50 protein-coding genes (2 of these 50 cut by a window edge) are annotated in these 57,671 nt (G+C 53.5%); 20 read left to right on the top strand and 30 right to left on the bottom strand.

The genetic code is table 11. The features are described from left to right. Window positions 1-452 carry the beginning of a hypothetical protein gene (locus MBOO_RS05635; protein WP_012106624.1) on the bottom strand. It extends 631 nt beyond the left edge of the window, so the window shows 452 of its 1,083 coding nt (coding positions 1-452); it begins with the start codon at window positions 450-452; its stop codon lies beyond the left edge, outside the window. Between the two features lie 141 nt (window positions 453-593). On the opposite strand from MBOO_RS05635, the gene MBOO_RS05630 reads away from it, so the two are divergent. After that, window positions 594-1,169: an RDD family protein gene (locus tag MBOO_RS05630; RefSeq protein ID WP_012106623.1), complete on the top strand. Its 576-nt coding sequence runs from the start codon at window positions 594-596 to the stop codon at window positions 1,167-1,169. A 141-nt stretch (window positions 1,170-1,310) separates the two neighbouring features. Continuing rightward, window positions 1,311-1,901: a hypothetical protein gene (locus MBOO_RS05625; protein WP_048068317.1), complete on the top strand. Its 591-nt coding sequence runs from the start codon at window positions 1,311-1,313 to the stop codon at window positions 1,899-1,901. Between the two features lie 26 nt (window positions 1,902-1,927). Here MBOO_RS05625 and MBOO_RS05620 read toward each other — a convergent pair whose 3' ends face one another. Next, the gene (locus tag MBOO_RS05620) at window positions 1,928-2,479 is read right to left on the bottom strand and encodes an archaemetzincin family Zn-dependent metalloprotease (protein ID WP_012106621.1); all 552 of its coding nucleotides are present in this window, start codon (window positions 2,477-2,479) and stop codon (window positions 1,928-1,930) included. Between the two features lie 16 nt (window positions 2,480-2,495). Between MBOO_RS05620 and MBOO_RS05615 the strand changes: the two genes are divergently transcribed. Next, the gene (locus MBOO_RS05615; protein WP_012106620.1) at window positions 2,496-2,918 is read left to right on the top strand and encodes a UPF0146 family protein; all 423 of its coding nucleotides are present in this window, start codon (window positions 2,496-2,498) and stop codon (window positions 2,916-2,918) included. Here the strand turns inward: MBOO_RS05615 and MBOO_RS05610 are convergent. Continuing rightward, the gene (locus tag MBOO_RS05610; protein WP_012106619.1) at window positions 2,895-4,340 is read right to left on the bottom strand and encodes a replication factor C large subunit; all 1,446 of its coding nucleotides are present in this window, start codon (window positions 4,338-4,340) and stop codon (window positions 2,895-2,897) included. The two genes, MBOO_RS05615 and MBOO_RS05610, sit on opposite strands and share 24 nt — an antisense overlap. Before the next feature lie 96 nt (window positions 4,341-4,436). On the opposite strand from MBOO_RS05610, the gene MBOO_RS05605 reads away from it, so the two are divergent. The 4 genes from MBOO_RS05605 (at window position 4,437) to MBOO_RS14065 (ending at window position 7,416) form a co-directional block, all read left to right on the top strand. Continuing rightward, complete coding sequence (locus tag MBOO_RS05605) at window positions 4,437-5,453, top strand: methanogenesis marker 2 protein (RefSeq protein ID WP_012106618.1); 1,017 nt, start codon at window positions 4,437-4,439, stop codon at window positions 5,451-5,453. After that, window positions 5,438-6,202 carry a methanogenesis marker protein Mmp4/MtxX gene (mtxX, locus tag MBOO_RS05600; protein ID WP_012106617.1) on the top strand — a complete coding sequence of 255 codons (765 nt, stop codon included), beginning with the start codon at window positions 5,438-5,440 and terminating at the stop codon, window positions 6,200-6,202. The genes MBOO_RS05605 and mtxX overlap by 16 nt, the downstream gene beginning before the upstream one ends. 195 nt (window positions 6,203-6,397) lie before the next feature. Further along, entirely contained in the window at window positions 6,398-6,604 is a 207-nt protein-coding gene (locus MBOO_RS05595; RefSeq protein ID WP_012106616.1) for a histone family protein, read from the top strand. A gap of 359 nt (window positions 6,605-6,963) precedes the next feature. After that, window positions 6,964-7,416 carry a hypothetical protein gene (locus MBOO_RS14065; protein ID WP_052291896.1) on the top strand — a complete coding sequence of 151 codons (453 nt, stop codon included), beginning with the start codon at window positions 6,964-6,966 and terminating at the stop codon, window positions 7,414-7,416. Between the two features lie 201 nt (window positions 7,417-7,617). Here the strand turns inward: MBOO_RS14065 and MBOO_RS05585 are convergent, their stop codons facing one another. From MBOO_RS05585 to MBOO_RS05525, 13 genes are all read right to left on the bottom strand, one after another. Next, window positions 7,618-12,942, bottom strand: a complete 5,325-nt coding sequence (locus tag MBOO_RS05585) for a PKD domain-containing protein (protein ID WP_048068316.1) — start codon at window positions 12,940-12,942, stop codon at window positions 7,618-7,620. 426 nt (window positions 12,943-13,368) lie between these two features. Further along, on the bottom strand, window positions 13,369-13,659 hold the full coding sequence (locus MBOO_RS05580; RefSeq protein WP_012106613.1) for a hypothetical protein: 291 nt from the start codon (window positions 13,657-13,659) through the stop codon (window positions 13,369-13,371). Window positions 13,660-13,763: 104 nt separating this feature from the next. Then, window positions 13,764-14,342, bottom strand: a complete 579-nt coding sequence (hisB, locus tag MBOO_RS05575; RefSeq protein WP_012106612.1) for an imidazoleglycerol-phosphate dehydratase HisB — start codon at window positions 14,340-14,342, stop codon at window positions 13,764-13,766. Then, entirely contained in the window at window positions 14,339-15,049 is a 711-nt protein-coding gene (gene hisA / locus MBOO_RS05570; RefSeq protein ID WP_012106611.1) for a 1-(5-phosphoribosyl)-5-[(5-phosphoribosylamino)methylideneamino]imidazole-4-carboxamide isomerase, read from the bottom strand. Before hisA ends, hisB begins: the two co-directional genes overlap by 4 nt. Before the next feature lie 7 nt (window positions 15,050-15,056). Further along, window positions 15,057-15,914: an ATP phosphoribosyltransferase gene (gene hisG / locus MBOO_RS05565; RefSeq protein WP_012106610.1), complete on the bottom strand. Its 858-nt coding sequence runs from the start codon at window positions 15,912-15,914 to the stop codon at window positions 15,057-15,059. Window positions 15,915-15,978: 64 nt separating this feature from the next. Further along, window positions 15,979-17,181 (bottom strand): methionine adenosyltransferase, encoded by a 1,203-nt coding sequence (locus MBOO_RS05560; RefSeq protein ID WP_012106609.1) that lies wholly within the window; start codon window positions 17,179-17,181, stop codon window positions 15,979-15,981. A 146-nt stretch (window positions 17,182-17,327) separates the two neighbouring features. Beyond that, entirely contained in the window at window positions 17,328-18,776 is a 1,449-nt protein-coding gene (locus MBOO_RS05555) for a zinc ribbon domain-containing protein (protein WP_012106608.1), read from the bottom strand. Between the two features lie 76 nt (window positions 18,777-18,852). Continuing rightward, a complete protein-coding gene (locus tag MBOO_RS05550; protein WP_012106607.1) occupies window positions 18,853-20,295 on the bottom strand; it encodes a hypothetical protein in 1,443 nt (480 codons plus the stop codon). Between the two features lie 185 nt (window positions 20,296-20,480). Next, a complete protein-coding gene (locus MBOO_RS05545) occupies window positions 20,481-21,776 on the bottom strand; it encodes a COG1361 S-layer family protein (protein ID WP_048068314.1) in 1,296 nt (431 codons plus the stop codon). Between the two features lie 27 nt (window positions 21,777-21,803). Next, window positions 21,804-23,099 (bottom strand): COG1361 S-layer family protein, encoded by a 1,296-nt coding sequence (locus MBOO_RS05540; protein WP_012106605.1) that lies wholly within the window; start codon window positions 23,097-23,099, stop codon window positions 21,804-21,806. Between the two features lie 24 nt (window positions 23,100-23,123). Then, on the bottom strand, window positions 23,124-25,457 hold the full coding sequence (locus tag MBOO_RS05535) for an efflux RND transporter permease subunit (RefSeq protein WP_012106604.1): 2,334 nt from the start codon (window positions 25,455-25,457) through the stop codon (window positions 23,124-23,126). 105 nt (window positions 25,458-25,562) lie between these two features. Continuing rightward, a complete protein-coding gene (locus MBOO_RS05530; protein WP_012106603.1) occupies window positions 25,563-26,915 on the bottom strand; it encodes a COG1361 S-layer family protein in 1,353 nt (450 codons plus the stop codon). A gap of 257 nt (window positions 26,916-27,172) precedes the next feature. Next, on the bottom strand, window positions 27,173-28,522 hold the full coding sequence (locus MBOO_RS05525; protein WP_012106602.1) for a PAS domain-containing protein: 1,350 nt from the start codon (window positions 28,520-28,522) through the stop codon (window positions 27,173-27,175). Between the two features lie 161 nt (window positions 28,523-28,683). On the opposite strand from MBOO_RS05525, the gene MBOO_RS05520 reads away from it, so the two are divergent. Both MBOO_RS05520 and MBOO_RS05515 read left to right on the top strand, forming a co-directional pair. Further along, the gene (locus tag MBOO_RS05520; RefSeq protein ID WP_012106601.1) at window positions 28,684-29,373 is read left to right on the top strand and encodes a mechanosensitive ion channel family protein; all 690 of its coding nucleotides are present in this window, start codon (window positions 28,684-28,686) and stop codon (window positions 29,371-29,373) included. A gap of 133 nt (window positions 29,374-29,506) precedes the next feature. Further along, window positions 29,507-30,031 carry a DJ-1/PfpI family protein gene (locus MBOO_RS05515; protein ID WP_048068313.1) on the top strand — a complete coding sequence of 175 codons (525 nt, stop codon included), beginning with the start codon at window positions 29,507-29,509 and terminating at the stop codon, window positions 30,029-30,031. 609 nt (window positions 30,032-30,640) lie between these two features. On the opposite strand, the gene MBOO_RS05505 is transcribed toward MBOO_RS05515, so the two are convergent. From MBOO_RS05505 to MBOO_RS05480, 6 genes are all read right to left on the bottom strand, one after another. Then, window positions 30,641-31,093, bottom strand: a complete 453-nt coding sequence (locus MBOO_RS05505; protein WP_012106599.1) for a DUF5814 domain-containing protein — start codon at window positions 31,091-31,093, stop codon at window positions 30,641-30,643. After that, complete coding sequence (locus tag MBOO_RS05500; protein ID WP_012106598.1) at window positions 31,090-31,722, bottom strand: DUF2150 family protein; 633 nt, start codon at window positions 31,720-31,722, stop codon at window positions 31,090-31,092. The genes MBOO_RS05505 and MBOO_RS05500 overlap by 4 nt, the downstream gene beginning before the upstream one ends. Window positions 31,723-31,874: 152 nt before the next feature. Beyond that, the gene (gene pap / locus MBOO_RS05495; protein WP_232385635.1) at window positions 31,875-33,413 is read right to left on the bottom strand and encodes a polyphosphate:AMP phosphotransferase; all 1,539 of its coding nucleotides are present in this window, start codon (window positions 33,411-33,413) and stop codon (window positions 31,875-31,877) included. Between the two features lie 164 nt (window positions 33,414-33,577). Beyond that, the gene (gene pap / locus MBOO_RS05490) at window positions 33,578-35,062 is read right to left on the bottom strand and encodes a polyphosphate:AMP phosphotransferase (RefSeq protein WP_012106596.1); all 1,485 of its coding nucleotides are present in this window, start codon (window positions 35,060-35,062) and stop codon (window positions 33,578-33,580) included. Between the two features lie 131 nt (window positions 35,063-35,193). Continuing rightward, the gene (gene pscS, locus MBOO_RS05485) at window positions 35,194-36,372 is read right to left on the bottom strand and encodes an O-phospho-L-seryl-tRNA:Cys-tRNA synthase (RefSeq protein ID WP_012106595.1); all 1,179 of its coding nucleotides are present in this window, start codon (window positions 36,370-36,372) and stop codon (window positions 35,194-35,196) included. Next, window positions 36,369-36,566 carry a hypothetical protein gene (locus MBOO_RS05480; protein WP_012106594.1) on the bottom strand — a complete coding sequence of 66 codons (198 nt, stop codon included), beginning with the start codon at window positions 36,564-36,566 and terminating at the stop codon, window positions 36,369-36,371. Before MBOO_RS05480 ends, pscS begins: the two co-directional genes overlap by 4 nt. A 361-nt stretch (window positions 36,567-36,927) precedes the next feature. Here MBOO_RS05480 and MBOO_RS05475 point away from each other — a divergent pair, with 361 nt between their 5' ends. The 3 genes from MBOO_RS05475 to MBOO_RS05465 all read left to right on the top strand — a co-directional run bounded on the left by MBOO_RS05475 (window position 36,928) and on the right by MBOO_RS05465 (window position 40,936). Next, window positions 36,928-38,109 carry a glycosyltransferase family 87 protein gene (locus MBOO_RS05475; RefSeq protein WP_012106593.1) on the top strand — a complete coding sequence of 394 codons (1,182 nt, stop codon included), beginning with the start codon at window positions 36,928-36,930 and terminating at the stop codon, window positions 38,107-38,109. 156 nt (window positions 38,110-38,265) lie between these two features. Next, the gene (locus tag MBOO_RS05470) at window positions 38,266-39,708 is read left to right on the top strand and encodes a saccharopine dehydrogenase C-terminal domain-containing protein (RefSeq protein ID WP_012106592.1); all 1,443 of its coding nucleotides are present in this window, start codon (window positions 38,266-38,268) and stop codon (window positions 39,706-39,708) included. A 34-nt stretch (window positions 39,709-39,742) separates the two neighbouring features. Continuing rightward, window positions 39,743-40,936 (top strand): type III PLP-dependent enzyme, encoded by a 1,194-nt coding sequence (locus tag MBOO_RS05465; protein WP_012106591.1) that lies wholly within the window; start codon window positions 39,743-39,745, stop codon window positions 40,934-40,936. 111 nt (window positions 40,937-41,047) lie between these two features. Here the strand turns inward: MBOO_RS05465 and MBOO_RS05460 are convergent, their stop codons facing one another. Then, window positions 41,048-41,314 carry a type II toxin-antitoxin system RelE family toxin gene (locus MBOO_RS05460; protein ID WP_012106590.1) on the bottom strand — a complete coding sequence of 89 codons (267 nt, stop codon included), beginning with the start codon at window positions 41,312-41,314 and terminating at the stop codon, window positions 41,048-41,050. A gap of 4 nt (window positions 41,315-41,318) precedes the next feature. Then, a complete protein-coding gene (locus tag MBOO_RS05455; protein WP_048068624.1) occupies window positions 41,319-41,579 on the bottom strand; it encodes a DUF7557 family protein in 261 nt (86 codons plus the stop codon). A gap of 299 nt (window positions 41,580-41,878) precedes the next feature. Between MBOO_RS05455 and MBOO_RS05450 the strand changes: the two genes are divergently transcribed. The 4 genes from MBOO_RS05450 (at window position 41,879) to MBOO_RS05435 (ending at window position 46,603) form a co-directional block, all read left to right on the top strand. After that, window positions 41,879-42,751: a tetrahydromethanopterin S-methyltransferase subunit H family protein gene (locus MBOO_RS05450; RefSeq protein ID WP_012106588.1), complete on the top strand. Its 873-nt coding sequence runs from the start codon at window positions 41,879-41,881 to the stop codon at window positions 42,749-42,751. 14 nt (window positions 42,752-42,765) lie between these two features. Continuing rightward, on the top strand, window positions 42,766-44,604 hold the full coding sequence (locus MBOO_RS05445) for an ASKHA domain-containing protein (protein ID WP_012106587.1): 1,839 nt from the start codon (window positions 42,766-42,768) through the stop codon (window positions 44,602-44,604). A gap of 100 nt (window positions 44,605-44,704) precedes the next feature. Continuing rightward, entirely contained in the window at window positions 44,705-45,340 is a 636-nt protein-coding gene (locus tag MBOO_RS05440) for a cobalamin B12-binding domain-containing protein (protein WP_012106586.1), read from the top strand. A gap of 6 nt (window positions 45,341-45,346) precedes the next feature. Next, complete coding sequence (locus MBOO_RS05435; protein ID WP_012106585.1) at window positions 45,347-46,603, top strand: uroporphyrinogen decarboxylase family protein; 1,257 nt, start codon at window positions 45,347-45,349, stop codon at window positions 46,601-46,603. 81 nt (window positions 46,604-46,684) lie between these two features. Here MBOO_RS05435 and MBOO_RS05430 read toward each other — a convergent pair whose 3' ends face one another. Next, on the bottom strand, window positions 46,685-47,272 hold the full coding sequence (locus MBOO_RS05430) for a hypothetical protein (protein WP_232385634.1): 588 nt from the start codon (window positions 47,270-47,272) through the stop codon (window positions 46,685-46,687). Between the two features lie 148 nt (window positions 47,273-47,420). After that, entirely contained in the window at window positions 47,421-48,446 is a 1,026-nt protein-coding gene (locus MBOO_RS05425; protein ID WP_012106583.1) for a hypothetical protein, read from the bottom strand. A gap of 243 nt (window positions 48,447-48,689) precedes the next feature. Between MBOO_RS05425 and MBOO_RS05420 the strand changes: the two genes are divergently transcribed. The 4 genes from MBOO_RS05420 to MBOO_RS05400 all read left to right on the top strand — a co-directional run bounded on the left by MBOO_RS05420 (window position 48,690) and on the right by MBOO_RS05400 (window position 52,867). Then, a complete protein-coding gene (locus MBOO_RS05420) occupies window positions 48,690-49,610 on the top strand; it encodes a DUF362 domain-containing protein (protein WP_012106582.1) in 921 nt (306 codons plus the stop codon). An 82-nt stretch (window positions 49,611-49,692) separates the two neighbouring features. Then, a complete protein-coding gene (locus MBOO_RS05415; RefSeq protein ID WP_012106581.1) occupies window positions 49,693-50,715 on the top strand; it encodes an amidohydrolase family protein in 1,023 nt (340 codons plus the stop codon). 806 nt (window positions 50,716-51,521) lie between these two features. Next, window positions 51,522-52,577 carry a hypothetical protein gene (locus MBOO_RS05405; protein ID WP_012106580.1) on the top strand — a complete coding sequence of 352 codons (1,056 nt, stop codon included), beginning with the start codon at window positions 51,522-51,524 and terminating at the stop codon, window positions 52,575-52,577. Window positions 52,578-52,579: 2 nt separating this feature from the next. After that, window positions 52,580-52,867, top strand: coding sequence for a hypothetical protein (locus MBOO_RS05400; RefSeq protein WP_012106579.1), 288 nt, complete (start codon window positions 52,580-52,582; stop codon window positions 52,865-52,867). A 14-nt stretch (window positions 52,868-52,881) separates the two neighbouring features. Here the strand turns inward: MBOO_RS05400 and MBOO_RS05395 are convergent, their stop codons facing one another. The 4 genes in view from MBOO_RS05395 to MBOO_RS05380 are tightly spaced (each overlapping or abutting the next) and all read right to left on the bottom strand, a layout consistent with a single transcriptional unit that may run on beyond the window. After that, window positions 52,882-54,231 carry a hypothetical protein gene (locus tag MBOO_RS05395; RefSeq protein WP_232385633.1) on the bottom strand — a complete coding sequence of 450 codons (1,350 nt, stop codon included), beginning with the start codon at window positions 54,229-54,231 and terminating at the stop codon, window positions 52,882-52,884. Next, on the bottom strand, window positions 54,165-55,538 hold the full coding sequence (locus tag MBOO_RS05390) for a restriction endonuclease subunit S (protein ID WP_012106577.1): 1,374 nt from the start codon (window positions 55,536-55,538) through the stop codon (window positions 54,165-54,167). Before MBOO_RS05390 ends, MBOO_RS05395 begins: the two co-directional genes overlap by 67 nt. Then, window positions 55,535-56,968 (bottom strand): class I SAM-dependent DNA methyltransferase, encoded by a 1,434-nt coding sequence (locus MBOO_RS05385; protein WP_012106576.1) that lies wholly within the window; start codon window positions 56,966-56,968, stop codon window positions 55,535-55,537. Before MBOO_RS05385 ends, MBOO_RS05390 begins: the two co-directional genes overlap by 4 nt. Further along, window positions 56,965-57,671, bottom strand: the end of a protein-coding gene (locus tag MBOO_RS05380) for a type I restriction endonuclease subunit R (RefSeq protein ID WP_012106575.1). Its footprint extends 1,975 nt past the window's final position; only the last 707 of its 2,682 coding nucleotides appear in the window; its start codon lies off the right edge, out of view; it ends in the stop codon at window positions 56,965-56,967. Before MBOO_RS05380 ends, MBOO_RS05385 begins: the two co-directional genes overlap by 4 nt.

Below are 57,671 nucleotides of genomic sequence, written 5' to 3'. Positions count from 1 at the left end.
TCGCCGTACCACCCTCCCCTGCGGATGATGATCGTCTCATTTTTGGGATCAAAGGCATAGACCCGCTCTATGCTGCCGTCGCGCCCAAAAGCGGTTTCGGCAACTCCGTTGCCCTCAAAGGAATAGGTCTTTCCCACGGCACCATAATCGCCACCTTCCCGCATCACGATCTGCCGGCCCCCGGCCTCGTACCGGTAGGTCCGGGGAGGGTTCCCAAACGAGAAGGTCTCTTCGAGCATTCCGTAATTGTCAAAGACAAACCGGCGCAGGATCTTATTTGGCTGTGCCGGATCGTTCTCCGTCATCGTGGTGGTGGCAGGGTCGAATTTGTACAGCCTCTTTGTGACATCGTGGCTGTCCAGTACCCTGACCCCCCCGGGGCTGTACCGGTACACCCGGCTGAGCTTCTCGCGCTCGTTTCCGGCAAATTCGGTGATGACAGATTCGGTCATAATCTTCTTCCTTCCTGATTCCGCCTGTTTTTGGTAAATATTATACCTTCACATAAAAAGGGTTGCTCACCGGTCCGGTTGCCGCGATGCTTCCGGACTTGGAAACCTTCATTCTCCCGGGAGGCATATAGAGAGGCTGTTATGGCAGCTGCATTTCCGGGAACGACCCCGTTGCCGGACCCCGTCCCCGCAACCGAAACCCAGTCCCCCCCGGCAGGGGATGAAGAGCGCCCTCGGCTGGAACCCGCAAAGACCCTGCACCTGGCAAACTGGTCTACCCGTTTCTGGGCCTGGCTGATCGATGTCATCCTGATCGTCCTGTTCCTCAATATCATCCGCGGCATCCTAGAACCGTTCTGGACCCTTCATTTTCTCTGGGACTACCAGCACTGGGGCATCTTCGATCTCGGGCTTGAGACACTCTTCTTCTTCCTGTACTGGACCATATTTGAGAGTTACAAAGGGCAGTCGATCGGAAAGATGGTGCTCAACATCCGTGTCGTGAACCGCGATGGGACACGGATCCACTGGGGGACGGCCGCCATCGAAAGCCTGGGCAAGGCATTTATCCCGATCCTTGCACTCGACTGCCTGATCGGGTGGCTTGCCATGCCCGAGACCAAGCTGAGGGTCTTTAACCGGATTTCCAACACCATTGTGATCAAGACCGATTACCGGGAGCCTGAAGGTATCCAGTACGTAAAAGAAAAAGAGTAAACGGGGCACTGCTGCCAACCTATTTTTTCCAGCCGTGAATCGTTGTATTTGGACAAAGTCTCCCGGGTATCCGGGCGGGATTGTGGGTTCGGTGTGGCCTCCTTCGCAGACTTTATTGGTTCAGCCGCTGTACGGGAGACTATGACATCCGCTCCTCCAAATCCGGTACCCGATATAGAATCGATGTACCGCCAGAAGGACGGCAGGGTATTAATCGAGATCAAGCTCAACACCGTGCTCCAGCTCTTCAACTCCTTTGACCCTGCCCCGTTCTATGAAAAGGAGCTTGACACAGAAGCGGAATCCTACATTGTGGATACGGTCCAGGATTTTCCGACAAAAACAAAATTCATGATCCATATCTACCTTCCGGCCGCCCTGGCCGGGACTGAAGAGGCAAAGAAGATTATTCCTGCCATCCACAACCATTTCCGCTACCGGATGCTGGTGACGGAACGGAAATTCCGGGCACGGTTCCGGTTCGGGCGGTACAGCCTTATTATCGGGCTCTCATTTCTTGCCATTGCCCTGATAGCAAGCCAGATTGTTGCAACGGCAAACGACTCGTTTGCCGCCCAGCTTGTCTCCTATGCGCTCCTGATCACCGGCTGGGTGGCAATGTGGCAGCCGGTCACTACGCTCCTGTACGAGCTCTGGCCGATCCTCCGGCGTAAACGGGTGTACGAGAAGATCAGCACCATGGAGATTGAGATCCTGCCTATGCCCGTGTGAGTATCCCAAAAAAAGAGTGGTGAGTATCAGATCTGGTCGATCTGTGGCTGGAGTTTTTCTTCGAGTTTCACCCGGCAGGCAGCACAGAATTCCTTCTTTTTCCCGTCAAGCTCATCGAGCGTGTCCGGGCAGAACATGATACACTCGCGGTTTGTGCAGTGGCCCAGCCCCAGGAGATGGCCAGCCTCATGGGCCCCCTCGGTCACGATCCGGTCTATCAGGGCATCATCGGACGGCTCACGCCCATAGTATTCATTTGCAAGCCGGGCAGTCGATATCACGGCTACCCCGGTCTGTTCCCGGGCAAGGCCAAAAAGGGCAGAGTGGCCGGCATTGAAAAGGTCCTGGCTGACCACGAGCAGGATGGGATCGGTAATCCGGTGCTGGTGCTTGTACGCCGCAAGGTGGTCCAGCTGCACCTGGGCATCGATCTGTTTTCGGGCATTCACAAAACCCATGATCCGCACGGGGTTCTCTACCACGACCGCCGATAGGCCGGTGACTGCCGCGATCATCCGCCCGGCAGGGAGCTGCAAACCTTCCGGAGAGAGCTGATCCCAAAAAATATGGAGCCGCATCGCTCAATTGTATTGGATGGCCGGCTATAAACATATTGAGCACTGCTGCGGGGTGTATATCGCACAACACTACACAAACCCCGTCGAGATCGGGGTGGGAAGCAACCCCGATGCTGCGCAGTGCATCCATGAGGCCGGCATTCCGGTCCGGGCCAGAGATGTCCGCGCCTGCAACCTGCCCACGTGGCTGCCCTTTGCCCGGGACGATATCTTCGAGCCCGATCTCTCCCTGTACTCCGGTGCCGATGTCCTGTATGCCATCCGCCCGGCAGAAGAGATGATCCCCCCGCTGATCGATCTTGCCAAAAAACTGGATTGCGATCTTGTGGTCTACCATCTTGGCTTTGAATCCTACGGGGACGGGGGTACAATTGTCGACTGCGGCGTGAAACTGCACTATTATTACCGGCACCGATCAGAACCCGTCAAAGAGCGTTGACTGGTTGTGGGCCACGGTTTTCCTGCCGGGCTCCTCCGGTGCCGGGGGATCGGCGGGCCGCTCTTCCGGTGCGGATTTGACCGGCAGCTCTTCTTTTGGGACCGGGTCCACGGCAGGGGCCGGATCGGCATCCTTTGCGGGGCTCTCCGCTTTTTTCCTGCCCTTCTTCTTTGGCTCCGGCTCCTTCTCCCGTTCCACCTTTGCAAGAGACTTTAGGATCTCCTGTGCCCGGGACTTGTCATTTAAAAAGAAGTTGAGCCCGTCGGCATCCAGCGCAAGTTCGCGGGCAAACGTCTCCGGGTCGAGGTCCACAAGCAGGGTGATGATGTCCATGTACTTTTCCCGCAGGGTCGCCTGCGGGAGCTGCATGGTTGCAGCCAGGCGCGAGAGCACCGCGGCACGGATGGCCTTCTGTTTCTTTGCCACGGACATCTTCTGCCAGCGTTCGGGGGGGAGGATCCGGGAATGGATGCCTTTTCCCGCCGAAGCATCGGCAACACCAAGCAGCATCACCGCTGTTGCGTACCGCCAGAGCGTGTGGTACTGCCGGCGGTACGTGTAACCGATGTACTCGTCTGCCCGCGAGAGGGAGCGGTAGGCCAGACCAAGCCCAGCCGGATCGGTAATGGTATGCACGCTCCCCTCCACCCACTGCTCGATATCCTCAGGGAACTCGTCCACATCCCGGGAGAGCCTTATGAGTTCCTCATCTGAGGTCTTCCCGAAGACAGCGGTAACAAGGGAGAAGATCGAGACCCGCTCGTCTTTCTGGGAGGTATGCACGTTTTTTCCATCAAGCGACTGCCTGCCGATGGCTGAGGCATAGAGCATGTTTACTGCCGAGCGCATATCCCCTTCCGCGCTCTCGGCAATTTCGTGAACCGCGGACTCTGAACATGCAATTTTCTCGGAGGAACAGATGTACTTGAGCCGGGGGGCAATCGAACGTGCCGGGAGCGCCCTGAACTGGACCGGCTCGCAGCGCAGGCGGAGCTCGGCGGCGAGCCCGTAGAGGTCGTTTGCGATCAGGACAATGGGTTGCCGGGCGTTTTTGATGCACTCAAGGATTGCCTTTGCCCCGCCCCGGTCTGCAGTCCCCTGCAGGTTGTCGGCCTCGTCCATGATGATGAGTTTCCGTGCCGAACCGGTCAGGCTTGCTGTCGTGCTCCCCGCGCCGGCAATGCGCTCGATCACGGCTGCCGTCCGCTGATCGCTTGCATTGAGCTCGATTACGTCCCAGTTCATATCCCGGGCGAGCGCGTAAACGCTCGAGGTTTTGCCGATGCCGGGCTTGCCATACAGGAGAAGAGGCTTTGAGCGTGCAGTCCAGGTTTTTGCCCAGTCGGCCATCTGGCGCACAGCACTTGTGTTTCCCACAATATCCGCGAGGTGCTCAGGCCGGTACTTCTCTGCCCACTCCATACCACAGCTGTCGACCCCGTATCAAATAAATTATCTCTGATGAGCCCACAATAGCGTACAGCATTTTGGTAAGTGGTGCATAGCCGGGTGACAAGTGTGGTTTCTGACTGTTCCACCAAGAAGATCGCGCACGTGGTCAGGGAATACGAAGGCGTAAAGCGGAAACATGCCATCGGAGAGATGGTAAAAGCCCTCTGGATCGATGCACCTCAGGTCATTGCTTCCTTTGGCGAGGATGCCGCGGTGATCGAGCACAACGGAGAGGCCCTGCTCCTTGCAGCCGATGGCATCTGGAGCCGGCTCATGGAAGCCGACCCGTACTGGGCCGGCTACTGCTCGGTGCTGGTCAACATCCACGATATCGCTGCCATGGGTGGGCGGCCGATCGCGATGGTGGACGTCTTTTCCATGCCGAAAAACACCCATATCCACGAGCAGGTGGTAAAGGGCATGCACGATGCCTCAGCCCAGTTTGGCGTACCGATCGTCGGCGGCCACCTTCACCCGGATGCACCGTACAGCGTGATCGATGTCTCGATTCTCGGATCTGCACGGCTCGATTCCATTATCTATTCCAACACGGCACAGGAAGGCGACCATATCCTTGCAGCCATTGACCTTTCCGGCCGTGTCCACCCCTCGTGCGCCCTCAACTGGGACTCGGTGACTATGAAAACGGCAGCATATGTACGTGCACAGATCGCCCTTCTTGAAGAGATCGGAAAAGACCATCTGGTCACAGCAGGAAAGGACATCAGCAACCCGGGCCTGATCGGGACGCTGGGGATGCTCCTTGAGGTGAGCGGCAGGGGTGCCGAGATCGATCTCGGGAAGGTACCCAAACCCGATCTTGCGGCAAACGCCATGACGTTTGAGCAGTGGGTCAAGATGTACCCGGGGATGGGTTTTATCCTGACTGCACGAAAACAAAACGTTGACGAACTTGTCCGGCGTTTTGCAGCGGTTGGCATGACCGCCCATGACATCGGCACAGTGGATGCAACACGCCGGCTCCGGATCCGGTACGACGGGGACGAGGCGCAGGTCTTTGATTTTATCGAGAACGGGATCACCTGCCTTCCGCCCGGTGAGGCCTCATGCCGGCAGCAGTAAGAACCATTGGGATCGGGGCGGGAGCCGAACCGGAAAAAGTTATTGAGAGTGCATGCCGGGTGAGGATCCCCTGCAACATAGTCTGTTATACTTGGCCAGGAACAGTTGCGGTGCCAGCCGGCCACGACAATGTCCGGTTGCATGAGAGTGAAAAACCCGAATCTGCACTCGTCTCGGATCTCATGAATGGTACGATCGATGCGGCTATCCGGGGCACGCTTCCGGCCAATGCCACCCTTCAGGCACTCAAAGATGCGGCCGGTGTCAATAGCCTGGAGCGGATCGCCCTCCTTGAGACCGCACGTGGAAGAAAATTCCTTTTTGCCCCCGTAGGAATTGACGAAGGGTGGACAGTAGCCGGCAAGCTGGCGCTGATCGGTAAAGGCAGAACGATCGCCCGACTGCTCGGCCTGCCGGAGAAAGTGGGAGTACTCTCGGGAGGAAGGCTTGGCGATGTCGGCCGGCACGAGCGGGTGGACCAGAGTATGGCCGATGCAGAGCTTGTTGCCCGGCTTTCCGGGGCAGTGCACTGCGAGATCCTCATTGAGGATGCGGTCAAATCATGTGGCCTTATCATAGCCCCGGACGGGATCTCCGGGAACCTTGTCTTCCGCACCCTCACGTTCCTGGGTGCCGGTTCCAGCCATGGGGCGCCCGTGGCAAATATCGATAAAATTTTCGTGGATACCTCGCGCGCCCAACCGGATTACACGAATGCGCTAATGCTCGCAGCATCATTGTTGGAATAAAATTTAATTGTTTAAAACGCCTTTTTTTTCAAAATAAAGCATTTTAAGCCAATAAAAATTATTCTGCGAAATTCCTGACGCATTTCGTCCGAGCGGTTCTCCATGCCTTCCGATATCGTTTTACCAGCCAAATTGGCGGATTTTCCCACAAGGTTTTTATACGTGCCAATAGACTTTCTTTTTGAGGTAAGAAAAATGGCAGATTTACCAATCGCCGCAGTTGTACGCATTGCAAAGAAGAACGGAGCCGAAAGAGTGGGCAGCGATGCTGCAGAGGCTCTTGTGGTAAAGGCTGAGAAATACATTGCCCAGCTCACCAAGGAAGCAAACAAGCTTGCCGAGCACGCAGGCCGAAAGACCATCAAGAAAGAAGATGTTGATCTCGCATCCAAGTCCAACTGATCAACTCTTTTTTCTTCCCGACTCCGCAAAGTCCGTGCGGGGAACGATTCTGTGACGGTCTGATTTTGCGGATGCAGTATTTTGAGACAGCGAAACACGGTCATATCGTATCTCATCTTCACCACGTAGGGGCCACCTGATTTCTGCGTTTGGTTCCCACCATTCCCGGAGTTACGTACTGTGCCGGATCTTAGGTACGGCTTTCCGATCCGGATACCTCCCGTATCTGGCGGGCAAGTCTTTTTACCCTGCTTGGATCAATCTCAATCCGGAATACCTGTATGCCCATGGTATGCCCGCACTGCGGTAAAATATCTGATGAGGCATCCCCCCGTTTCTGCAGCGGATGCGGTACCCGCATGGACGGGAAAGCCCCGGCCGGATATCCCGTATATGGTGGATATTCTGTGCCGGTTCCGGCGCGGGAGCAGAAGAGTACATTAATCGCCGGGGCCTGTTCTACGCTCCTTCCTGGTCTCGGGCAGGTCTACAACGGGCAGACGGCAAAGGGCTTTGCCCTCTTTATTGCGACCTGCGTGGGTCTGGTCATCCTTCTCATTCCCGGTCTTATCGTCTGGCTCTATGCAATGTACGATGCGCATAAAACGGCAGGAAAGATGAACACCGGTGAGATCCCGTTTTGCGAGATGCGGATGCTGCATGTGGTCCTTTTTGTCGTGTTTGCCATAGCCGTTGTTGTCATCGGGCTCGTACTTATCTATGTCATGGTCGTCGAGCCCATGATGTCACAGTTTTCCTCGCTGGACACGGGTAATTTTAACCAGCTCCTCAACACGGGCGGAGCTTTTTAAAAACCGGCTAGGAAAGAACAAATAAAAAAGCGTGTACCGGTCAGTCAATCTCCCGGGCGCCCGCAAACGACCTGCCGGCAAATAATTGATCGGGATGCATTAACCCAAAACCCCAGTAGCCGCCTGAAAACTGGTTCGGGAATGCAATTAAAAACAGGGTGAGATTAAAGTCGGATGGGATGCAGAGGGAGGAAAAGAGTATCAGTCATATTTCCGGAATAATGCCGGATTTTGTCTTCGTATCCACCATCGTCTGATGAGGAGGATTCCCCCAAGGACAATTACGATCCCGCCGATCGCTGCGAACACATTGATCGGGATACCGGAAGACGTCGAGGGTGCCGATGTTGCCGGAACCGCAGTCGTTCCCACGGTCACCGGTGATACAATCGGGGTACGCTGAACAATCGCGTAGGTCGGCACTGTGGTGACGACCGGGGTAATCGGTGTTATTGCCGGAGCGGGTGTTGATTTCACGGTCGCCCCCGGGGTAGTTCCCGGGGATTGCGCCACTACGGCAAAGTACGAGAAACCTGGCGTAGTTGCATCGAAATAATAGTAATCCCCGTCCTGGTGATCAAAGGTGGTTGGCAATGCTGTCCATTGATTGTTGTGCTCGCGCATCAGTACGATATTTGCAGGGTTTACCTGGTGGTTGCCAAGCCATTCTTCAATGACGGAGAAGGTGATAACACCATGGTCGACTGCATCCGGATTGACGCCAACGAGATTGATAAGTATATAACCGGCAACGGTCCCCTCCAGGGGTTTACCGATAGTTGCAGGCAACGCGATTACCTCCACGGTTCCCAGGTTTTGTGAAGGTACGACCTGGACCTGGATGACGGCAACCGGTTGAACGGGATTGGGATTCTGGTCAAAGGAAAATATCGCCGTTTGTCCTGAGGGGACGCTAGAGAGAGTCACCGCAGTTGAACCACCTACACTTGACGAGACGCCGCTGCTTCCGGGCGATGCCGGGGCGGAAGAGCTGGAGCTGGTGGCAGTGATAAAACCATTCCGGGTTGTCGTATTAGTCCCCGAAGTATTGGAGACCGAGAGGCTCACCGTGTAACTGCCGGCATTGACATAGGTATAATTTGCGTTTCTCTGGGTGGCATCGGAAGTGTTAAACCAGCTGCCATCGCCAAACGACCAGTTCCAGGAGTTGATGCCCGGCGATGTCGACGTATCAGTAAACTGGACGAACAGGGGGGCAAGACCCGATACCGGTGAACCGGTAAATGCGGGGATCGGCAGGGAGGGGAGCGTGGAAATGTACCCCGACCGGCTTGTGGTGTTAACGCCGGTTGTATTGGTAACCGTCAGGTTCACGGTAAAAGTACCTGTCGATGAATACGTGTGGGACGCATTCCGGACGGTTATGTCGGTCGTATTGAACCAGATATTATCACCGAACGACCAGTTCCAGGAGTTGATGCCGGGAGATGTCGAGGTATCGTTGAACTGCACTGCCAGAGGAGGGTTCCCGTGGGTTGGCGATCCTGTGAAGTCCGGAATGGGAAGGGGGGGGCCTACGACAATGTACCCCGTCTGTGACGTGGTATTTGATCCCGATGAATTGGTTACGGAGAGGTTCACCGTATACGATCCCTGCACTGAATACTGATGGGTGGCGTTCCGGAGAAGAACATTGGTGGTGTTGGACCAGCCACTATCGCCAAATGACCAGTTCCATGCCGTGATGCCCGGGGATATGGAAGTGTCATTGAATTGTACAACCAGCGTCGCATTCCCGCCCCGGGGCGATCCGGTAAATGAGGGGACCGGCAGCGGGCCCGTGATACTGATATAATTCAGGATGGAAGTCGTGTTGGTAATGGTTGCCGGGGAACTCAGCCCCGATGAATTGGTGACGGAGAGGTTCACCGTGTAACTGCCGGCTGACAAATACAGGTGGGTTACATTTTTTGCCGTCACGTCAGTTGTATTGGACCAGGTGGTATCTCCAAACGACCAGTTCCAGTACTGGATGCCAGTCCCCGACGTGCTATCATTGAACAGGACACTCAGCGGCGCGTGACCGGATGTCGGGTTACCGGTAAAGACCGGAATGGGGAGGGCGGCTGAGATGTTGATGTAATTTGCAATCGAAGTCGTATTGGTAACGGTTGCCGGGGAGAGTATTCCTGATGAATTGGTGACCGAGAGACTTACCGTGTAGCTGCCGATGGCTGTATACGGGTGAGTTACGTTTTTTGCCGTGACATCGGTTGTATTGAACCAGTTTCCATCTCCAAACGACCAGTTCCAGTACTGGATGCCAGTCCCCGACGTGCTATCATTGAACTGGACATTTTGCGGCTCATGACCGAATGTCGGTGTACCGGTAAAGACCGGAATGGGAAGGGTCGCTGACGCGTTGATATAATTTGCAAGCTTTGTCGTGTTGGTTATGGTTGCCGGGGAACTCAGTCCCGATGAATTGGTGACCGAGAGGCTTACCGAAAAACTACCGGCCGAGGAATACGGGTGAGTTACGTTTTTTGCAGTCACGTCCGTTGTATTGAACCAGGTAGCATCTCCAAACGACCAGTTCCAGTACCGGATACCGGTTCCTGGGGTGGTATCGTTGAACTGGACACTCAACGGCTCGAAACCGGAAGTCGGAGTCCCGGTGAAGATCGGAATAGGCAGGGCCGCTGATACGTTGATGTAATTTGCAATCGTGGTCGTATTGGTAACGGTTGCCGGGGAGATTATTCCCGATGAATTGGTGACCGAGAGGCTTACCGTGTAACTGCCGATGGCGGTATACGGGTGCGTTACGTTTTTTGCCGTGACATCAGTTGTATTGAACCAGTTTCCATCTCCAAACGACCAGTTCCAGTACTGGATACCGGTTCCAGGGGTAGTATCGTTGAACTGGACACTCAGTGGCTCTGCGCCGGAAGTCGGAGTCCCGGTGAAGATCGGAACAGGCAGGGCCGCCGAGACGTTGATGTAATTTGCAATCGTGGTCGTATTGGTAATGGTCGCAGGGAAACTCAGCCCTGATGAATTAGTGACCGAGAGGTTCACCGTGTAGCTACCGGCCGAAGAATACGGGTGAGTTACGTTTTTTGCAGTCACGTCTGTTGTATTGAACCAGGTAGCATCTCCAAACGACCAGTTCCAGTACTGGATACCGGCTCCAGGGGTAGTATCGTTGAACTGGACACTCAATGGCTCGGGGCCGGAAGTCGGAGTCCCGGTGAAGATCGGAATAGGCAGGGCCGCTGAGATGTTGATGTAATTTGCAATCGTGGTCGTATTGGTAACGGTTGCCGGGGAGCTTATTCCCGATGAATTGGTGACCGAGAGGCTTACCGTGTAACTGCCGATGGCTGTGTACAGGTGTGTTACGTTCTTTGCCGTCACGTCTGTTGTATTGGACCAGGTGGTATCTCCAAACGACCAGTTCCAGTACTGGATACCGGTTCCAGGGGTAGTATCGTTGAACTGGACATTCAGTGGCTCTGCGCCGGAAGTCGGAGTCCCGGTGAAGATCGGAACAGGCAGGGCCGCCGAGACGTTGATGTAATTTGCAATCGTGGTCGTATTGGACCCCCCGACATCGGCAGAAGTCAGGGAAACCGTGTAGCTGCCCGCAGAGACGTACGTATGCGCAGGGTTCTGTGCAACTGAGAAATTGCCATCTCCAAACGACCAGTTCCAGGAATCCGGGTTGCTGTAGGCCGAGGTATCGGTGAATTGCACGGTAAGTGGAGCATTTCCGTTCGTCGGTGTGCCGGTGAAGTTTGCGACCGGAGCCGTTTCAAAGAAATCGTATTTGCTGAAATGGAGGACCGGGAGTGAAATACTGGAGTTACCGATAACTGTGACATTCTGTGAAGGATAGTTGACGAAACCGGCATAATTGAGCCAGGTGCCTTTATCGAATAGTGTTGTCGTTGTGCCCGAATCAGTGGTAGCCGTGATAGTAATATTCCCATAACCGGCGAACGGGAAGTTGTTGGGATACATGGTCAGGGTGGCCGGGTTATTAAATACGGAATTCAGTTCCGCGTTAGTCATCGTAAAGTTGGTGCTGTTACCGGTCGAGGATATGGCGAGATTATTCCCGAGCACGGCAAGACCTGAATCAACACCAGATGTCAAGAGATCGAGATCCTGGTTGTAACTGATATTCCCCAGCAATGCATGCGATGTCTTGTTCTCGACTACTAACGTGAGATTATGGGCTGCAGTGAAATCCGGTATCGAACTCCAGTCGGTTGTCCGGGTACTGTTGAAGTTCTCGTTCGGCAGGGAGTAGTAGGGGTTGAAATCAAGGACGGTTACGTAACCCAGGGATCCAGGAGTAGATACAATATTGTTATTTTTATCGAGGTACGTATTATTCCCAATCGACATCCCCACCGGGACAACAGCAGAGATAGTGTTGAATTTCAGGGAGCTTGTGTCATTTTTCAGGATCCCGCTCGATTCTCCGGTAGTAGAATCCAGGAACAGGGAGCTGTTCTGAATAATATCTGTCGACTGCCCGGTAATGTTGGAAATACCGGCAACCAGGCTTACGTTTCCTCCAAACGGGAAAGACCATTGCGAAGTATCGATGGTCAGGTTCCTGTTCCCGCCGGAAGGCGACCAGGAGCTGTTGAAGAAATACCAGGAGGTTGTTTGTGTGCCTGCAGTTCCATTCGAGAGATAGATCTGTGGCTGCGTATTCAGATTGAAATTATCATCCCGGATGACATTCCCGTTAGCTGAAGGAGCGATATAGATTTTCCCCCCGGGAGCACTGTAAATCTGGCTGGTGTCGATATAGATAGGTGGGGAAGTCTCGCCCGATGTCGGCGGACTTGTTACACTGGCTGACCCGGGTGCTCCATTAAAATTACCTGTCACTTTTAGCCCTATCCCCCCGCTCGCCTGGGTATTCAGGGGACAGGACTGGGTGTCAGAGATGCTGTTGTAGGAGCCTGCCAGATTGAATACTATCGACAGATCGGAAGCATAGCCATCACCATTGGCGTCTTCAAGTTCACCGATCCAGGAATTAAGAGAATTGTAATTCCCCGTGAGGTTTACCCCGGTACCGGTAAAACTCCCGGCGATCAGGGATGGATGGGATTCACCAAGATTAAACGTATTCGAATTCCCGGTAATTTCGAAGAGGGAATTATTCTGGAATGTTCCGGTCTGATCATAGCTGAAAATGAGGAAATGACTACTGCCGGTAGGAGACAATGTATAGGTCTGGGAGTTTCCGTTAAATCCAATTGTTGCATTGACAAATATAAAGTCTTTATCTGTTTTCCCCCCTGTGTATGTCTTATTTTGTTGAATGGTAATGGTGTTCGGGAACTGGACAATGTTCTTGCCAGGAGTCAGGGTCACCGAAGTGTTACTGATCAGGAACAGGATATCACTGCCGGTATTTGCCGTTGCGGCATCTTCAAGGGTTTGATATATAGTTCCCGTAGAGGTATCTTTAAGTGCCGCTGAGCTAATCCCGGGAAGTATCGCTATCGCGATAAGACCGATAATAAAAAGGAGCATTAGGGCATGATAACCAGAAAGTTTCATTTTCCTATTTTTTTTGACTGAAAGTTTCAGCCATATATACTTATTTGCATTTTCTATTTTTTGATTCGAAGATTTCAGCCCCGGACTTTATCGGATTGTTGGAGAATCTATAAATTCCTGAGAACCCCGGGGCCGAAAAATAAAAACGACTAAAAATTGTGCCCTCGGGCGGTTCCTTGATCGTATATATCCGTATTCGGATTTTTGGGATGTACTACATAAATTTGATCTCGAACACGATCAAGTGCTGTAACTTACCAGAGTTCGTTTCGCCGCCGGATCATATCTTCAGATTGAACGATAAAGACGGCACTTTATACCCACGTAATAAAAGTAAGAAATACAAAAGCGGCAGGATTCGGGTGCAACATCGGGTAGCGTACGGCCCGTTTGCACACCCTACTCAATCTTGCTCCCCGAAGTAAACGACCGGCTGCCACTCCCCCTCCCGGCGTTTTCGGCAAGGAGACGGTTGATCTCGTCGTATACCTTTCCTTTGTCTTTGGCCCCGGTAAAGAGGATCCGGGATCCGTCTGTATCGTTCTTGAGATAGGCTGCTTCGTCGTACACGATGAGCATAATTTCGTTCTCTGGCCCAAAACAGTGCTCTTCGCAGTCTCCCTTCATGTACCGCTCGCGCTGCTCTTTTGTCGGCGCTGCATATTTGCTATCGTACCGGAAAATGCCCATTCCATCTCCTCATGTCAGGATTTCTGAATTCCCATTGGATTTTTGCCCCGGTATCTGGCCGGCTCACTACGGAAAGATCAGTGGCGGGATGATCCCAATGGTCTTCAGAATGTCCCTTTCGTACTTGGGATCTCTTTTGTTTTCCCGCTCTTTGCCAGTGCCTCGCCAAGGGCAATCCCGAATGCCTTGAACATTGCCTCGCACTGGTGGTGGTCGTTCCTGCCGGTAAACCGGATATGGGCCGTAATGCCCGCATGGATGCAGAGCGTATAAAAGAAATGCTCGAAGAGGTCGGGAGGAATGTTCCCGAGCGTCCGGGCCCCGAATGTGCCGGTATAGACAAGATAGCCCCGCCCGCCGCAGTCGAGGGCCACCTGTGCAAGGGATTCGTCCATCGGGATTATCGCATGGGCAAACCTGCGGATCCCTCTCCCCTCACCGATTGCCGCTTTTATCGCATCGCCAAGGACAATGCCGGTATCCTCGATCGTGTGGTGGCTGTCAACACCAAGATCCCCCGTGACTGTGCAGGTGAGATCAAATCCCCCGTGCCGGGCCATACCGGTGAGCATGTGGTCGAAGAACGGGATGCCGGTCTCCACCGCGACCTTCCCTGTCCCTTCGGGGTCAAAGGTGAGCGCAATTTTTGTCTCTTTTGTCTCCCGCGCAAGCGAAACGTTCATCGAGATTCCTCTAGAGCCTCTGAAAGGTTAATCTTTCCGCTGTACAGCGCCGACCCGAGCACTGCGCCGTAGGCCCCGGACTCTTTTAAGAGTGCCACATCCGCACGCGCCGATACCCCACCGGCAACGACCACCGGGATCCTGACATTCCCGATAAGCCGGCGGACCGGCCCGGCAGCGATCCCGCCCTGGAGCCCTTCGACATCGACGTTCGTGTACAGGAGGAAACCGGCGCCGAGCTGTTCGAACCGTTGTGCCCACCCGATATAGTCTCCTGCGGTCTCCTGCCAGCCATGGATCGCAACCTGACCGCCCTTCGCATCCACGCCAGCCATCACCCGGTCGCTCCCGAATTCCTGCGAGAGGGTACGGATGCTTTCGGGCTCCTTAATCGCGAAAGTCGAGAGAATAATCCTTGATGCCCCGGTATCCAGCCAGCGGGCGGCATCTTCTACCGAGCGGATCCCGCCTCCGAGTTCGATCTCAATACCGGTCTCTTTTACCAGTCCGCGGATCAGATCTGCGTTCTTTGCAGAATCCCCAAATGCGCCATCAAGATTGACCACATGCAGGGCATCGGCCCCGGCATCGATCCAGCGCCGTGCGCAGGTAAGGGGATCACCATACGCGGTGGCACTCTCCCGCTTTCCCTGCACAAGCTGGACGCACCTTCCCCCAAGGATATCCACAGCAGGAAAGATTCTCATGGCACAATCAGCGGATCATCCTTTCTATGGACAGGACCAGGATGTCACGTGCCCCCGCCCGCTTCAGGGAGTTGATCAGTGCATACACCCGTTCTTCATTTACCACGGCATGGACCGCGACCATGTCCTCGGTCGAGGCCACATCCATGACCGTCGGGCCAGAGAGCCCGGGGAGGACTCCTTTTACCTTTTCAAGCGCCGCGCGTTTCACGTTCATCATCAGGTAGCACTGCCCCCGTGCCCGCACCACGCTCTCGAGGGCAAGATGGATCTCATCGATCTTTTCCCGTTTGGCCGCAAGCGAGGCGCGGTTGGCAATAAGGTGCGTAGACGTGGTAAGTACCTCGTCGAGCACCCGGAGGTGGTTGGTCTTTAAGGTGGTCCCCGAGCTGGAGAGATCCACAATTGCATCGGCAATCCCAAGGTGAGGCGTTGCTTCGCAGGCACCACCGACAAGGACAATCGTGACCGGCACGTGGTGTTTTGCAAAGTACTGCCGGGTGATGGTCGGGAACTCAGTTGCAATTTTTGCGCCTTTGAGGTCGCCTGCGGATGCAATATCCGACTCCTCGCGGACCGCAAGCACGAGCTTTGCCTTTCCTATCTGAAGATCGAGAATCTCTTCCACATCGGACTCCCGCTCGACAACCATATCGTGACCGGTAATACCCAGGTCCGCCGCACCTGTGGCTACGTACTCGGGGATATCGATGGGCCGGGCAAAGAGAACTTCCACATGAGGGTCGAGCGTGCGGGCAATCAGCCGGCGCTCGGAACCTTCGGTAAGATGGAGCCCGCTTTTCTCCATGAGTTCCATGATCGGGGCTGCAATCCGTCCCTTGTTCGGGATGGCAAGCCGGATCATACCTGAAAAAGAAGAGGCGTTTCCCGCCGCCGGGGCAGGATTGGGTATTTTGCCTTTCCTGGTTTTAGAAGGTCTTGAGTTCGCCACGGATTACCTTCTCCGTGATGCTGGTAACATTGGCAAGATTGTCGTCAACGATCGCTTGGATCTCGCCGTTGATCTCCTGGAGGGTGACACCTTTTCTTGGCAGCACTTGGACACTTGCAACAAGTGGCTGGTCGATTGGTTTTCCGATCTGGGAGAGCAGGCGGACGTACATCTCCTCGATACCGTCGACCTTTTTGATCGATTCCTGTGCAATCTGTGTTGAGAGGAGGTTGTAGATCTTCCCGATATGGTTGATCGGGTTCTTGCCGCTTGTCGCCTCCATGCTCATCGGACGGTTAGGGGTGATAAGCCCGTTGCAGCGGTTACCCCGACCTACCGAGCCGTCATCTCCCATCTCGGCCGATGTGCCAGTGACGGTCAGGAACACGCTCTTACTCTTGATATCGTCTGCGGTGTTGAGATTTACGACAACCTTGCGCTTGGTGCTCTTCTTTGCCACTTTACCGATCTCTTCGGTCAGGAGGCCCATGTATTCCTGGTACTCCCTGATGTCCGCACAGTACCGGTCGACAATAGCGCAGGCAACGGTCAGCGTAATCGTGTTCCCGTCCCGCAGGCCCATGATCTTAATGTCCTGGCCGATGGCCGGGTATTTCTTGCGGAGTTTGGTATCGATATACTCGGACGTATTCCGGATAATGGTCTCTACATCGGAGAACGGTGCATGCCCGACACCAAACGAGGTATCGTTGGAGCGCGGGACTTTTCCCTGGCGGGGCTTGAAGACATCCCGCAGATCGGTAGAACCTGTCCCGAGCCGGCTGTCGATCATAACATCGCGCTGCAGGTTGAGTTCAGGAAGGATCTTATGCAGGTACTCGTGTGCAGCTTCGACTGCAACCGTATCGGTGGGGATGGTGACGCCGTTGAACTGCTTGGTGGCCCGGCCGTCGATAAGCACGTAGATCGGGCGGATCATCTTCCCCCCGCCGAACTTCGGGCACGATTCCCCGGCAACAACCTCACCCTGGTCGGTGTTGTGGTGGAGGACGGCCCCGAACTCCTTGAGGTACTCCCGGCAGAGCGCCTGGGAGATCGACTCAGCTATTCCATCGGCAATACTGTCGGGGTGGCCGAGGCACTTGCGTTCAACAAGTTCAATCCGCTGCTTTTCAAGGGGAATCTGATTCAACGCTTCGATCTGGATATTTCTTTTCATTAAATTTCCTCGGTTTCTCAAGTAATCGTACTAATAGAAGAGACTGGATTTCATATAACCGTTTCTTCTTTCTGAAAAAAACGGGCACGAAAATATTTCTCCCAGAAATATAGGAGAGAAAGAGATTATGGGAGGGTTATCCGGATTCAGCGCCGGAGGAATTTCTGCAGGATGGTCATGTCACTGCCCTTGGGGGTCTTTTTGACCGGGGGCCGCCGTGGCTGGACCTCCTCGTCTTCATCTTCATTAATCTCTTCTATCCGGGGGACGCGGCGCTGGGCCGCAGACGGAGGAGCAGGCGGAGGGGCGACTGCTGCCACAGGACGGGGCAGGGTCTTTGAAGCACGGGCTGCGGCCGCCGGATCGGTCCGCGAACGCCCAAGACGCGTCCCGCAGCCAGGACAGAAGTTGGCCTCGCCGGGTAGTCTCTTCCCGCAGTTATGGCAGAACTGCGGGGCATCCGCCGGTACCTCAGGGACTGCGGCCTTCCGTACTACCGGGCGTTCATCGGACAGTGTTTCCCGGGTTGCATCCGGCAGGGGGCGGCGGACCGGTTCCGAGATACTACTCTTTGCCGGCTGGACCATGGTTTGCCGCAACGGCTGTACCGGGGAGTTCATCGCCGCCCGCACGGCAGTCTGGCTTTCCGGTTTCCTGACCGGCTGGGTGTCACCTCTCACAGGTGCAGGTACACCACGTACAGCAGGCACCCTGCGCTGCGGCTCCTCAACAGACTTTACCTGAACCCTCCTCTGGGGCTGCTGGACCGGGGGCAGGGGTTCAGGTTCGGGTTCGGGCTCTGGTTCCGGTTCACGGGCCAGGGGGATAAGCCGTTTTACCGGGGGCTGGCGTTCATGTTCCTTGAGGGGTTTTCGCGACGGGCGCAACGCCTCCTGGCGGACCGGATATTTTGCCGCCCGTGGTGCAGGAAGAGACTCCTCTTCTTCCGGCTCCACTTCCTGTACGAACTCTTCTTCTGGTTCGGGCTCGGGTTCGGATGCTTTCTGAGGCGAGGCTGCCTGCCTGCCAGGCTTCTTTGCCTCAGGTTCACGGCCAAGCAGGGCTATCCAGTCATCGATCTCTCCGGTACGGTCGGACCCGTTCTGGGAAAAGACCAGTTTCATGGTCTTGACATCATCATCAGAGGATTTTACCGAAAGTACAAGCACCGGGTCGGCATTTTCCGAATACTCCACAATACTATCGGCAATCGTTTCACGAGGGATGTCCTTTGCCGTGACCTTGAGTTTCTTTTCCTGGGTATCGATCAGGAAGATACGCTTGTTGGTGAGATACGCGTGGAAAAAGAATTTTTTTACCGAGACATTCAGGGACCCGATCAGCACCTGTTCCCCGGGCTGGAGGATCTTCGAGAGTCCCCCGCCCTCTTCTTCTTCGCCTTCAACCCCGTCTGCGGCATCCGCAGGGGGAGCGACAGGTGCCTTCTGGGCAACCCGGGGCGGGACATTCCGGTTCTGGGCCGCAGCTCCCTTTACCCCAGCGCCCTGCGGCCGTGAGACGATCTCACCTCCACAGTACCCGCAGACCTCGACGTTATCCCGGATATTCATCCCGCAATGCGGACACTTTTTCATCCGATATCTCCCTGCTCCCTGACCTGATTGAATAAATATAATGTTTGCATAGGATATGAAAAATTCTCTGTTCCGGTCAGGTTCCTGCCGGAGCAGAAAATCCCTTCAGGTAACGGTCCTGCAAATCGGCCACAAGAACCTCAATGGCACGGTCATCGTCGTTCTCGTGGATCCAGAAGACCGGCCCATCACGGAACGCAGTGGCCAGGCTGTTGATCCGGCAGGCATCTGCATTCCCGTCAAGATAACAGCAATCGGGCGAGATCGTGCCAAAAGTGCGGTCGATAAGATCAGAAAAAGTGGTATGACAGGCAGTAATATAACAAAGTTTTCCCTGGAGGAACACAAGAAGGACACCTTTCTTCTGCCCGATGACGGGATCCTCCACAGCAAATGAGCTGAACTCCCGGTCGCCGTATCGGTTCAGGAGCTGCCGGTACCGAGGATCACTTTTTTTCCTGAGTTCTTCTGTCACCGGGCCAATGCGGAGCGGGAGATAGCGTTCGTACTCTTGCGCCAGAAGTGGTTTTACATCAGCATATACCGGGCTGTTGAGTACCTGTTCGAGACTGCGCTCTGCATGGCAGAAGAGATCGTGCCGGGTCCCGCGTAAAAACCGGAGTGTGACCGGCCGGAAATAGAGCGTCTTTGTGGTGCCCGACACCACAAGGGAGCCATCCCTGATGGAAGAGAAGGGAACGGCCACACCTTCAACCGGCACAGCGATCTTTTCAGCCCGCTGAACCGGGAATTCCCTCAGAACCGGCTGGGGTTTTGGGGGAGAGATGCGGTACCGTGACGTGGCGATACTTCGCGCAGGTCGTACCTGGCGTGCAGTGGTCTCCTCCCGGAGCAAGGCAGCCCAATCCTCCGGCGTCCTGCAGGAATTGAGATACTGCCGCCAGCGGGGATCGGAGATCCGGGCAATCGATACAAGCCGGAACCGGTCTTTCTCCGGGATAAACTTGGCACCGCAGTGAGAACAGTCAAGGTAGTAATCAGTCGGAGGGATGCCAAAAAGCCTTTTGCCGGTCACCTGACCCAGGATCCCGGTCCTGCAGACCGGGCAGCAGGCAAGCCACCCGTCCCCGTCACCTGTATACTGACAGGTACCTGGGGAAACCACCTCCCCGGACCCGATATGCCAGGCCCATGCAGAGAGAAGGCGGATCCCCCGGATCTGGTGGTGGGTCGCCGCATCAAGGATTACAGCCGGTTCCCCAAGACCGGCATCCGTGAGAACCCCGGCCATGACCACCGCTTCAGTACTTCTCTCCCCGCCAAGTCGCCCGCTCAGGCACTGATCAAGACCCGGGCAGAAAGATTCCCCGGCCGCTGTTTTTACCGGCAGGGTCCGTGTTGCCTCCGCGTTCAGGCATTCAAGGGTAGTTCCCACGAGTGTTTCGGTAATTTCCACGCCATCCTTTATCAGGGGGAGCCTTCCAACGCGGCGGTTGAGGGTTTCACAGGCCAGCGCACGTAGTTGAGGAGGAATCGGGAGAAACTGGGGAGAGGTCATCGTTGTGTCACGCTGCTGCTATTCGTTTGCAGGACCGGCGGATAAACACTTGCAGGCAGAGGGCACACGGCCCAGGGAAAAGATATTCTCTTCTTTTGCAAGCTGCTCTGTCTTTGCATTTCTCTCCTTTCGCGAAAAAAGAGGGGTATTCCCGTATATATACTGACTGAATCGTCGAGATTGATTTAGTGTTTCTTCCGGGTATGGATGATAGCATAAATGATGCCGATAATCACGGCAGCGATAAGGGAGAGATATACCGGGTTGGAGATGATGCCCTCAAGACCGGTGAGGTTCTGTACATCAATGGTGACTTTCATGGGGTCGGAGACGTAGGTATCGCCGATGGCATTGTTGTACCGGATCTCAGAATCAAGGCCGTACTCCTTGAGGGTAGCATCGCTTGCAACACTGATCTGGTAGGTGGCAACCGCGGTCTGTCCCGGTGCGAGATCTCCCAGGTAGGCGACATCAGAGGAACTGGTAAAGGGTGCGGCTACACTGATGCGTGCCTGTGCGCTGTAAACCATGGTATCACCGGTATTCTGATATTCGATCTGGATGGTGTGTTTGCTTCCCGGGCTCATCTCGATGGGAGAGATCTGGATGGCAAAATTTACCTTGTTGCCTACATCAATGCCCACGGTCTGGGACTGGGAGGGTACCATATCACCCTCGTCGTTCTGGTAGTTCACAACAACGTCGACGGGATAGGTCTTGTTCTGAGCCGTGTCTGCCACTGCCACCTTGTACTGGCAGGAAACGGTGCTGCCGGCCGGGAAATCCCCGATATACACGTTGCTGTCCACCGGACTGACGGGACTATCATCGTTCTGGACAATCTGGACGGTTGCCTTGGTCCCGTCAAACGACCCGATGTTTTTAATCGTCAGGTTCACGTAACCGTCCGCTCCTGCGACGAGGTTGTCAGAGGTCGCTGAAATCACCTCAGGAATCACCTCTGATTTAATGACCAGCGGTACGGTGAGTGTCACGTTCATTGGGACATAATAATACTGGAATGTGTCCATCCCGTACTGGTCGACATGAGAAAACTGCTGGTAAGTGATGTTGAGCGGGAGGGTATAGGTGCCACCCGCTGCATCCGCATTGACGGTAGCTGAAAAGGTAGCGGTCTGCTGGTCCTGGCTTGCGATGTCACCGATCATCTGCGGGTCAGTCTTGATAACTACAGGTGCATTTCCCGCACCCATCGCAACTGTCACAAACTTCGCCGTTGTGGGGACATCCGCACGGTCGACAATATTTGATGCCACCTCGTAATACGTATTTATTCCCGTGTTCTTGATCACCACCGGGATCTGGATGGAACTTCCTGGTGCAAACTGGTTTGCGCCACTAACATATGCCGTCAGATTCGGGCTTCCTTCGAAATATCTCGTCCCCGCAAACGCCGGCGAGACAAGAAATGCCGCAAGAACAAGGAGGAGTATGATAATCCGTCCTTTATGTCTTCTCATGAGTGTAGGTATCATCCGTTTCTCCAGTTATCTCTTTTTTCTCATCACAAAGAAGTAATATCCGGCCGCCGCGATAATGGCGATGGCAGCGACAATTTCAGCAGCCTGTACCAGGGGGGATGTGGGAGGTTTTTGGGTGACGGTAACGTTTGCGGTAAAGGTATCGGAGACCTGGCTGTTGTCGAGCTGATCGCGGTACCTGACCTCGGTATCGAGGGGATAGGTCCTGGTTGCGGCGTTAGTATCGGCGGATATGGCATAGCGTGCAGTCACGGTTCCACCCGGGGGGATATCGCCGAGATAGGCCAGGGAATCATCGCTTGAGAGTGGGGCATAGGTGGTGAGCCGTGCCTCGGCACTCCGCGCGGTGATCGCACCGGTGTTCTGGTAGGTGATAGTGATCACGGTATTTGCACCCTGGACTACCTCTGCCGGGGGAGAGACCACGGCAAAGGTGATCTTGCCGGCCACCGGGATACCCACAGTATCGATCGCGGATGTGACTACGTTACCGTCAGAGTTGGTATAGGTCACCTCCACATCGACCGGATAGGTCTGCTGCTGGGCATTGTCGGAGACCGAGACCTTGTACTGGCAGGTGACCGTGCCATTGCGCGGGAAGTCGCCGATCCAGACGCTGTTATCGGTCGGGTAGATTGCGCTGTCACCATGCTGCAGGATCTGCACGGTCGCTTTGGTACCATCCTGGTACCCCGTGTTTTTGAGGGTCAGGTTGACATAGCCTTCCGTTCCGACCGCAAGGCCCGACGCCTCGGCGTCCAGTACCGTGACCTGGACCACCGGCTGGATCCGGACCGTGAGCGGAATGGTTACGTTTACCGGTGAATACTCCGGGTTGACCTCGTCGCTTGCCGGCTGGTTTGCCAGGCTGTTCGAGAGATACGAGTACTGCACCTCAAGCGGCAGCGTGTAGGATCCCATGTTCGCATCCGTGGTGATCTTCGCCGTGAACGGTACACTCGTGATCCCGGGGCTCGCAAGATCCCCGAGTGCCTGCGGACCGGTCGTGATGTTGATCGGCGCCCCTCCGGAAGTAAGAGATACCGTCAATAACTTCGCGGTCGTGGGTATATCCGCCTGAGGCAGCGTTCCCTGGTTGAGGAACAGGACATCTGCAGTCCCGCTGTTCTGGATAACTACCGTGATCGTCGCGTCCTCACCGGGTGAAAACTCGTTGGTCCCGGCGATATACGCCGTTATCTGCGGTGAGCCACCGAGATATTTGTCCTGGGCAAGAACCGGCATTACGCAGAGTACCGCCGCAACAAACAGGACTATTGTACAGGTTGTGTATAATTTCATAGCATAACCTCTGTAACGATTTTCTCACACATCTGGATTTTTTGTTTCTGGAAGTGTCTCTGGTACGATCTGGTGCCGGTGTTTCCTGGTCTCCAGCCATTCGGTAAACTGGCCCATCAGGGAGAGGACAGCAGGCATAATGAAGATGGCACCAGCCAGCGAGAACCCTACCGCTATGAGCGTACATACTCCGAAGTTACTGATGATGGGGAAGTCTGAAAGACAGAGAGCAGAGAACCCAAAAAAGGTCGCAAGGCCCGAGACCGTAATGGCTGTTCCAATCCTGCTGACACTTTCCTGGATGGCAGCGGTATGGTCATGAAGGCGCTCTTCCTCCTCAGAATATCTCTCCATCACGAGAATGGTGTACTCGGCAGCGACACCAATGGTCATGGATCCGAGGGTGGCTGTGAGGGGAGAGTAGGCGATACCGAGGATCTCCATCATGACGGCATTCCAGCCAACGATAAAGATGATGGGGATGAGAGGGGAGATCGCGTGGAAGTGGCGGTAGACTCCCGCAAGGAAGATAAAGATGAGGACAAAGCCAAGGAAGGTCATCTCGTCTTTTGATTCAGACATTCCCCCGATTAGCGAGGTAAATACCTCGAAAGAGCCGGTAGGCTGGACGGATATCCCGACGGGTGGCTGGAGGAACGCGATATCGTTGACCATGACGTTCCTGAGATCTTCCTCCTGGGGGATCTGGAGATTGGTCATTCCGAAGGTGATCACGCCGCGCATGGATCCGCTGAGGTACTCATCCCGAATACTCTGCGGAATTTTTGCGAGTGCCGCATCTGCCTGGCTCTGCGTCTGCGGCATGGTTCCTCCGTTATAAGCCATAATGTAGGTCACAATGGAAGTAGCTGAAGTGATCTGGGGATGATGAGCGAGCTCATAATCCTGGAAACTCTTGATCCACCGCAACGTATCGAGATCCGTGACGCGGGCTCCCTGAACATAGAAGTCGGCAGTTGTTGTGGATCCCAAGATACGGGTGACCTTGTCAATCTCGATCTTTGCGGGCATATCGCTCGGCACGAAGTTGTTCTGGTTTGCTTCTATGGGGATGAGGGGATCGATCTGGAATCCAATAACGGCGATGAGCGCACCAATGAGCAGGATAGGAACCGGGTTTTTGGCGATTTTTACCGAAGTGCTGGTCAGGAACTGGCCATATGACCAGGAGTTTTTCTGCTTTTTCTGAGGTGCGGAGGGCAGGAACTCGCAGGCATCCTCACCTACTGCATAGCAGACCTTGGGCACCTGGGGCCGGGGTTTATAGTGGATCACATGGGCTACGGCCGGGATACCTACCAGAGAGACGCAGTAACAGCTCATGATCCCGATCATAGCCACAAGGCCGAAGGACTGGATCATGGGCACAGTGGAGATAAACATCGCAGCAAATCCCAGCGAAGTGGCGAGCATAGCGTACATCACGGCAGGGCCGGTGCGGGTGATGGTCATATAGACTGCATCGTCAAGGCTGCCTTTCCGGGACTCCTCATCGAGCCGTGCATGGAACTGGATCGCGTAATCAATCCCCAGACCGATCATGACCGGGAAGGCGCCCAGTACGGCCATATTCAGCTGGATATGGGCAAGGCCCATCAGACCCATGGCCGTGGTAAGACCCAGTCCCACAAACACGACCGGCAGGAACCGGTGGCTGACGTAGGAGAAGAGGAGACCCATCACAATAACCATCAGGATCATTGCAGCCCCTATCAGGATGCCCATCTGGGATCCCATGGCAGCCTGCATCTGGGCGTTGAATGCGGGCTGACCCGATACCTCAACGGTCACTCCCGCAGGAGGGTCGGACTGGTCGACAGCCAGCTGCACAGAGTTAAGAACCGAGGTTTCTGTAGTGTCCGAGAGTCCGGGATCCAGCTGGACCTGCACGAGAGTTAGCACGTTTGACGGAACCGCAGTTGCCTGTACTGCAGGGGGCATCTGGTTGACCAGTGCGTTAATCTCTCCCGTGGACTGGGGCAGGATACCATTATTCTCTTCCTTGAGGATATCCACAACGCTTGACACGCTGGTAATATGCTGTTGCTGCCGGATATCTGTCTCCAGCCGGTCCATATAGTTGAGTACGGTGGGACTTACCGGGTCACTGGTTTCAATGATCAGGATTAGCGAATCTTTGTTGAAGGTGTTGGTATATTCTGTATTGATTACTCCTGCCTGTGAGTTCTTGTTTAAATAGGTGTCATCCCCGGTCTGCATGGTGATCATAGTCATGCCAAAAAGGGCGATGATAAATACCATGGCGATAATACCGACTACCAGTTTGGGCCGGCGGTTGACGGTATGGGCAATGGCACTAAAGATCTGGTCGATCATGGTGATTCGTTGTAATCTGTTCGGTTAACCGGTTCTTCGGAATGTAACAGTCATATCCCTTTTTTGGTGTGCCGGGGTAGCACGTTGCAGCCCGGACAAAAAGAATTACCGGGGTCTAAACCACCTGCGATAGATTGCATAGCCTGCCGCTGCAAGAACGGCCAGGATAATGACGATAAGACCGGGCAGGCCGATTGCTTCGGTCAGGGAGGGAGCATGCACAACCTCAACATTGACCTTGAGAGGATCGGAGGTGAACTGGTTATCGAGCGCATCGCGGTAGATAACCTCGGAATCCAGGCCATATTCCTTGACGGTAGCACCCGAATCAACAGATACAGCAAACGATGCAGTCCGTACATCCCCGGGTGCCATGGTGCCAAGGAAAGCCGTGTCATCGTTACTGGTGAAGGGGTCAATCGCACTTATCCGCGCTTCGGCGTTATACGCGGTGGTCCCGCCCGTATTCTGGAACTGGTAGGTGATTACGGCATTGGCACCAGGCCGGACTGATGCACTGACCGGGGTTACCGCAAACGCCACTTTCTGGCCTACCGGAACCCCCACGGTCTCTATGGGAGAGTCCACGTAATCTCCCTCATAATTCTTGTACGTTACCAGCACATCGAGCGGGTAGGTCTTCTGCTGGGCAGTGCTTGCCACAGATACCCGGAACGTGCAGTTGGATATCGCGCCAAGCGGAAAGTCCCCGATGTACACGCTGCCTTCAGCCGGCGTAATCGGGCTCTGGTCGTTCTGCTGGATCCGGACTACCGCATTTCTGCCGTTATCAGACCCCACGTTTTCAACGGTCAGATTGACATAACCCTCGATCCCGGCGTTCAGATTTGCTGCCTCAACGCTGGTGACCGCAATCTGAACTTCCGGCTTGATGGTGATCGGGACAAAGACCGTCTCGTTGATGCTCTTGTACTGATAGTTGAGCGCCTCGGTACCTTCCTGGTTTGCCTGGTACAGATACGTGTAATTCAGGACAACCGGCAGTTGGTATATTCCGGCCGGGGCATACCGGTTCACGGTGATATGGAATGAAGCCGTGGCACTGTTGCTTGCAGCAAGATCGCCGACAACCTGCGGGTCGGCCTTAACTACAAGCGGTGCATCCCCGGCTCCGAGCGCAACGGTCAGCTGCTTGGCCGTGTTCGAAAGATCAGTGGGGCTTATGATCCCTGAGTTTACGATCAAGTACTGGTTTAGCCCGGTGTTGTCGATGACAACCGGCAGGCTGACATCGTCCCCGGGAGAAAATTCATTGGTGCCGCTGATATGCGCAGAGAGCTCGGGGTTCCCTGCCATGTACTGATCTCCTGCACTCACCGGCAGGACAGCAAACACGAGAAGAGCGAGCGAAACCAGGCATAACAGCCGCGGCAGGCTGGCGCAGGCCGGAAAAACCGTGCGGTTGACGGGGGATAAGGGAGTATCGCGTGTGATCATGCAAGTCCTCTATAGTATCGAAAAGCTTGGTACCTGTTTGAATTTTCTATATTTAAGCGTTTGGCTCATCGGTCATACATAGATATTATAAACGCCATTGTTTTCACGGGAGAATTTTATTGATAAATATAAAAAACACCACAGCAGACAACGGTACCCGCACGTGAATTCAGTACCATCCTGCCAGAGATCCCACATGAGTTATCCAGCGCAAACCCGGAGTTAAGCATCGGGCAAAATGGTACACACGAATCTTCTTATTGCCCGATGGACTTCTCCAGCTCCCGGATACGATCCTGCAGCGCCTGTTCGCGCTGTGCAAATTCCGTGATATCTGTCATGGTGATGTACGTGCTCACGGTCTGGCCGGAGCTGACAGAATTGATATGGCCGTACACAAACCGGCTTTCCCCGTTTTTGCACCGCACCCAGCTCCGGAACTGCGCCGGCCCGGCACCGGCCACGGATTTGGTGTAAAGTTCCTCAATCCGCTGCATGTCTTCAGGAGCAATCAGGTCCCGGGGACTCTTCGCAAGCAGCTCTTCACCCGAATATCCCGTGATCTCACTGAGACGCCGGTTGGAATAGACCAGCTGCTCGTTCTCGATAATAAAGAGGCTGTCCTGGATGTTTTCTGCCATCATCCGGAACCGCTGTTCGCTTTCAAAGAGTGCGGCATCCTTGGTCCGCAGCTCGGTGATATCGGTCATGATAACAAACGCAAACCAGGTCTCTTCATGCTTGAGGCTGGTGGTCCTGAGATAAACATCCCGGAAAACACCATCTTTCCTCCGGATACGGCCCTGGAACTCGGTAACTCCCTGGGCTGGTTTTTTGCGGAGTTCAAGGATCGGCTCCAGCTTTTTTTGGTCCTCGGGATCTATGATTGTTGCCATGGGATCCATTGCCCAGAGTTCTTCAAAGGTATAACCGGTGATCTCAGCAACCCTCCGGTTCACAAAAGTGCACCGGTCATTTTCTAAAATGATCAGCCCGTCCTGGATATTCTCAGCCATCATCCGGAACTGTTCTTCCCGCTCCCGGATCTCCCGCTCTTTTACGATCTCCTCAGTTACATCGGAAAGGATAATGGTAAGGCCTCTTTGGCCATCATCAAAAACCGTGGGAACGGATTTCTGCTTGAAGATCCGTTCCCCGGACCCCTTTACTGCAAATGAAACAATACGCTCCGATTCCCGGGTGCCGGGCGCAGAGAGGGTGTGGATAAAATCGCGGACATCTACCTCGGGGGAGTTGAGATAAGCAACATTTTTTCCTATGGCATCCTTTCGGGCAATGCGCAGGAGTGTAGCAAAATTTTCATTGATATCGGTGATGCGGGATTCCTTGTCAAGGACCATGATCAGGTCCTTTGAATAACTGAGCATGGCAGAGAGCGGGACGCGCTGGGAGAGAGTAAAGACCTTGGCCATGCCGTACGTCCGCATGTCCACCTGTCCTGATATCAGCAGGATATCCAGGTACCGCCCGGTCGTGTTCTTGTTCTTCTTGAGCGCTTTTGCAATATCGGTAACGCTCATTCCCTCCGGATTTTGCCTGAGAAGGTTCTTGATCTGGCCAAGTTCCTGCTGGTAATCCTGCATCATGACAATCCGATCTTCTGTAAAGGTACTCTATGCTCCAGTCAACATTTATAATTGTTGTAAATTATCCATATGTATCGTCTTTATGAGAAATATTTATATATAAATTCGACAAAGCATATGAATCAAAACATACAGGTATCTGAAATTTGGAGGAGATGGAAATGGTTGATGTTGTAACCAGTGTTACTGACCAGTGGAATGCAACGGTGATGAACTATGCCCCAAGCGTCATCGGGGCGCTTATCGTGCTGCTCATCGGCTGGATTGTCGGTCGCCTTCTTGGCAGGGCAGTACGGATCGTTCTTGACAAGATTGGCGAGCAGCACTTTGTCGAGCAGGTGGCCGATCAGACCTCGTTTGCCGGTTCGGTCAAAAAGGCCGGGATCACTGTAGGATATATAGGAGATATCTTTGTCCGGCTTTTCGTGTACATGATTGCCGTGCTTGCGGCAGTAAATATCCTTGACATGGAGTACATGAGCAGGCTTATGACCACAATCGTGGAGTATATCCCCCACATTGTCGCCTTCATCATCATCCTTATCGTGGGATTCATTCTTGCGGATTATTTCATCGATTTCCTGGGGCGGTACTATGCACAGCAGGATATCCAGCTCATTACACCGGTCCTGTTTTTGATCCGCCTTTTCCTCTACTTTGCGATCACGATCCTCGCCCTTTCCCAGCTGATGCTCGACCTCACGATCATCTACACGTTCGTGACCCCGATTGCCTGGGGCATCGGGCTTGGTCTTGGCGCTGCGATCGCTATCATCGTCGGATTCGGGCTCAAGAACCGCAGCGAAGCGATCATGGATAATATTATCAATTCGATCGTTAAAAAGCCCTGAAAATTCTCCCGACATTACCCTTTTTTCAGACAGTACTCCTGCTATCCCCATTATGCGGTATGTCCCGCCGCAAATCTCCATTGCAGGGAGCCGGGCCAAACCTCAAATACGAAGAAGGAACATCCCGGAAACAATGAAAGCACTAATTGCCATAGCTCCGGAAAAGTACCGTGACGAGGAACTGGCAGAGCCGGTTGCGGCCCTCACAAAAGCCGGGATCGCCTTTGATATCGCCTCTACCCGGGCCGGCACCTGCACGGGAATGCTTGGAGGAAAGGCAACCGCCAGCCTCTCGTTTGACGAGATCGACCCCAATAACTACAAGGGCCTGATTATTGTCGGGGGCGCGGGAAGTCAGACATACCTCTGGGAAGACGATATACTTGTGCAGCTTGCAAGTTATTTCCACGGGAAGGATAAGGTGGTTGCCGCAATCTGCCTTGCGCCGGTGGTGCTTGCAAAAGCCGGGATCCTCAAAGGAAAGAAGGCAACCGTGTATGACAGCCCGGTTGCAGTGCTGGAGATGAAGAAGGGAAGGGCACTTGTAACCAAAGACCTGGTCGTAACCGATGGTCGGATCATAACCGCAAACGGCCCGGCTGCTGCAAAGGCGTTTGCAGAAGCGGTAGTAAAAGAGCTCAGTGACGAATTCTGGTAATCGCGCACAAGAGAAGATTCGTCCGATTTTTCTTTGCATTATACCCGGAAAAGAGATCCCGGATCCGCTCGTACTCGACCGGTACAAGCGATCATAAAAAAACCGGCAGGGGTGTTCCCTGCAGGATAACGACAGGTATCTGTTGGATGGATTGGATCTGATGAAGAGTACTTGTTGTTCTGCCATGCCGGGGTACGTTTTTGTCTTCCCGATAACGCCGGGGATCCGACTCCCCGCCGGGTGGAGGCAGGGGAGCGGATTTTTTGGCGAATACCGGGGATCCAAACAGAAAGTACGGGCCCCGGGCATAGTTTCCCGCCTCTCCTGGTGGGCGGGGGAACGGTGTTTTCGGTAATGCTCCTGTTTCCTATCATCTCCTTTTTTGTGTTAATTATGTATAGTATGCGGCCTGCCGCCGGAGCCGGCCTGGTACGTATGCAAGTGTTCCCGGCTGTGCCGGGCTTTCCTGCATACTAAGGGGGGTTGTCTTTTTTTTCTCCGGTCTTTTTTGTGCCTTATCGCGGGTCCTGCATGGTCTGAACAGGTACCACGTAAAATAAGTATTACATTTTGTAATATATGCTTTCTGGATGAACGACGGCAGACACCCTAACGCTCAATGAGCCGGATGTGATCCGCGGTTTTTGCGGCCAGGGCCTCTTCACCATGGAGGTGCGCCACGTCCGCGATTGCTTCAAGCACATGCACGGAATCTTCCAAAAAAGAGAGTACATCCGCAGGAAAGATCTCGATCCCGTACTCATCGGAAAGATAGGCAGCGATCTGGCGGTGGTCGAGGCCGTTCTCGCGCAGCTCGATCACCTTTTTGGCAAACTTTTTTTCCGGGCATCCGCAAAGCGGGGAGTTCCTGCATTTGCACCGGAGGAAATCGTCAAAAAAGCGGAGGAGCTGTTCGCGGACGGCAAAATCCAGCGCATCGAAATTGAAACGGGAGGTGACGGTCTCGAGCATCACCGGGGAAAAGGCAAATTCAGGTACCCGGTAGCCGCAAAGACGCTCAATCTTTTTTGCGTGACGGAACCGCGCCCTGCCGGCGATCACTCGTCTTCTCCGGTCGATTCATCGAAATTCTTGAGCGAGCCCATGGCCTCAAACATCCGCTCGCATTCGATGAGCCACTCGTCAAACAGGGTCGGGTTCTCGAGATCATCCTTGACGTACTTCCCGCAGCAGGCAGCGCCATCGATTACCGCGGCACCGATATTGGATGCAATCTCTAACGCCTGCTCCATGTCCTTGTCGATTGCTTCCCTGCCCTTTTTTACAAGCGTTTTTATGTCCTTATCAAATTCGCCGCCAAGGTACCGGCGGGACGAGGCAAAGAGGACGAGCTTTGGAAGCTGGAGGATCTCAATTATCTCCTCGAGATCGCCTTTCGGGGCCTCGGACATGACAATAGCCTCGACTGCCGCAAGCTTATCCAGCGTCTCTTCCCTGCTGAACCGCTTGTTCTGGTACAGCTTGACAATCTTGAGCACGGCAAGGGTGATGTCTACCGAGAAACTGTCCAGTACCCGGAAGCCCTCGGGCATCTCGTCGCTTTTCGGGTCTACCTCGAAACTCGCCTCAGAAAGCGACTTTACCCAGTTGTCCCAGCGCTCCTGGTTATAGAAGATGTAGAAGAGTTTCAGGGGTTCCTCTTCAACCTTTTTGCTCGCCTTTTTTGCCATTTCAGTACACTATTCTCTCCGCCGATTAAAGAGTTTTGTTCCTGCCCCGGGGAAAAATGGATGACTGGCACCAGGAGTGCGGATATGAGGTAAAGCCGGGTTGCGTTAGCGGGACACTGGCTTTTAGCGGTACCCGCTCCCGGAGACCGGGATTAACTGTAGTGCTGGTATCTTACCTGAAGCAGGCGCTCGGCGTACTCGCAGACAGTCTCAACGGTTTTTATCCGTGCATTCCATTTATCATCCGAGTTTATTACGATCCATGGTGCGTTTTTCGTACTTGTTTTTTCAAACATCTCATCAATGGCTTCGCTGTACTGGTCCCATTTCTCCCGGTTCCGCCAGTCTTCTTCAGTGATCTTCCATTGCTTGGACGGGTCTTTTTCCCGCCCCTGGAACCGTTTGAGCTGCTCTTCGGGGCTGACCTCCAGCCAGAATTTCAAAATTCCTCCGCCCCACGAGCGGAATTCTTCCTCTACTTCGTTTATCTCGGAATAGGCCCGTTTCCATTCAGCCCGGGTGCAAAAACCTTCCACCCGTTCCACAAGGACCCTGCCGTACCAGCTCCGGTCATAGATCGTCGTATGGCCCTGGCGGGGGTATTTCCGTATAAACCTCCAGAGATAGTGATGATCTTTTTCAAATTCGTTTGGGCCGCCAACGGGTGTGACCCGGTAGCCTCTCGGGTTTAAGTCACGAGTGAGGCGCATTATGGTGCCCCCTTTCCCCGCGGCATCCCTTCCCTCAAAGATAATAATAAGCGGGATATTGCGCTTGAAAAGGATGGACTGCATATCGCCGAGCATCAGCTGTGCGGCCGCGAGTCGTTTTTCGTAGGTCTCCTTATCGAGCCGGGCCGGTTTTTCCTCGTGTCGTTTCGCCGGGACTAGATCGGGGGTGTACGTGGCATGCTCCTTCCCGGATATACCGTCCCTGCCCGTTTTTCTCTTTTCAAGGGCCGCTATGACCGTCTTGTAAGCGGTAAGAATGGCGTACCGGGTATCATCGGCACCAATGACCGTCCAGGGTGCACCGGGAGTACTGGTCCTTCTAAGGAAAGAATCGATAAGCGGGAAATACGTCTCATACTCGCCGTGGAAATCCCAGTCCTCAGGGGTTACCATCCACGAGGTAAGGGGGTTTGTTTCACGGTCAATGAAACGTTTTTCCTGCTCTTTTTTACTGATATGAAGGAAAATCTTGACGATGATCGTGTTGTCATCGGCAAGCTGACGCTCAAACCTGTTGATGGACTGGATAGCCGTGTCAACGCGTTTTTCCCAGGCCGGGTGCCGGGTGGTCTCCGCGAGCGCCCGGCTGTACCAGCTCCGGTCAAAGATGGCAATCCCGCCTTTGGGAGGGATGCGGTTCCAGAACCTCCATAACAGCGGACGGTGCTGCTCTGCATCAGTAGGGGATCCGATAGTTGAAAGCTCGATCCCCCGGGGGTCAAAAGAACGGATAAGCTCCTTGACCGTGAGTGAAATTCCCGCGGCATTCCAGCCTTCGATGAGGATAATTACCGGGATTTTCTCGGCATGGAGCTGCCGTTGCAGCTGCCCAAGATGCGCCTGCAGCGGCCCTGTTTTCTCATCAAAGGTCTTCTGGTCGATCTTTTCGGTCAGGTCGCACTTTTTCAGCATGGAGTCTCCTTTTGCCGGAATGGCAAAGAGCAGTCCTGGCAATGTCACCTTTGCCGGGTTATATCATAAAAGCAATTGTTGGTATCAGACGCCGTGCCGGGTCACGCTCTGCCCCATCATGAGGTATGGGTGCCCGTACGGCCGGGCCGGTTTGAGCACGAGGCAGCCAGACCAGACCTTGTTCCGGAAGGACCAGCGTATTTTTGAACGTATCAGAGCAGGTTCCGGCAATGCTCTGCCACGATTTCCAGTGTTTTTACCCGGGCGTGCCACTTGTCATCGGATTCGATAACGTTCCAGGGTGCGATCTTCGTGTTGGTCCGGGCCAGCATCTCATCAATTGCCGTATTGTACTGGTCCCACTTCTCCCGGTTCCTCCAGTCCTCATCGGTAATTTTCCATTGCTTGAGCGGATCGTTCTCCCGTTGTTCGAAACGCCGGAGCTGCTCCTCGTTACTGATCTCCAGCCAGAACTTGACAATGCCCCCGCCGCTTGAATACACGAAGTCTGCCTCCATGTCATTGATCTCGCGGTACGCCCGCTGCCACTCGTACTTCGTACAGTAGTTCTCCACGCGCTCCACAAGCACGCGGCCGTACCAGCTCCGGTCGAAGATCGCGATGTGGCCGTCCCGGGGGAAGTTCCTGACAAACCGCCAGAGATAATGGTGGCTTGTTTCCGTAGCATCGGGAGCAGAGACCGGCACCACGTCATAACCACGGGGGTTCATGTACCGTGCAAGCCGGGTGATGTTGCCCCCTTTCCCTGCTGCATCCCATCCCTCGTACAGGATGATAAGCGGGATCTTGCGCTTGAACAGCAGCGCCTGGAGCCGGGGCATCTCTTCCTGGAGCCGGTCAAGGTCGGGCTGGCACTCCTCCCGTGTGCAGGTCTTTTCCCCGGATTTTACATTATGACCTCGCCTGACCGGGCATTTCTCCGGGAGAAGAGGATCGCCGGGCTTTTTTGGTTTTCCCTTTGCCTGGCGGTCAAGGGTCTTTTCCAGGATTGCAATCAGGGCCGAATAGATTTCGAGGACCGCAAAATTCTCATCGGTTGCATCCAGGATATGCCATGGTGCAGATGCGGTATCGGTCTTTTTGAGGAGGTCTTCAACCACCGGGAGAGAGTTCTCGTAATGCTTGTGGAGGTCCCAGAGCGCAGGGGTCACGAGCCATGCTTTGAGGGGATCGCTTTCCCGGGCTACAAAACGCCGCTGCTGTTCATCTTTGTCGATATGCAAAAAGAACTTGAGGATGATCGCCCCGTCATCGGCAAGCTGGCGCTCGAAATTGTTGATCGCAATGATCCGCCCGGCAAGGGACTTGGTCCAGCTGGGCCTTTGCATTTCAGCAGAGATCGCACGGCTGTACCAGCTCCTGGCAAAGATCGCGATCCGGTCCCGGGGAGGCAGCCGGATCCAGAACCGCCACATAAAGGGACGGGCCCGTTCTTCATCCGTGGGCTGCTCGATCGTGTGGAGGGTAAAGCCCCGGGGGTCCAGGGACTGGATCACCATCTTGGTGGAGCGGGTGATCCCTGCCGCGTCCCAGCCTTCCATCACAAGGATAACCGGAATGCGGGCATCGTGCAGGGCCCGCTGGAGTACGCCCATACGTTCCTGGAGTGGAGCGATCTTTTTGTCAAACGTCTTTTTATCGAGCCGGTTTTTCGGGCTGACAATGTTTTTGAGCATAACGGGGCCTCATTTGTGGCTTTGCACACTGCCTGAACAATCCGGCCACTGTTTTTCTTTTCATCAGCCATTATGATAAAAGCAGTGGTGCCCGTAAATAAGAGAAAAAATGAAAACGGGCGGATAACTCGTCATTTCACAGGCAGCCCGTTCTCCTGAGCCACCGCAACAAACGCATCGGCAAGGTACCGGGTCTGCTTTTCTGTCATCCCGTAGGTGTTGAACTTCCAGATCCGGGTTGCACCGGGGATGAGGCCGAAGATTCCCTTATCGTTGAGGGCGGATGAGAAATAGAATCCTTTCTTCTTGTGGGTTTCAGCCACCCTGTCGAAGGATCCGGTGGTATCGACCCGGGTGAGCGTATGTTTTCGTGGATATTCAGATAAGATCTTTGTCCCTTCAATGGAGAGGAGTGCTTCCATGACGATCCGGTTGTTGACGAGTTCCTTATCGAAATGCTTTACCCGCTCCTTTACATGGGGAAACGAGGCCATCATGCCCACGAGGGTTGCGCCCATGAGTGTGCAGCCCATCAGCTCCGGTTCCTTGATCCCGAATTTTCTGCCCGTCACATCCCCCGTGATCCCGGTTGTGCGAAACACTTCTTTTGCCCGTTCTGCGGTCGTGGCAAGGACTCCCGAGGGGGCGGGGGAGGCCATGCTCTTGTGGCCCGAGCCGACAATAAAATCCGCACCGATAACTTTCCCGTCCACCGGCATGGTACCGACTGTATACGCACCGTTGTACAGGACCGGCACATCGTACTGGTGTGCCACTTTTGCGATCCCGGCAAAATCGTGAAGGTTCCCGTACTGGTAATCCACGTGATCGATGATGGCAAGGACCGGGGCTTTCCCGAACTTTTGTTTTACTTCTTCGATCTTTGCCGCTGCAGCATCCGGGGTGACCAGGTGATTGCTGTCGGCCGGGATCTCACAGGCAACCCCTCCTGCGCCCTCAACCGCGAGGAATTCGGTGTAGTGCGAGAGCGAGGTAAGAAGCACCGGGTTGCCCTTGCTTACGTACGTGTGGGCCACGGCCTGGAACCCCCGCCGGGCACCGGGCATCATCCGGGCTGCGTCCATGTTGAGCCAGGCAGCAACATCCTTGTGAAACTCCGCGATCGGGGGCTTTGCAATACAATCGAGGCGATTGGGTTTCCTGCAGTTGTCGCAGACCGAGTAACCATCGCCGTACGCAATAATCGCCTTGATCGCATCGCCGGTCAGCCGCCCCCCGGCCTGGATCGGGTCCACGTTGATGAAAAGCTCATTTACCTGCCGGGCCTCGATCCCGTTCCCGCATTTCATCTGAGCATCTCCTGTTTGAGTGAACTGACCTGGCGTTCCAGGTTTTCGAGCAACCGGGCTGCCTCGGCCCGCTGGCGCTCGTCGAGTTCGTGCGTGGGGGCAGTCTCGCGCAGGATCATGCGGAGGTCGGTAAGAAGGTAGGTTGCGGAAAAGATCAGATCAACGGCCCGTTTCGACAGAGGATCACCTGCCAATGCATACTATTATTCTCCTCCTCCCTAAAGAACTGTCTTTATTCCGGGAGTTTCCAATCGCAGGTATCACCCGTTTCCGGTTCTTGCCATAGTATCGATGCGGCTGGTTTTGCAGGTTCATGTAAAGGGACAATTAAGCAATAGCCATGATCAAGAGTTCACGGTTTTGAAAAGACACGGTTTTTCCCGGTCAACCGGGTAAAATCCACATCTCATTATACTTAAATAAGCGCATGTTTAAGAAATATGCAAAGAATCGGGTTGTGAAATAATAGCGCGATCTGCCAAAAACAAACGGAATGGGACAAGAAAAAGCGGGATCACCGCGGGGAGGTCACAGGATCTCTGGAAATATGCATACGTGGCATTTTGTATCCTTCTTATCTGCCTTGCTGCAGTGCCCCTGGCGCTGGGTGTTTCCGATCCGGGATCCGGCTGGGACTACCGGGTATTCATGGGGGCGGTACAGGCCTTCGATCATAACCAGAACCCCTACGATGTTGCAAATGTCAACCAGTACACCGGGGACAATCTCCCGTTTACTTATCCGCCCCACACACTCTTCTTTTTTTGGCTGCTCCAGTTTTTTGCTATCTTCCAGAGTATATGGATCTATTATGCGCTTCTCGTTGTCCTGATTATCGCAGGCGGTTATCTTATCCTTACCCTGGATAACAAACCTGATTACTTTTTTTTTGCAACGCTCATTTTTACCGGGTTTATCTCCCTTTTCTGGAACTTTATCACGGGAAACAAAGACGTTCTTTTTCTCTTTTTGTTTTCCTGCATACTGACCCTGCTTGTAAAAAAGAAATTCTGGCAGTCATCGATACTTATGGGCCTCGCCGGAGCGATCTCTCTTATCACCATCCCGTTTATCGCATTATATCTCATAATTAAGCGTTCGTGGATCGAACGCCTGAAATATATTTTCCTGTCCGTCGGTGTGATAGCAGCCCTCTTCATTCTCACCCTCTGGATAAGCCCGTCCCTCTTATCAGCCTACCTTGCCACCATCACCGGGACTTCAAGTCCCCTTTATGACTCCGGCGGGTACAACACACCCTCGCCATTTTCCATGTTTGGAGATCTGCTGGCCCGGGCAGGTATCGGAGGGATCTTACCTTTAGCGGCGGTCTCGGCAGTCTTTGTCTGCCTCATCGGAGGAGCAGCGTGGTATTGTATCCGGAAAAACCGGCAAAATGAACTGGCACTCTACTCACTGGGAATGTTGTTCCTCTTCATGATTCTCCCGCGGATAAAGCCCTATGATTTCATCATCCTTATTATCCCCCTGTATTTCCTGTTTAAGGAGAGCAGTTATCGCGGGAAGATGCTGTTTTTTGGCCTGATTTCCCTGTTGCCGCTTTTCGTATGGTATTATCCCTGGATCGATCCGTCGGATTCACTACCCTATATTATTGACACGTACCCGCAAACGATCAGCCTGTTTTTGATCACGATCCTTGTATTCCTGAGGGAATGGTACAAGGACAGGTGCCCATCAAACCAGTTTCCGGAAAATCCCGGTTCCCGAACGTGAAGAGATTTACCGGTGATCGGACACGCTCCCTTTTTCCCAAAAGGACCCGTGAGTTCAATTGTTCATCCCCAGGGAAAATCACATTTTATTATGATTTTATTACGTCAGAACGCGTAAAATACACCGGGTTAATGCGTTTAGCCCAGGAGGTCTGGAATGGATTTTAAAAACAAAGTACTGATCATCGGGTACGGCGCAGTTTCCAAGTGTACGCTCCCGATCCTGCTGCGTCACGTCAATATTCCGCTCGAGAATATCACGATTGTTGATTTTAAAGATAAATCCCAGGACCTCAAGGCCTATACGACCCGGGGTCTCCGTTTCCTCAAACGGAAGATCACCCCGGAAAACCTTACATCGATTCTTACAGAAACCCTTGGCGAGGGCGGTCTCCTTGTCGATCTTGCCTGGAACATCGATGCCGGCGAGATCGTCCAGTGGTGCCATGACCACAACGTGCTGTACGTGAACACGTCCGTGGAGGCATGGGACCCGCTGGGCGAGCGCTATACGGCAAGCCCCGTAGAAAAATCCCTGTACTACCGGCAGATGAAACTGCGGGAGCTGACCCGGGAATGGGCAGACTCCACAACCTGCGTGGTAGATCATGGGGCAAACCCGGGGCTTATCTCGCACATGACCAAGCAGGGCCTTGTTGATATCGCCCATAAGATGATCGAGGACGGGCTTGCAGAGGATCCTGCGCGCTTCAAACGCCTCATCGCTGAGCAGAAATTCAACGAGCTTGCCATGGAAGTCGGAATCAAGGTGATCCACTGCTCCGAGCGTGACACCCAGATCTCCCGGTTTCCAAAAATTGTGGACGAATTTGTCGGCACCTGGTGCATCGAGGGGCTGCTCGAAGAGGGTACAGCCCCTGCCGAGATCGGGTGGGGTACCCACGAGAAGGAGCTGCCACCCGGTGCACATGTGCCAACTGACGGCCCGAAAAACGCGATCATGATCCATCACATGGGGATCAACACCTGGGTCCGATCCTGGGTGCCCGAGCAGGAGATCGTGGGCATGGTGATCCGGCACGGCGAGGCATTCGGGATCTCCGACCGCTGGACGGTCTGGAAGGATGGCAAAGCGATCTACCGTCCGACCGTGAACTACGCGTACATGCCCTGCGATGCAACGATCGCCTCGCTCCATGAACTGCGGGGGAGGAACTACGAGCTCCAGTCCCGGGTCCGTATCATGAACGACCGGGAGATCTCGGAAGGGTCCGACATTCTTGGCGCACTTCTGATGGGCCACCCGTATAACTCATGGTGGACAGGGAGCATTCTCTCGATTGAAGAGGCTCGAAAACTTGCACCGGGCCAGAACGCAACCACGATCCAGGTCGCGCTAGGAGTGGTCTCCGCAGTGATGTGGATGATCGAGAACCCGAAAAAAGGCTTCTGCCTGCCTGACGACCTGCCCCACCAGTTTGTCCTGGATATTGCAAAACCCTACCTCGGGGAATTCTGGTCCGGGCCCTCAGACTGGACTCCCTTAAAAAACCGGACGGTCTATTTCCGCGAGAACCCGGATAACGATTTCGACAGGGATGATGTCTGGCAATTCAAAAACTTCTTATTTGTAAGATGAATCACACTGTACGGACAACACCGGAGGAACGGACGTGACAACCACAGGCAGCGCATGCGGGCAGGACAATGCGGTATCCCATATGGACCGCGGAAGTAGCGAGATGTTTCAGGCTTTGGCAAGGAAAGAAGGTACTCCCCTTTTTGTGATCGACCATGCAAAGATCCGGGAGAACTACCGCGAGTTCAAGAAAAATTTCCCAAAAATCCAGGCCTATTTTGCCGTCAAGGCGAACTCGAACCCCGGGATTGTAAAAACCCTTATGGATCTCGGCGCGAGTTTCGATGTCGCTTCCATGCCCGAGTTCATGATCGTGCACAATTTCATCAAGGATATGCCGGACAAAGAACGGCAGGACTTCATCTGGGACCGGATCATCTACGCAAACACGATCAAGCCCATCGAGACCTTAGAGGAACTCAACCAGTACAAGCCACTGGTGACGTTTGACAACATCGAGGAACTCAAAAAGATCCGGCAACATGCGCCACAGGCCGGCCTTGTGCTCCGGTTGCGGGTCCCAAACACCGGCTCCATGGTCGAGCTCTCATCCAAATTCGGGGCAGACCCGGGTGAGGCCGTTGACCTTATCAAGGCTGCATTCGATCTCGGCCTCGTTGTCGAGGGCCTCAGTTTCCACGTAGGCAGCCAGTGCACCAATTTCGAAAACTACGTAGTGGCACTCCAGATCTCGGCCAATATCATAGAGGAGACCGAGCACCGGACCGGAAGGAAGATCCGGATCCTGGATATTGGCGGCGGCTTTCCCGTGAAGTACAATCCCGAGGTCCGATCCATCGAGGAACTCGCGGTCAAGCTCAAAGCGGAGATCGCCCGGCTCTTCCCGGACGACATGGAGATTCTTGCCGAACCCGGGCGGTTCTTAGTGGCCAATGCCTGCACGCTTGTGGCAAAGGTTGTCGGGAAGGCCTACCGCGACGGCAAACCCTGCTACTACATCAACGACGGCGTGTACCACACCTACTCGGGGCAGGTCTTTGACCACTGCACCTACCCGGTGCTTGCCTTCAAGGAAGGACCGCGCCAGATCTCGGCCGTATTCGGGCCGACCTGCGATGCATTCGATACGATCACGCTCTCCGCCGAGCTCCCCGAACTCGATATCGGCGATCTCGTGTACTCGGTAAACATCGGGGCGTACTCCATTGCCTCGTCAACGTACTTCAACGGGTTTCCCCCGGCAAAAGTGTTCCACATCAACCAGTAACTTTTTTTTCGTGCGGATTACGGAGGAAATGAACAATCAGTTTTGTTCTTTTTCCAGAGCGCAGGGAAACGAACTATCTTTGTTCGTAAGAAAAAGGATTCTCAAACGTGACTAATAGTCAAAGTTCTTCTTTTTCCCGATGGTGATAATTTCAATGAGAAGGATATCGCGAAAGATAAAGAACGTTGCCCGGTATTCCCCGATCCGCATCCGGTAACGCGGGGCAACCTTCGGGCTGTCCCTGACTTTTACCACATCGTGACGTGCCTCAGGGTGTGCAGCAAATTCTTCGAGTCTTTGTTCAATGTGGATACGATGCTCCCGGGGGATCGCTGCCAGGTCCTTTTCCGCCCTTCGCGATAACCGGATCTGGTACACGAAATCACGAAGTCCCTGATGAAATCACGTCGTCATCGCCAAGGTCCTTCATAACGTCCCGGAGCGAGCGGATGCGACCGGCCTTGATATCTGCAATGCCTTCCTCCATTGCTTTAATCTCTTCTTTTGTCATGGGCTCATCATCATAAGCAGATTCTGCCAGACGGCGGACCACGTCATCGTACGTCTCTCGTGGAGAGAGTTTGAGATCATCAAGAAGCGCCTTTGTATCGGTCCGCATCCTCACGGTGGTTACCTGGGACATATACATGGGTATATGTGGATATATGATAATAAGAATATCCCTCTGACAAGTCACGAGAATACTCGTTGATCCCTGACAGGGGAACAAATCCAGGATACAGCCGGCGTTCCCCTCCAATCACGTCTCTTGCCGGCCGGTACCGTTTCCGGTCATCGATCAACATTGCCGGAAGATCAAAACGGGTCTTGCCGGGACGCGGCCGGGGGTCTCCGGCAGAAGATATTTATCGGCTCCCAATAGTATTTTCACAGATACGAAGGAGATCGCTGCCTTTCGGCAGCAGGCTGTGTGCGTTACCCATGTTTTTCTTTAAGGCCGTGCAGAAAAAATACCAAATAGGCGGGGTGAAGATCGGCGGGCAACCCGGCGAGACACCGACATTACTTATCGGGAGCATCTTTTATTCCCGGCATAAGATCGTAAGCGACGAGCGGGCCGGCATCTTCGATAAGGACGCGGCCGATGCCCTGATCAAGCAGCAGGCCGAGCTCTCGGACAAGACCGGCTGCCCGGCGCTCCTCGATATTGTGGGCTCGACACCCGACGCTATCAAGAAGTACATTGATTTTGTCGCGGGCGCAAGCGACAGGCCGTTTTTAATCGATTCACCCGGCGTTGACGTGAAGATTGCCGCGGCAGAGTATGCACAGGAAGCGGGGCTCTCGGACCGGATCATCTACAACTCGGTCTCGATCGAGACAAAAGAGCCGGAGTTTGATGCGCTCAAAAAGAACGGGACACGGTCCGTGATCCTCCTTGCGTACACAAAAAAGATCACGAGCAGCGCCGACCGGGTGGCGGTGGTGGCCGATCTTGCGCCACGGCTCGAAGGGATTGGCGTTTCCAATATCCTTGTTGATACGTTCGTGATGGACGTCCCCAGTCTCACCCCTTCGGGGAAAGCCGCGATGGAGATAAAAAACCGGTTCGGGTACCCCTGCGGGTCTGCGGCTCATAATGCGATCTCCACGTGGTCGGGGGTGAAAAACCTTTTCGGGAAAGATGCCGTGCGCTCGGCCGATGTGGTTGCAAACCTGATGCCGGTCATCCTTGGCGCAGACTTCCTGCTGTATGGGCCGGTGGAGGATTCCGCGTACGTCTTTCCTGCGGTTTTTACCATTGACACGTCGTACCGGTACGCGTACCGGGCAAAGGAATACGTTACGCTCTAGGTCCGGGGATTCGCATGGCAGATACGGTCACCATTACGTTCGAACCCGACGGGAAGACGGTTGAAGGTCCCCCTCAGTCCATCCTCGAACTCTCACGGGGCGCCGGCATCACGCTCCGGAGCGAGTGCGGCGGCTCGGGGATCTGCGGGAAGTGCCGGGTGCAGATCACCAAATCCTACGGCACGATTGCACCCCCCACGCAGAAGGAGGCAAAACAGCTCACTGCTGCCGAGCTTGCCGGGGGACTGCGGCTGGCCTGCCAGGCCCGGGTGCTCTCCGGCAAAGCTACCGTGTATGTCCTTCCCGAAAGCAGGACTGCGGCCCGGGAGATTTCCGGCACCGCTCTCGAAGGAAACGTTGCGCTCGCTCCCGCGGTACAAAAGGTCCGGTGTCACCTTTTCCCGCCAACCTTAGAGGACACCCGCCCGGACCTTGAGCGGCTGGTCTCTGCCCTGCCGTTCGTACCCTCCGGGATCCCGCTCCCGGTCCTGTCTGTGCTTCCCGATACGCTGCGCTCTGCCGGCTGGGATGTAACCGCCGTGATCTGGAACGACCGGCTCCTTACCGTGGAGGCCGGGGACACAACCACAGAGCAGTATGGCGTTGCGATCGACATCGGCTCATCCAAGATCATCTGCCACCTTGTTGACCTTGCCACCGGGAAAACCCTTGCAGCGGAGCATGCCGAGAACCCGCAGATCATGTACGGCGAGGACGTGGTTTCAAGGATCACCTTTGCGGCCAAAGACAACGGGAACCTGTACCGGCTCCGGTACCTCGTGGTGGAGACGGTCAACACGCTTATTGCCAAAATGTGCGGGGCAACAGAGATTTCCAAGGACCGGATCTACGAGATCGTCTTTGACGGGAATACCGTGATGCACCACCTCTTTTTGGGCATCACCCCGAAGTACATCGGCGTCTCCCCCTTCCTCCCCGGTCATTCTGCGCCGGTCAGTTACCCGGCAAAGGAGCTCGGGCTTGCAATCAACCCCGAGGGAAGGGTTACCTCGCTCCCGCTTATTGCCGGCTACGTGGGCTCGGATGCAGTAGCGGACCTGATGCTCACGAAAATTTACGAGCGGCAGGAATGCAGCCTTGTGATCGACATCGGGACAAACTCGGAGCTGATGCTTGGGAACTCCGATAAGATCGTGGTCTGCTCTGCCCCCTCGGGGCCCTCATTTGAAGGGGCGCAGATCAGTTCGGGCATGAAAGCGGTGGGCGGTGCCATAGAGTCTGTGAAGATCGAGGACGGGAAGGTCTCGTACACCACGATCGGGAACGGGAAGCCAAAGGGGATCTGCGGGAGCGGGATCATCGATCTCGTGGCCTCGCTCTTCTCGGCCGGGATCATCACAAAGAACGGGAAGTTTGCCAACCTTGCCAATCCCCGGATCGTAACCGACGGAGTCCCGAAATTTATTGTAGCGCCAAAAGAGGAGACAGAATCCGGCCGGGAGATTACGGTCACGGAAAAGGACATCAACGAATTTTTGCTTGCGAAAGGCTCGCTTCGGGCCGGCTGGACGATCCTTGCGGAGAAGTACGGGATCGATCCGAAAAATCTCGACCGGGTGTACCTTGCCGGCTCCTTTGGCACGCACATAAATATCGGGAATGCGATGGCTCTTGAACTCCTCCCGCAGGTGCCCCCGGACCGTGTCGTGTTTGCCGGGGAGACTGCGGTAGGCGGATCTCAGCTTGCGCTCCTCTCCGTGCACGAGCGCGAAGCGATCCGGTCGGTGCTTACAAAGGTTCAGTACGTGGAGCTCTCGGTGGAGAAGTCCTTTAACCGGGAATACCTCCGGTCCATCCCGATCTCTCCTGAAGCGGCACAGCGCCGCTCTTAAAAAAAATATTCCCGGCCGGGGACTGTCACGGGTGGAAACCTATTATAACCCCCCGGCATAGTATTGCTTTGTGAAATACCCGCATTATTAGGGGTGTACCATGGCAGACACACGAGATGCTTTTGTCAACGCTCTTGTCGATCTCGATGAGACCACCTGTATCGACCTCCTGAACCAAAGGATTGCTGCTAAGGAAGCCCCGCTCCTGATCCTTGAGGATATCAGGAAGGCTACCGATATCGTGGGCAAACGCTTCGAGGAGGGGCGGTACTTTGTCTCCGATCTCATGATGGCCGGCGAGATCCTCTCGCAGGCAATGGCCCTCTTAAAGCCGGTCTTTGGCGAGCACAAGATGGCAAGCAAGGGCACAATCCTTGTCGGTACTGTGGAAGGGGACGTGCACGATATCGGGAAGAACATTGTCTCGGCGCTCCTCGAGGCCGAGGGCTTTGAGATTATCGATATCGGCGTTGACCAGCCGCCCGCCGTATTTATCAAGGCGATCCAGGACCATCACCCGAAAGTCGTGAGCATGAGCGGCCTTCTCACCGAGGCGATCGAGTCGATGAAAAAGACCATCGATGCGATAAAAGCCGCCGGGCTCCGTTCGCAGGTAAAGATCATTATCGGCGGCGGGCGGTGCGATGAGGAAGCAAAAGAGCACACCGGCGCAGACGAATGGGCGGATGATGCGGCCGTGGGTGTGAGGAAGATCAAGCAGCTTGCCGGGGCGTGAAGAGCGATGGACGGCGCACAGATTTACCGGGAGAAGCTTGCCCGGCTTGAGACCGTTATTGCGGGTAAAGAGCCGGACCGGGTGCCGGTCACCGCGATGGTGGATCTCTTCCACGGGCGGTACGCGGGGTACACGGCGCAGGAGATATTCTTCGATTACGGGAAGAACCACGATGCAGCGATGAAGACTGCCAAAGACTTTGACTTTGATTCGCTGCTGGTCTTAAACGGCCTTGAGGGGATGAACATGGTACTCACGTTCATGAAGAACAACCCGCCGCTTGCATCAGGGGCGCGGTTCATGACCGGCCCGTTCCACCAGATCTTAAAAGACGTGTACACGAAATGGCCCGGTGTGGAACTCGACGCTTCCTCCCACCCGCAGTTCGTGGGAAAGGAGATCATGAAACCGGAGGAGTATGGCCAGCTCATCGCCGACCCGTCCGGCTTTTTGAACCGGGTTGCGCTGCCGCGGATGTGCCCGGCACTTGCTGATTTGGGATCTCCTGAGGCAAACGCTGCGATGCTTGCCTACGGCGCGGAACTCTCAAAATCCGGGGCGGCGCAGATGGCGGTTATCGGGCAGCTCGGACAGATGGGCATCCCGACGTTCCCGACCTCGTGGAGTTATGCCCCGCTCGACTTCGTGAGCGACTTTTTGCGGGACATAAAAAATGTCGTGCTCGACATCTACCGCAAGCCCGATCTCGTGAAGCAGTCCGCGGATGCGCTCGTGGAGCCCTTGATCGAATCGGCCCGGCTGAGCGGTGCCGTCCCGCCCGAGGTCAAAAAGGCCCTTGGGACAAACGTGGTCGAGTGCTTCTTCCCGCTGCACTTAACCGAGTACCTCAATCCGAAGCAGTACAACGAGTTCTACTGGCCGTCGTTAAAGAAGGTGCTTCTCGAAGTGATCAACATGGGCCAGACGCCGTACATCCTCTTTGAGGGCCGGCACGATGCGCACCTGGAAACCCTCCTCGATCTCCCGAAAGGAAAGATCGTTGCGGTCTTTGACAAGACCGACCCGAGGAAAGTCCGGGAGGTGCTCGATGACCATGTGGTTCTCGTATCTGGCCCGCCTAACTCGCTTCTCATCGGAGGCACACCACAGAAGGTGGACGATTACATGAAGTCAATGCTTGACGACTGCAAGCAGGGCGGCATGATGATCTACCCGGGTGCGGACGGTGGCATATCTGGTGAAGCCCGGCCGGAGAATGTCAGGGCTGTGTTAGAGGCCGTGAAGAAATACGGGACGTATTAGGGCCGGGGGATCCTTCGGCCAAGAGTTTTTTTAGAATTTGTTGAGATTATGCATCAGGGGAGCAGGTCATTTACTCAAAAACTACAACAAGGAGATAAAGTCCTCACATACCCGACGAATTTCCTGTCGGTCCATCCGCCGGTATCGATCTCTGACTGCGTCCAAACCAGGTATTTGTACGATAACTTCCCTGAGAAACCCGGCCCGTGAGATCTCCTGCCCGAGAATTTCCAAATCGATTTCGCGTCCCCCGCGACGGGGATCGATCAGCGCAAGGATATCGGCACAATCCTTAATTTTTTTCATTCCTTCCCACCGGACATCTGCGGATGTCTGATGGAGAATCCTGTACGTTCTGTCCCATGCGGCTTTCATTTTCAACAGCAGCAGAACCGATCTGTTCGGGACCAAAATTCCCGCTCCTCCCCGCACATTCCGGAACACGGTGTTGCCCGTGAGAATTTCCATCGTATACGGTATCTCACGGTGCCCTTCATACGGATAGGGTGTTTCCCGGGGAATGAAATCGAGAATAATCTCGCCATAGGGTGTGACTTTCTCGACGGTATTAACCGGGTAATGGACTCGTGGATGGTATCCTTCGCGGGTTGTCAGGTACCCGATTAACGATTCACGGATCCTGTCATCGGTAACGAGATCAATATCCACCGATCCAAAATACGGATTATATGCATCTACAGCCCAACCCCCGATCAGCACAATATTCTGTAATTCGGGACCCGGACCGGACGCGTTAGCCCAGGATACAATTTTCCGGAGTTCCGCAGCAGATGTCTCAATGATCTCAGGACCAGGATCATAAACCGGCATATCTCTCCACCATCGCCATGGTCAGGTCCATTGCACTGTACCCAAGTCCCGCAAGATCGAGCAATGTCTGGGAGGGGGAGGTGATGACAATGGATTCTTTTTCCTGTGTATGAGTGAATACATCCCGGTCCGGAGTGTAAATTATGGCACGGACATTGTTCTCCTGGGTTGTACCAAAATTTTCCTTAAACTGATCAATTGCTCCCTTTTCGAGATAGAGACAGATAACATCCTGCCGGAATGCATACGATGTGTAAAGTCCTCCAGAGGTATAACTCGTGAAAGCAAAGGGGATTTTTTGATCCTTGAGTGCCCGGGTTATTTCCTGTGCGGCCACGTGGGCTCCGGTAAAATTCACAAAAAGTTCTTCCTCCTGTAAATTTTTCATGGGCCGCTCCCATGCAACGCCATTCAGGAGATTTTTCACATCCGCGATGGTTACGTAGCCACCCTCTTTACGGACGATGTTTTGTTCGCTGAGGATTTCGATAACCTTGTGCGTCCACCCGTACGATACGTTCTCTTTTATTGCCAATTGACGGATGGAGGTATTTTTTTCCTTAAGCAGGCGGGTAATGATTCTCCAGGATTTATCGGAACTGATACGAACATTGGAGGATTTGTATTCCTGATCTTTGGGGGAGCTGATTGCCCAAGGGAGTTTTATAATCTGGATATCGAGATCCCTGGCCAGTTCTTCTTCCCGTTTATTGATGGTTTTTGCAGCAAGAACCAGCCGAACCTCCGGACGACCGGGTTTTTTCTGCCAGATATCCCGGTTAAGATTCATCCGTGCAAGTGTATCGAGGGTCACGGAACCCTTTTTCATTTCGACGAAATAGATTATACCCTGATTCTGGATAATATGGTCCGGTCGCAGGGGAAGGACAACATTCAGGGCATCATAGAGATTGGCCAGTTTCTCCGGTTCCAGATCTCTTGAATCCGGCGGGATGCCTAACTGTTTCCTGACATACTCCTCGGCAGTCTCTGGAATTTCGGGGAATTCCATGGTTATCACTTTGGAGTGATAACTACTTAAACATATCACTGATACGTATCTCTAATTGGTGATATCAATGGGAAAGTATCAGTGATACATCCTGGAACGCGGGATACTTCATGCACATCATTTGCGTTGTGAAAATGGCGATTTCCCCGGTTTTCCCGGTAACGTCTTTGGTACCTTATTCCGGATCTGCAAAGAGCGAGCATTCATCTCCTCCCGCAATAATAAGGATTCACCGGGGACATTATGACCGGGCAAGGGCAGACAGACATTTTTATCGCGGATGCGACTGACCGTATCGGCGGGCTTCACGCAATCCTTGAGGAGTTCGATCTCTCCGTATTGTCAGGAGCCGGCGTGGCTCTCAAGGCAAATTTCAACAGTGACGACCCATTCCCTGCTTCGACACATATCGATATGCTGCGGGGGATTGCAGATTCCATCCTGAACGAGGGGCCGGCACATCTCACGCTTGCTGAACGCAGCGGGATGGGGGCGACAAGGACCGTGCTTGAAAACCGTGGCGTATTCTCTCTTGCACAGGAGCTCGGGTTTTCTGTTGTTGTGCTGGACGAGATCGAACGGAACGGCTGGCAGGAGATCCAGGCGCCCGGGCTTCACTGGCAACGGGGTTTTTTCATTGCCAATGTCTTTACCTGGGCAGACCGTGTTATACAAACCTGCTGCCTCAAGACCCACCGGTACGGGGGACATTTCACGATGTCGCTAAAAAATTCTGTCGGCCTTGTCGCAAAGCGGGTCCCCGGCCTTGATTACGACTTCATGGGCGAACTGCACACCTCGCCCCACCAGCGGGCGATGATTGCCGAGATCAACACATTTTATTCCACCGATCTCGTGCTCATGGATGCGACCGAGGGATTTGCAACCGGCGGGCCGGACAAAGGAAAACTCATTCGCCCCAACGTAATTATCGGCGGGCGGGACCGGGTTGCCATCGATGCAACCGGGGTTGCACTGCTCCGCTCCTTTGGCACGTCCCACGATGTGAGCGAGGGAACAATTTTCTCCCAGGAGCAGATCGCCCGTGCCTCTGAGTTAGGAATAGGTGTTACTTCCGCGGATCAGATCCGTCTTGTTCCGCTCGATGCAGCATCAGAACCTGTTGCGGAAAAGATCCAGGCACAGCTCGATTCCGGGGTGTGACCGAAGGTTTTGCCGATCCCGGCTGCACACCCGGATGGATCTATGAGAACCTATTTTTAGTCCTGTGCCAAGAACCGGGTTCATGGCAAAGAAGGCAGCTGCACCCCGTTCCCGTGATCCCGGCCCGTTGAGGACGATCACGCTTGAAGAGCACTATGCAAGCCCGGCATTTCTGAACGGCCCGGGGAAAAAACTCCGCGGACAGCCCGTGTTGCCGGGGAATGTGGGCCGCAGGAATATTGTCGACGACCTGCTGGACCTTGGGGAGGAGCGGATCGGCTGGATGGATGCCGCGGGTATCGATCTGCAGGTATTGTCGCTGACCGATCCTTCGGTGCAACAGCTCGACGCTGCTGCGGCAAAAGACCTGGCGCGTGAAGCAAATGACTATCTTGCGGCGGCAGTGCTCCGGCACCCGGACCGGTTTGCCGGGTTTGCCACGCTGCCGACCGCCGCGCCGGATGCTGCCGCGGACGAACTGGAACGCATGGTTAAAGAGCATGGCTTTGTGGGAGGATGGATCAACGGGCATACGCACGGTCGTTATCTCGATGACAAATTCTTCTGGCCGATCCTTGAACGCGCCGAAATGCTCGGGGTCCCGCTCTGCATCCACCCGACACCGCCGCCCGCGCCGGTAACTGAAGCCTATTACGCAGGTTTTTCACCGGAGGTAACCTTTGGCCTGTCCCGGCACGGGTGGGGCTGGCATATCGAGACCGCGGTCCACGTCCTCCGCCTGATCCTTGGCGGGGCGTTCGACCAGTACCCGGATCTCCGGATCGTGATTGGTCACCTGGGAGAATCCCTCCCGTTCATGATGCCCCGGCTTAACCGGGGATTACCAAAGGAGGTAACAAAGCTGGACAAAACCGTTGCGGAGTATCTCCAGGAAAATGTGTACTATTCCTTCAGCGGGTTCAACTTTACCCCGACCTTCCTGGATCTCTACCTCCAGGTCGGGGCCGACCGGATAATGTTCTCCGCCGATTATCCCTACGGCTCGATGGCGGAAGCCCGCACCTTCCTGGATCATTTGCCCGTGAGCGACGCGGACAAGCATAAGATAGCGCACGGAAACGCGGAGCGATTACTGAAAATCTGACAACGGCAGGTGAACATGTTTGCGCTCCGGAGGGGATGAGCGATAAGGACGGATGCCGAAATCCCCTCTGCGTTTTCCCCAAGAATACGCCAAAAATACGCCCGTAAAACCGTCCGATAGGGTTCGTGTGGAAAATACCCATTTTAATCGCTTTATTCGCCAAAATACGCCAAAATTGAGCCCCATAAAATGCCCATAATCGGCCCATAGAGGCCTTTTTTTGGCACCTTTTTCCGGGATCGACCGAAAACCCGTTTGAGATGAGATCGGGGCAGGAAAGGGCCTTTATGAGCCTTGTTAAAATCGTCCGTTTGCAAAAATACGGCTGATTTAGGCTTATTTTTAAACGGAGCCCGATACGGGCTTTTTTGGATCTGAAAAAGGGTCATCGGAGCTCAATTTGGGCCCGGATTAGGTATGGTCTTAGGGAAGGTTCCATGAGACAATACGGACAAACCTGAATATCCTGAGTTCGGTCCTTGAGTATTTATCATAATTTTGATTGTCATTCCCTGAAAATTTGCTCCATTCAATAAATCCGTTAGGCACCTTGGTCTGGATCGGGTTCTGGGGAGCCGTCTTCTGGTATATCGGAATACCGGCACTGGGTACTCTGTTCTTCGTACAGATGGATCACCGATAATTATTTTTCATCCGAACCATTGGTGAAGCTCTGCAATAACGGATCCAAAATCTGAATTGGACCTTTTTAAAACGATAAAGATTTCAGAATATTTTACCGGATATGGACAGTCGATCCAATTGTATAGAAGAAGGTTTATGAGTTTATCTGCGGATGAATAACTATGGCAGGACATGAGACCAAAAAATTTTGGCTCATCATCGATGGAAAAATTGTCACCGATCATAAGATCGAGGCATACACCTTTGGAAAAATTTTAACCAATCTCCAGAAAGTCGTCGACGTTTTTCAACAGACAAAATACGGGGAACATCCAAAAACGGATTTCAAATTATATCTTACGAATACCGGCAAAGGAAGCGTAGCGGTTGCTTTTCAGCCGCTCGATTTTACCACCGAACTCTTCAGGGAATCCCTTGTATTCGATGAGATGGTTTTTGATCTCCAGGACCTCATCAACGCACTCATCGAAAACACTGATGAATTCCGTGAGAAGATCGAACGTGACTTTGAGGACCCGTCGCAGATTATCCGGTTCCTTGAAAGTTTCCGGGGAATGCTCTCCAGGAAAAACAAATTCAGCGTGAAAGTCGGCTATGATACGAAGAAGCCGAGAAATCCTGTAGTCTTACCTTCACACCGCGAGGCTTACATTGAAGGCCTTATCTCCGAATATTACCGGAAGTCGGCGATTGAGATCAAAGGCGTCATCACCCGCATCAAGGGCGACGAACCGCGATCGTTTACCATCAAAACTCTCGACAATGAAACGATTAAATGCGATTATCCTGCTGACTGGGAGAAGGATGTCAGGGCGTTCTTCAAATCGTCGGTGACGGTGAATGGTGTCATGAGCAAAAGAGCCCGGTTAAAGGAGATGGAAGTTGTCAAGGATATCCAGTCCTTTAATTCGATCACTTTGGACACTCTTGACGAGTTTACCTTCCGCCAGCCGGTTAACATCCGTGTATCCTACGATGATAAGGACAATCACTGGTGCCTTGCGAACGAAGAGTTGTCGCTGGAGGGATATGGAAGCACGTACGAGCAGGCGCTCTCCTCGTTAAAGGAAAGCCTGGAGTCTCTCATTGTTGGATATCTTGCCTTCAAAGATGCGAAGCTGTCGGAAAAATCCCGGAAGATCAAACAAAATCTTCAGACGTATCTTGAGCCAAACGACTACCGCACGAAGTTTGGCGAGCTCAAGATAGAGGCCTGATCATGCCCATCAAGCAACGCGATTTCTCGAAAGCTGCGCTGAAAAAGGGCTTTGTCAGGGTAAAAAGTGACCATTGTTATTTCTATCTGATGAATTCGAACAATGAAATTACGAATGTCCGGACAAAGATCGGCCAGCATGGGAATCTGAAGGATATATCCGATGATCTGCTGGCTGTAATGTACAAGCAGCTCCATTTCGAATCAAAGAATGAGATGATGCGGTTTATCGATTGCACGAAGAGTTATGAGGAATATCTCACGCATCTCAAGGCCCGGAATATAATCTGAATAAATTATTAAGATCACATTACTGATAACGGACCAAAGACGAGACCGGAAGAGTTGTAGATCAATGAACCTTTTAAAAAGAATTTTACAAATTCTCTATTTTTACCTACGTAATCTAAGTCCGATAATTTGAGATCCAATTCTTTGAAGGTTTTTATCGGCAATACACACTCAACTTTTTTATCGATGATATCAGATGGAAAGTCGAAATTGAGAATTTCCTCGAAATTTTGGTAATTTGCAATACTAATGAGGTCTTCCTGCATTCCAAAGAACATCAATTCGTTTTCAGATATTTTAAGAACGATTCCTCCCGCGGGACCATCGGTAACATGAGATTTATTTTTAAAAAAATCAAATTCTCGCTCTTCGTATAGATATGGATGATAGCTAAATTCTTCTCCATTGACCTTCCTTAAAGGAATTTTATCTAATTCGAAGGGATTTTTAATTTTCTCTAAACAATTAATTCTTGTCGAAAGAGCAATTGAAAAATGGGAACGTGGGCTGAAGAAACTGATCCACCCCAATAGAAATCTCAATCGAATAAAGAGACGAAGTAATTTAGGATCCGTCAAAATTATTTCAGGTTCAGGATCAGTCAGCCAACAGTGAATAATTCCATCTTTGCGTTGATCGACAGCACTAATTGTCCCATAACGAATATTTGCACGATTTAGATCTTTATTATTTTTTGATAATTCGTCTAATGTCTGTTTTTTTTCTTTAATGTTTGATTTATGTGCGTAAATTGGATCAGATTTCTCAAAATTTATTTCGACTATACTCCCTTTGGTTTCTACCTGAATGATGTCGGTTCCTGTACTTGCGATTTGAAAATCAAAAGTTTTTTGTGCATCTGCCCCTTTCATTTTTTTTATCGGACACCAGTCAGCATCAATAAGGCCATGGATCCTACTTATTACAGATAAACCTGCAGCTTCTCCCAAGTGTTCTGGTAGAGATGAATGTGGATCTGTTAAATGCGGTGCTGCTGATAACGACTTGCCATTAAAAAGAATTTTATGCCGCATGTCAGAAAGTGCATCCGCTGTATATTGACATACAGCACGGTAATTCCTGTACTCAGGGACGCCAGATCCTTTATTGAATAACAGGTAGTATGTAAGAAATTCTTCACGAGGGATCTGGATTATTTTTCTTGAAACAATTTCTTCAATCCTATGACTTGATGGAAATTTTCCAAGTTTTTCTCTGTCATCGTTAGAATAATAGTTGACTGCAACTTGTATTGTTTCCTGAATACGCGAAAGGTTTTGCATATCAATTGGGGTAGTCATAAATTCCTCGTTAATTCTCCTCTGAACGCCTTCCCCAGTACCGCCTGCGTCAACCGCTCGCACCGCCGGGTCGCCGCTTCAACCTCGCGATCAATGGCATCCGCACGCTCAAACAGTAAACCGACACGCCGGACGATCTCGTACTGCTCGGCAAGGGGTGGGAGGGGGATTATAAAATTATCAATATCCCTTAATCCCAAATCAGGAACGCCGATGCTTCGCACATTCTCGAATGCCTGATTCCTAATAAACATTGAATTTAATAACCAAAACAAATAATCAGAATTTTCCATTTCACCCAGTTGTCGGATTACCGCCAAACTATATGATATATGAAATTTGATATCTTGGGGTGCTTTTCTTGCTTTCCCCAAATCTGCGCCAATTCTTGAATATAAAATATCCAACGGTCTAGGGACGAATTTTTTAGATAATCTTAAAAACTCTTCATCGGATATCCGTTTTGTTTTTGTCATATCAATTTGATAATTTTCTTTGAAGTCTTTTGGAGAAATAAAGATTATTCCACCGTCTGAACTTTTTGGCATTTTATGATCAGGATCCATTACGATAGCAATATTAGCTAAACGAATCCAAGTCCAAGAATCTGGCAGGTCAGATAATTCTAAATTATCTATTGAAGAAATTTCGCGGATTTTAAATTGCTTTCTTATAGATTCTAGACGTTTGACTAATTTATTTGCTTCTTCAATATCCGGATTCTCCTTTCTCCACCCCTCCGTCAACCCTCCACTACACGCCGCCGCGAGCACTGCCTGCCGGAACTTTTTCATGATCAACGGCACCCGGCTCAGCCGTTCGCGGGCGGCGTTGACGTGCGACAGGAGGGCTTCGACACGGGCGACGATGCGCTGCTGTTCGGTTAGTGGAGGATTTGGAAGAAGTATTTCAGAGATTGATCGTGACGATAGATGTTTCACTGTTTGCGAAGAGGTATTTTCATTGATAGCTTTCAGATATCCCGGTAAAACATATTCTAAAAATTTTCTGTTGTATTGTTCAATATTAACTTCAATTTTACAAACCCGTTGATTGAGTAAGGCTTTTGGACCTCGCCATGTAGAACAATTGAAATCCCCATCCATCCCTACGAGCAAATCCCCCGGATGTATGACATATGCTTCATCGAATACACCGTCATAATAACACTCTGTTTTGTTATTTCCGATATCCCGAATGCGGATAAGAGGCGTACCTTTTTTATCGTTAAACAATTCTGATTTAAATGCAAAACCATTCAGTACTTTTGCGATTTTTCCAAGAGGCACGCGCTCCCAAGAGGGATCAATCGCAAGTAGAGGATTTGTTGAACTATTGATAATTTCAGCAACGGGAACTGTCAGGCTCACTGTTCATTCGCTCCATTTCCATTACCGTTCTCCAGCAGCACCACAACATTCTGGAGCTCGTCCATCGCTCCCCGCAGCTCCGCAATCGCATCGGTGGCGAGTTCCTCCGGCTCCGGCAGGTCGTCTGCATCATCGAGCGAATCGTCCTTGAGCCACTTGAGCGAATCGATCTTGTAGTTCCGCTCCTTGACCTCGCTGAGGTGGAACGAGTGCCAGCGATCTTCTTTCGAGTCAGCTGCATTGCGCTTCGAGCCGCCGTTCGGGTCGGCGCCGTATACTTTTTCGAACTCCGCGAAATATTCGGGTGTTAAGGGCCGGTCCTTCTTCGTGATCCCCGGCACGTTCGTCCGGTCGTCATACACCCAGATCGTTTCGGTGGGGAAACCCTTTGTGAAGAAGAGGACGTTTGTTTTCGTGCCCGGGGAATAGGGGGTGAAGGTGCCGTTCGGGAGCCTTAGGATCGTGTGGAGGTTGCAGTCCTCGGTCAGTACCTTGAACACTTCGCCGGCCTGGTCAGCAAAGAGCACGTTGTCCGGCACCACGACCGCCGCCCGTCCGCCGGGTTTTAAGATCGTCATCACGTGCTGCACGAAATTGAGCTGCTTGTTGGACGTGGAGACCACGAAGTCATCCCGGTCCGGTGCCTGGTTTGCGCCTTTTGTCCCAAATGGCGGGTTGGTCAGCACCACATCAAAGCGCCGGTTGTCCGGGTTCTCGTAGATCGAGTCCCCGTATTTGATCACGGGTTCGACATTGTGGAGAAAGAGGTTCATCAGCGCTAAGCGGCGCGGCCGGGCAACAAGTTCCTGCCCGAAGTACGTATCCTTCAGGACACGTTTCGCCACATCGCGATCCAGTGCTCCGCCTTTGGTCTGTTCCAGCAGCCATTCGTACGAGCAGACAAGGAACCCGCCGGTCCCGCACGCGGGATCGCAGATCGCAAAATCCGCTTTCTTCCGGGGATCGGGTTTCATGCACCGGACAATCGACTGGATCAGGATACGCGGCGTAAAGTACTGGCCGGCACCCTTCTTTCCCTCGCTCGCCGCCTTTTCAAGAAGCCCCTCGAACGCTTCGGCCTTCACGTCAACGTTGAGTTCGGTCCATGCGGTCTCATCGATCAGACCGATCAGTTTCTTTAAGTTCACCGGGTTGGTGAACCGCGAAAGAGCACCGGCAAAGATATCGCCAAGAAGACCGGGCTGCTGCCCGAGCGTCCGTAGTACGTCCACGTAATGATCGGAGAGGTTGGTCCCGGACTTCTCCATGAGGGTTTTCCAGTCGCAGCCTTCGGGAAGTTTCACGCCCCGCTCATCGGCCATTTTGATGAACAGGAGATACGTGATCTGCTCGATATAATCCCCGTAATCGATACCGTCATGCCGCAGGGTGTGGCAGAACCCCCACAGTTTTTGGACAACGTCACTCATGCTGCAATAGCCTCATTCCACTGCCGGATCAGGTCGGGCAGCTGCCCGTCAAAGACCCGGTTCGCTTTGCCCCACCCGCCGACATTCGCAAAGATCGGGATGCTATCAAAGTCGTCCTTACTGATTGAGAGGTTCGCAATTAAATGTTCACGGATTTTATCGAGCCACTGCTGCTGCTCGGGAGTCAATGAGGTGGCAAGGGACATCTTGTCGAAGACCCGGTGGATCCGCTGCTCTGCAGTACAGAGCGGCTCCTCCTCGCGGGCGGCGTGTTTTACCATCGAGATGATATCCACGAGCGCCTTGTTGTACCGCACCTTGTGTGCCATCTGGAGGTTTTCGACCGTGAACCGGTACCGGGTGGCCGCAAGTTTCTGCTTTAACTCGGAGAGTGCGTCCGTTCCCCAGTCTTTTGGCCGGTCCAGCAGGATCCGGATTGCCTCGATATGTTCCGGGTTTTCCTTAACAAAAGTTGAGAACGCTGTGAGATAATCCTCCGGCTTGTATTCGTGTCCCGCTGAGTCCCGGATCAAATACCGGGAACTGACTGTATCCACATTCTCGTACGCAACCAGCAGCGAGCGCTCGGGCCGGGGATAGTGAAGCAGCAGGTCCTGGCATGCCGGGTTCCGGAGAAGGGTCATCGTTCCGGTGAAATCCTGCCCGAGGGCATGGGTAAGATCGCTTGCATAGCGTTTCAGGT

The organism is Methanoregula boonei 6A8 (assembly GCF_000017625.1).
Lineage (GTDB): Archaea > Halobacteriota > Methanomicrobia > Methanomicrobiales > Methanospirillaceae > Methanoregula > Methanoregula boonei.
The sequence above is the reverse complement of the archived record's forward strand: the minus strand, read 5'-3'. Positions and strand labels throughout refer to the sequence as shown.

What these genes read in the sequence shown, in the direction of transcription:
- MBOO_RS05630 (WP_012106623.1), top strand. Translation starts at nt 594, where the DNA reads ATGGCAGCTGCATTTCCGGGAACGACCCCGTTGCCGGACCCCGTCCCC.
- MBOO_RS05625 (WP_048068317.1), top strand. Translation starts at nt 1,311, where the DNA reads ATGACATCCGCTCCTCCAAATCCGGTACCCGATATAGAATCGATGTAC.
- MBOO_RS05620 (WP_012106621.1), bottom strand. Translation starts at nt 2,479, where the DNA reads ATGCGGCTCCATATTTTTTGGGATCAGCTCTCTCCGGAAGGTTTGCAG.
- MBOO_RS05615 (WP_012106620.1), top strand. Translation starts at nt 2,496, where the DNA reads ATGGCCGGCTATAAACATATTGAGCACTGCTGCGGGGTGTATATCGCA.
- MBOO_RS05610 (WP_012106619.1), bottom strand. Translation starts at nt 4,340, where the DNA reads ATGGAGTGGGCAGAGAAGTACCGGCCTGAGCACCTCGCGGATATTGTG.
- mtxX (WP_012106617.1), top strand. Translation starts at nt 5,438, where the DNA reads ATGCCGGCAGCAGTAAGAACCATTGGGATCGGGGCGGGAGCCGAACCG.
- MBOO_RS05595 (WP_012106616.1), top strand. Translation starts at nt 6,398, where the DNA reads ATGGCAGATTTACCAATCGCCGCAGTTGTACGCATTGCAAAGAAGAAC.
- MBOO_RS14065 (WP_052291896.1), top strand. Translation starts at nt 6,964, where the DNA reads ATGGACGGGAAAGCCCCGGCCGGATATCCCGTATATGGTGGATATTCT.
- MBOO_RS05585 (WP_048068316.1), bottom strand. Translation starts at nt 12,942, where the DNA reads ATGCTCCTTTTTATTATCGGTCTTATCGCGATAGCGATACTTCCCGGG.
- MBOO_RS05580 (WP_012106613.1), bottom strand. Translation starts at nt 13,659, where the DNA reads ATGGGCATTTTCCGGTACGATAGCAAATATGCAGCGCCGACAAAAGAG.
- hisB (WP_012106612.1), bottom strand. Translation starts at nt 14,342, where the DNA reads ATGAACGTTTCGCTTGCGCGGGAGACAAAAGAGACAAAAATTGCGCTC.
- hisA (WP_012106611.1), bottom strand. Translation starts at nt 15,049, where the DNA reads ATGAGAATCTTTCCTGCTGTGGATATCCTTGGGGGAAGGTGCGTCCAG.
- hisG (WP_012106610.1), bottom strand. Translation starts at nt 15,914, where the DNA reads ATGATCCGGCTTGCCATCCCGAACAAGGGACGGATTGCAGCCCCGATC.
- MBOO_RS05560 (WP_012106609.1), bottom strand. Translation starts at nt 17,181, where the DNA reads ATGAAAAGAAATATCCAGATCGAAGCGTTGAATCAGATTCCCCTTGAA.
- MBOO_RS05555 (WP_012106608.1), bottom strand. Translation starts at nt 18,776, where the DNA reads ATGAAAAAGTGTCCGCATTGCGGGATGAATATCCGGGATAACGTCGAG.
- MBOO_RS05550 (WP_012106607.1), bottom strand. Translation starts at nt 20,295, where the DNA reads ATGACCTCTCCCCAGTTTCTCCCGATTCCTCCTCAACTACGTGCGCTG.
- MBOO_RS05545 (WP_048068314.1), bottom strand. Translation starts at nt 21,776, where the DNA reads ATGAGAAGACATAAAGGACGGATTATCATACTCCTCCTTGTTCTTGCG.
- MBOO_RS05540 (WP_012106605.1), bottom strand. Translation starts at nt 23,099, where the DNA reads ATGAAATTATACACAACCTGTACAATAGTCCTGTTTGTTGCGGCGGTA.
- MBOO_RS05535 (WP_012106604.1), bottom strand. Translation starts at nt 25,457, where the DNA reads ATGATCGACCAGATCTTTAGTGCCATTGCCCATACCGTCAACCGCCGG.
- MBOO_RS05530 (WP_012106603.1), bottom strand. Translation starts at nt 26,915, where the DNA reads ATGATCACACGCGATACTCCCTTATCCCCCGTCAACCGCACGGTTTTT.
- MBOO_RS05525 (WP_012106602.1), bottom strand. Translation starts at nt 28,522, where the DNA reads ATGATGCAGGATTACCAGCAGGAACTTGGCCAGATCAAGAACCTTCTC.
- MBOO_RS05520 (WP_012106601.1), top strand. Translation starts at nt 28,684, where the DNA reads ATGGTTGATGTTGTAACCAGTGTTACTGACCAGTGGAATGCAACGGTG.
- MBOO_RS05515 (WP_048068313.1), top strand. Translation starts at nt 29,507, where the DNA reads ATGAAAGCACTAATTGCCATAGCTCCGGAAAAGTACCGTGACGAGGAA.
- MBOO_RS05500 (WP_012106598.1), bottom strand. Translation starts at nt 31,722, where the DNA reads ATGGCAAAAAAGGCGAGCAAAAAGGTTGAAGAGGAACCCCTGAAACTC.
- pap (WP_012106596.1), bottom strand. Translation starts at nt 35,062, where the DNA reads ATGCTCAAAAACATTGTCAGCCCGAAAAACCGGCTCGATAAAAAGACG.
- pscS (WP_012106595.1), bottom strand. Translation starts at nt 36,372, where the DNA reads ATGAAATGCGGGAACGGGATCGAGGCCCGGCAGGTAAATGAGCTTTTC.
- MBOO_RS05470 (WP_012106592.1), top strand. Translation starts at nt 38,266, where the DNA reads ATGGATTTTAAAAACAAAGTACTGATCATCGGGTACGGCGCAGTTTCC.
- MBOO_RS05455 (WP_048068624.1), bottom strand. Translation starts at nt 41,579, where the DNA reads ATGTCCCAGGTAACCACCGTGAGGATGCGGACCGATACAAAGGCGCTT.
- MBOO_RS05450 (WP_012106588.1), top strand. Translation starts at nt 41,879, where the DNA reads ATGTTTTTCTTTAAGGCCGTGCAGAAAAAATACCAAATAGGCGGGGTG.
- MBOO_RS05445 (WP_012106587.1), top strand. Translation starts at nt 42,766, where the DNA reads ATGGCAGATACGGTCACCATTACGTTCGAACCCGACGGGAAGACGGTT.
- MBOO_RS05440 (WP_012106586.1), top strand. Translation starts at nt 44,705, where the DNA reads ATGGCAGACACACGAGATGCTTTTGTCAACGCTCTTGTCGATCTCGAT.
- MBOO_RS05435 (WP_012106585.1), top strand. Translation starts at nt 45,347, where the DNA reads ATGGACGGCGCACAGATTTACCGGGAGAAGCTTGCCCGGCTTGAGACC.
- MBOO_RS05425 (WP_012106583.1), bottom strand. Translation starts at nt 48,446, where the DNA reads ATGGAATTCCCCGAAATTCCAGAGACTGCCGAGGAGTATGTCAGGAAA.
- MBOO_RS05420 (WP_012106582.1), top strand. Translation starts at nt 48,690, where the DNA reads ATGACCGGGCAAGGGCAGACAGACATTTTTATCGCGGATGCGACTGAC.
- MBOO_RS05415 (WP_012106581.1), top strand. Translation starts at nt 49,693, where the DNA reads ATGGCAAAGAAGGCAGCTGCACCCCGTTCCCGTGATCCCGGCCCGTTG.
- MBOO_RS05405 (WP_012106580.1), top strand. Translation starts at nt 51,522, where the DNA reads ATGGCAGGACATGAGACCAAAAAATTTTGGCTCATCATCGATGGAAAA.
- MBOO_RS05400 (WP_012106579.1), top strand. Translation starts at nt 52,580, where the DNA reads ATGCCCATCAAGCAACGCGATTTCTCGAAAGCTGCGCTGAAAAAGGGC.
- MBOO_RS05385 (WP_012106576.1), bottom strand. Translation starts at nt 56,968, where the DNA reads ATGAGTGACGTTGTCCAAAAACTGTGGGGGTTCTGCCACACCCTGCGG.